Genomic DNA, 56,105 nt, shown 5'->3' with positions numbered 1-56,105 from the left:
GCGGGTCAGTTCCGTCGCCGTCGCCTGGCCGAAGGTGTCCGTCATGTACTCGCGGAGGATGCCGTAGCCGCCGTCGTCGACGATCAGCCAGGTGACGGGGAGGTCGTACTGCCTGGCCGTCGCCAGCTCGGCGATGGAGTACAGGGCTCCGCCGTCGCCCGAGACCGCAAGGACCGGGCGCGTCGGGTCGGCCGCCGCCGCGCCCAGTGCCGCCGGGAAGCCGTAGCCGAGGCCGCCGGCGCCCTGCGCGGAGTGCATGAGGTTCGTGCCCCGGGGGTCGAAGGCCGACCACGCCCAGTACGCCAGGATCGTCATGTCCCAGAAGGAGGGGGCAGTCGCGGGCAGGGCCCGGCGGACTGCGCCCAACACCTCCTGCTCCAGGGTGAGTTCCTGAGACGCGATCCGCTCACCGAGTCGGCACAGCAGCTCCCGCACCCGCACCGGCGCCGACTCGTCCGCCCGCTCCTGAACCGTCTCCAGCAGGGCCTGCAAGGCCAGTCGGGCGTCCGCGTGGATGCCGAGGGCCGGGTGGTTGGACTCCAGCTTGCCGAGGTCGGCCTCGATCTGGATCACTCGGCCGCGCGGCTTGAACGTGTGGTAGTTGGAGGAGAGTTCGCCCAGACCCGAGCCGACCACCAGCAGCACGTCCGCGTCCTCCAGGAAGTCCGTCGTGTGCCGGTCCTCCAGCCAGGACTGCATCGACAGCGGGTGCTCCCACGGGAACGCGCCCTTGCCGCCGAACGTCGTCACCACCGGCGCCTGAAGCTTCTCGGCCAGCGCCCTCAGCTTTCCCGACGCGTCCGACCGTACGACCCCACCGCCCGCGATGATCGCCGGACGCTCGGCCCGCGACAGCAAGTCGGCTGCCACCGCCGTCAGTTCGGGGCGCGGGACCAGGTCCTGAGGCGTCGCGTCCGGCGCCGTCACCACCGGCAGTGCGGTCGGCGCGAGCAGCACGTCCTGCGGGATCTCCACCCACACCGGGCCGTGCGGTGCCGTCAGTGCCGACTTCCAGGCCGCCGCGATCGCGGACGGGATCTGGGACTGGGTGCGGACCGTGTGGACGGACTTGACCACGCCGCGGAACGAGGCAGCCTGGTCAGGGAGTTCGTGGAGGTAGCCGTGGCGGCCGCCGCCCAGGCCCGCCGTCGGGATCTGGCTGCTGATCGCCAGCACGGGAGCCGAGGCCGCCGCCGCCTCCTGAAGCGCGGCCAGCGACGTCAGCGCGCCCGGGCCCGTCGACAGCAGCAGGGGTGCCGCCTCGCCCGTGATCCGGCCGTACGCGTCCGCCGCGAAGCCCGCGTTGTTCTCCACCCGCAGGCCGACATAGCTCAAGGAAGAACGCCGTAGAGCGTCGAACATGCCCAGCGCGTGCTGGCCGGGCAGGCCGAAGACCGTCGTCGCGCCGAGCCCGGCCAGCGTCTCCACGACCAGGTCTCCGCCGTTGCGGCCGGGAGGGGGATTCAGCGCGGCCGCCGTCTGCTGATCGGTCGGGCGGAGTACCAGGTCGTGGTCGTGAGTCACTGCTCTCGGTCCCCTAGGGAGAATCAGGCGTTGCGGGCCGCCGCGATCTGGCGGCTCATGATGGTGGTCAGTTCGTAGGCCGTGTGCGAGGCCGCGACCGACGTGATCTCCGCGTGGTCGTACGCCGGCGCCACCTCGACCACGTCCGCCGAGACCAGGTTGCAGGACGCCAGGCCGCGCAGGATCTCCAGCAGCTCACGGGAGGTCATGCCGCCCGCCTCCGGCGTACCGGTGCCGGGCGCGTGCGCCGGGTCCAGGCAGTCGATGTCGATGGAGATGTACAGCGGGCGGTCGCCGATGCGCTGGCGCAACTGGTCGGCCACCTCGTCGGCGCCCCGGCGGTAGATGTCGGCGGACGTGACGATGCCGAAGCCCATCTTCTCGTCGTCGGTGAGGTCCTGCTTGCCGTACAGCGGGCCGCGGGTGCCGACGTGGGAGAGGGCGGAGGTGTCGAGGATGCCCTCCTCCACCGCGCGGCGGAACGGGGTGCCGTGGGTGTACTCGGCGCCGAAGTAGGTGTCCCAGGTGTCCAGGTGGGCGTCGAAGTGGAGCAGGGCCACCGGGCCGTGCTTCTTCGCCACGGACCGCAGCAGGGGCAGCGCGATGGTGTGGTCGCCGCCCAGGGTCATCAGGCGGGCGCCGGTGCCGAGCAGCTCGTCCGCCGCGGCCTCGATCGTCTCGACGGCCTCGTTGATGTTGAACGGGTTCACGGCGATGTCGCCGCCGTCGGCGACCTGGGCCAGGGCGAAGGGGGACGCGTCCTGCGCGGGGTTGTACGGGCGCAGCAGCCGGGACGCCTCGCGGATGGCGTTGCCGCCGAAGCGGGCGCCCGGCCGGTACGAGACGCCGGAGTCGAACGGCACGCCCACCACGGCGACGTCGGCGGTGCCGACCTCGTCCAGGCGGGGCAGCCGGGCGAAGGTCGCGGGGCCGGCGTACCGCGGGATGCGGGAGGAGTCGACGGGGCCGCGGGGCGTCTCGTTGCTGCTCATGGTCAAATGCCTTCTTTCTTGCGCTTCATCACGCATGTACTGCTTTCCCTATGACTCTACTGGTGAGCCGGGACCGGTTCGGACGCGAGTTCGGGGGTACGGCCGGCGAGGCGCTCGCGCCAGGTGGCGAGAACCGTCTCGTCGGTGGGCTTCGTCGCCAGGGAGACGACGACGTAGGCGGCCAGGGAGGCGAGCAGGCCGTAGTAGACGGGCTCGTTGGCCAGGATGCCGTAGCCCGCCATCAGGCCGATGACCGCGAGACCGCCGACGATCACCGAGGCCAGCGCGCCCTGCACCGTGCCGCGCTTCCACAGCAGGCCGCCGAGGATCGGTACGAGCAGGCCGCCGACGAGGAGGTTGTAGGCGACGGTCAGCGCCTCGACCACGTTGTTCAGCGCGATCGCGGTGCCGATCACCGCCACACCCATGATCAGGATGAAGGCGCGGTTGCCCTTGACCTCGTCGTGTTCCTCGCCGTCCCGCCGTACGGCGCCCTTGAGCCGCGACCAGATGTCGTTGTTGGCGACCGTGGCGCAGGCGATCAGGGCGCCGGAGGAGGTGGACATGACGGCGGCGAGGGCGGCGGCCAGGACCAGGCCGCGCACGCCGACGGGGAGTTCGTCCTTGACGATGGTGGCGAAGGCGTCGTCGGGGCTGCCGAGCTTGGGGTAGAGCACCTTGGCGGCCGTGCCGATCACCGCGCCGGCGAGGGCGTAGGCCAGACAGTAGGTTCCGGCCACCGTGCCGCCCCACTTGGCGGTCCTGTCGCTGCGGGCGGTGAACACGCGCTGCCAGATGTCCTGGCCGATCAGCATGCCGAACGTGTAGATCAGGACATAGGTGAAGATCGTCTGGCCGCCGATGCCCAGCGGGTCGAAGTACGAGGTCGGCAGCTTGGCCTTCATCTCGGAGAAGCCGCCCGCCTTGACGACCGCGATCGGCAGGAGCAGGAGCAGCACGCCGATGGTCTTCACCACGAACTGGACCATGTCGGTCAGCGTGATGGACCACATGCCGCCGAGGGTGGAGTAGGCGACGACGATCGAGCCGCCGAGGATGATCGCGACGGTCCGGTTCATGTCGAACAGGACGTCGAAGATCGTGGCGTAGGCGATGGTCGAGGTGACGGCCAGCATGAGGGTGTACGCCCACATGACCACGCCGGAGATGACGCCCGCCCGTCCGCCGTAGCGCAGGTCCAGCATCTCGGAGACGGTGTAGACCTTCAGGCGGGCGATGCGGGCGGAGAAGAACACGGACAGGGCGAGCAGGCCGAGGCCGATGGTGAAGACCATCCACGCGCCGGAGAGGCCGTACTGGTAGCCCAGGCCCACGCCACCGATGGTGGAGGCGCCGCCGAGGACGATCGCCGCCATGGTGCCGGAGTACATGGCGGGCCCCAGGCGGCGGCCCGCCACCAGGAACTCGCTCTTCGATTTGGCGCGGCGCATGCCCCACCAGCCCATCGCCAGCATGCCGGCGAGATAGACGACGATCACTGTGTAGTCGACGGCCATGGGGCCCTCCTTCGCGCACATTCCGGTGGCGTGTCGTGCAGATGCGGTGGGGACGAGCCGGCAACAGATCGCGGGGACATCCGCCCGTACCCGCGGCTGCCGGTCTGCCTTGACACTAGGTGGCCGGAAAGCGACTGCGAAGTGTACGTTCCATCCATATGAACGGGGTCGGATGGAGGGAACGCACACCATGCCGGAAACGACTGCCCCGATGACCCCGGCGGTCCCACCGACCCCACCGGTACCGCTCTCCGCCCTGCTGGCCCGTGAGGATCTCGCCCTGCGCCAGATCGCGGGCCCGTCCGATCCGTCCATCGTGATCCACTGGGCGCACACCTCGGAGATGGCCGACCCGTACCCGTATCTGCTGGGCGGCGAGCTGCTGCTCACGGCCGGGGTGCACATCCCAGAGGCGGCCGGTTCGGGCACCTACTTCGACGACTACGTCTCCCGGATCGTCGCGGCGGGCGGCGCGGCCCTCGGCTTCGGCCTGGCCCCGGTGCACGACACGGTCCCGCGCACGCTGGTCGCGGCGTGCGATGCCTACGGCCTGCCCCTGCTGGAGGTCCCGCCGCAGACCACCTTCTCCGGGGTGGCCCGCGCGGTGTGGCAGCTGATGGCCCAGGCCCGGCTGGCCGAACTCCGCCGGGTCACGGAGGCCCAGCAGAGCCTCGCCGCGGCGGCCTCTCGCCCCGATCCGGTCCCTTCGGTACTGCGCCGGCTGGCCCAGCGCCTGGCCGGGCACGCGCTGCTGTACGGCCCCGACGGCACCGAGATCGCGGCGGCGGGCCGGAAACCGGCGGAGGGGGTGCGGGGAGCGCTCGCGGAGCTGTCGGACGTGGTGCGGCCCACGGGGCGTACGGCGCCCAGGGCGACCTCCGCCAGCGACACCGTCGGCGACACCCACCTGGCCGTCTACGCCCTCGGCGCCGGGGAGGGCTTCGTGCTCGGGGTGGCCACCGCCCGGCGCGACCCCGGCGATCACACCATCGCCTCCGTCGCCGCCGTACTGCTGTCCCTGCTGACCGGTGAGCACCACAGCGGCGCCGGTGCCGGGCGTTCCTCCGCTCTCGTACGGCTGCTGCTCGGCTCCCCGCCCGAGGAGGTGGCCCCGCTGCTCGGCGCGGGAAAGTGGCTGGTCGTGCACGCCCGGCCGGAGGCCCAGGTGCCCGATGCCGTCGCCGCGTCCGCGCTCGGGGCCGCGCTGGGGTCACCGCTGGTCGATCTCGGGCGGGACGTCGTACGGGTGCTGGTGCCGGGCGGGCGGGTGCCGGAGCCGCAGCGCGGGTGGACGATCGGGGTGAGCGCGGCCGTGGACCCGCGGGAGTGGGCGGCGGCCGACGCTCAGGCGGGGCGTGCGCTCGCGCGGGCCCGGGCCACCCGCGCTCCGCTGGTCCGGCACGGCGCCCGGCCGGGCCTTGAGGATCTGGTGCCGCGGGCGGACGCCGAGGCGCACGCCCGGGCGCTGCTCGCCCCGCTCGCCGGCCGGCCCGAGCTCGCCGAGACCCTGCGCAACTGGCTGGCACTGCACGGCAGCTGGGACCGTACGGCGGTGGCGCTCGAGGTGCACCGCAACACCGTGCGGCAGCGCATCGCCCGCTGCGCCGCCCTGCTGGACACCGACCTGGACGACCCGGACGTCCGCATGGAGTTGTGGTTCGCGCTGCGGCGCGGCTGACAATTCCCTTTGTTCGAAAGCCCGCCAAGCATGGAGTTCCGGTTGGCGCCGATCAGCACGAGGCGCGAGACCGGCTCGGGGTGCCGGGCGGCCGGCACGATCGCCACGGAGCCGCGTGCGACTCCAGGGAGTAGTCGAAGTCCGTCGGGCGGTCGCCGATGCCGTGTCCGAGCAGGTCGACCGGCAGCGCACGGCGGCCGGCCACCCAGCGCATCAGATCACCGGTGTCACGGCGGCGGCACGCATGTGTGCTCCCCGAGCTCAAGCGAAGGAAAGTACAAGGCAGTCGGCCAGATCGTGTCGGGGACGATCACAACGGGTGCGGGGCGGCGACGGGCAGGAGCGCTGCCGCACAATGGAGGCATGCCGATACCCGGGACACCCAGCCGCGCCCAGCTCGTCGACCACCTGGTGAGGACCCGTATCGCGGGGGACGTCGCCACACCCCGCGAGAACAACCTCTCCCACTACCGTCAGCTCGCCAACGGTGTCCGTAACTTCTGGCTCGGCCTGGAGCTGGGCGACCGCTGGACGGACGAGCAGGACGTGCTCGCGGTGATGGCCGAGCGGGTCGGCGTCAACGACGATCCCGAGTACCGGTACGGGCAGGACACGATCGACCCCGAGCTGACCGTGGACGCGCTGGAGCGGATGGCGGCGCGGCTGCGCAAGGCGGCCGAGGGGCGCCAGCGGGTGCTGTTCGCCACCGGGCATCCGGGCGGGCTGCTGGACGTGCACCGGGCCACGGCCGCCGCGCTGCGCGCCGCCGGCTGCGAGATCGTGGTCATCCCGGACGGGCTGCAGACGGACGAGGGGTACGTCATGCAGTTCGCGGACGTGGCGGTGCTGGAGCACGGGGCGACGCTGTGGCACACCCACTCCGGGGAGCCGATGCGGGCCATTCTGACCGGACTTGAGCGCGAGGGACGCCCGCTGCCGGACCTGGTCGTCGCCGACCACGGGTGGGCCGGGTACGCGGGGCAGCACGGCCTGGACTCGATGGGATACGCGGACTGCAACGACCCGGCGCTGTTCCTCGCCGAGTCCGAGGGCACCCTCCAGGTCGTCGTACCGCTGGACGACCATGTCGTCAGCCCCCGCTACTACGACCCGCTGACGGCGTATCTGCTGGCGGAGGCGGGACTTTCCTGACCGCCCGCGCTCCCGGCACGGCACTGTGCGGCCCCGCGAGCGGAGCCGCACAGTGTGGGCGCGATGGGCGCCGCGGGTCAGTTACCGCCCGCCGCCGCCCCACCCCCAGCCGCCCCCACCCCAGTTGCCGCCACCCCAGTTGCCGCCGCCCCAGTTACCCCAGCCCCAGTTGCCGCCACCCCAGTTACCCCAGCCCCAGTTACCCCGGCCCCAACCGCCGCCCCAGCCCCAGCCGCCACGGCCGTGGCGGTGGTGGCGGTGGTGCCAACCGCCGCAACCGCAGTCGACGACCCGGCTGTGGACATTGAGGCTGTGCTGTGCAGGGGCCGCCGAGGCGGTGCCCGCCGTGCCGATCGCGGCTCCGCCCGCCAGCAGGAAGCCTGCAGTGGACATGACGACATACCGCTTCACGCGCTGTGCTCGCATGGGAAGTTACCCTTCTGTCTCCATCATCTCCCGTGCCTCCGTGGGGAAGACGCGGTGTGGATGGCCGGCGCCGTGCTCACTGATCGGTGAAGGCACGGCGCGCTCTTCAGGTGTCACCGCAGCGGATTCACTGTGTGGCCGTCGCCGCCGACATCTGCCTCTCCGGGATTCCGGAAGCCGTCGGCCGGTTACGCCACGTGCTGCGGCTGTCACTCATAGAGATTAGTACCGCACCCGTCACTCGGCACCTCGAGGCAACTTCAGTCACGCGGGACGCGGACCACACCCTCCTGAATGACGGTGATGGCGAGCTGTCCGTCCTGTGTGTAGATACGCGCCTGGCCGAGGCCGCGGCCGCCGTGCGCGGAGGGCGACTCCTGGTCGTAGAGCAGCCAGTCGTCGGCGCGGAAGGGGCGGTGGAACCACATGGCGTGGTCCAGGGAGGCGCCCACGACGTCCCCGACCGCCCAGCCGCCCCTGCCGTGCGCGAGCAGCACGGAGTCCAGGAGGGTCATGTCGGAGACGTAGGTGGCGAGGACGACATGCAGCAACGGTTCGTCAAAAGCAGAGTCCAGCTTGCCGTTGGTGCGGAACCACACCTGCGAGTGGGGCTCGCGCGGCGCGCCGAACTGCCCGTACGGCGGCTCCTCCACGTACCTGAGGTCGATCGCCTCGCGGGCCTCGATGAACTTCTCGACGACCTCGGGGGCGAGGTGGTCGTAGCCGCGCAGCCGCTCCTGCGAGGTGGGCAGGGTCGCCGGGTCGGGCGCGGCGGGCATGGGGGCCTGGTGCTCCAGGCCCTCCTCGTACACCTGGAAGGACGCGGACAGGTGGAAGATCGGCTTCCCGTGCTGGACGGCGACCACGCGACGGGTGGTGAAGGACCGGCCGTCGCGGATGCGGTCCACGGTGTAGACGATCGGCGCGCCGGGGTCGCCCGGGCGCAGGAAGTAGGCGTGGAGCGAGTGGGCGGGGCGGTCCGCGGGGACCGTACGCCCCGCGGCGACCAGCGCCTGCGCCGCGACCTGCCCGCCGAAGACGCGGGGTACGACGGCGGAGCGGGACTGGCCGCGGAATATGTTCTCCTCGATCTGCTCAAGGTCGAGCAGATCGAGGAGATCCTGGAGTGCCTGGCTCATGGCATCTAGTTGTACAGGCCAGTGATTGCGGCGATGACAGGTCCGTCTTACAGGCCCATGTCCTTCGCGATGATCGTCTTCATGATCTCGCTGGTGCCGCCGTAGATGCGGTTGACGCGGTTGTCCGCGTACAGGCGGGCGATCGGGTACTCGTTCATGTAGCCGTAGCCGCCGTGCAGTTGCAGGCAGCGGTCGATCACACGGTGGGCGACCTCGGTGCAGAACAGCTTGGCGGAGGCGGCCTCGGCGGGCGTCAGCTCGCCGGCGTCCAGGGCCTCCGTCGCGCGGTCGGCCACGGCCTCGGCGGCGTCCACCTCGGCCTGGCAGGCGGCCAGCTCGAACTTGGTGTTCTGGAAGTGGGCGACCGGCTTGCCGAAGACGGTGCGCTCCTGGACGTACTGCTTGGCGAACCGGACGGCGGCCTTGGCCTGCGCGTAGGCGCCGAAGGCGATGCCCCAGCGCTCGGAGGCGAGGTTGTGGCCGAGGTAGTAGAAGCCCTTGTTCTCCTCGCCGAGGAGGTCCTCGACCGGCACCTTGACGTCGACGAAGGCCAACTCGGCGGTGTCGGAGGTCTTCAGGCCCAGCTTGTCGAGCTTGCGGCCGACGGAGTAGCCCTCGGACTTGGTGTCCACGGCGAACAGGGAGATGCCGTGGCGGCGGTCCTCGGCGGTGGGCGCGGAGGTGCGGGCGCACACGATCACGCGGTCGGCGTGGACGCCGCCGGTGATGAAGGTCTTGGCACCGTTGAGGATGTAGTGCGTGCCGTCCTCGGAGAGCTTGGCGGTGGACTTCATGCCCGCGAGGTCGGAGCCGGTGCCCGGCTCCGTCATCGCGATGGCCCACATCTCCTCGCCGGTGACGAACTTCGGCAGGTAGCGCTTCTTCTGCTCGTCGGTGGCGAGCATCTTGATGTACGGCAGGGCGAGCAGCACGTGCACACCGGAACCGCCGAACTGGACGCCCGCGCGCGCGGTCTCCTCGTACAGGACGGCCTCGAACTTGTGGCTGTCCATGCCCGCGCCGCCGAACTCCTCGGGCACGTTGATGCCGAAGATGCCCAGCTCACCGAGCTTGTAGTAGAAGTCCCGCGGCGCCTGGCCGGCGGCGAACCACTCGTCGTAGACCGGCACGACCTCGGCCTCGATGAAGGCGCGCAGGGTCTCCCGGAACGCCTCGTGATCCTCGTTGAACACCGTACGGCGCACGCCGCCCACCTCCAGGTACCTGTCTAAGCGCTTGCTCAGACTCGAAGATACCGGCGAGTACGACGACGCGTCCAGAGACGCAGGTCACTCTCGGGGGCAGGGCGACAGGGCTCACAGCCGTCGAGCCAGTAGCCCGTGGCGCAGCGTCGCGGCCCGGATCCTGGGCCAGGGTGCTCGCGCACGCACGCGCACGTGGCCCGCCGCCGCGCGCATGACCCGCCGCTCCCCCTCGTCGTCACCGAACCGGCCCAGATGATCCCGGTCGCGCTCCAGGCACCCGGAGTGGGCCTCGGCGTCCTCGAGCGTCGGCGGACGCGGGCCCAGGCCGGGAAGCCGGTCGGCGGATCAGGCGCCGGCCCGGCGCCGGGCGTCACGCGATCAACGGTCCCGCCCCACCGCGCTCACCGCGCCGCTCCCCCGCCCGGCTCACTGCTCCCCCGCCGCCGCGAACGCCCCTCGCGCCATCCGGTGCAGCAGGGCCGCCGTGGCCCCCCGGCCAGGGAGCGTGCCCGCGCGGCCCAGGTGCGGGGTGGAGTTCAGCAGGCCGAAGACCGAGTGGACGGCCGAGCGGGCCGACGGCTCGGACAGCCCCGGGTAGACCTCGCGGACCACCTCCACCCACAGCTCGACGTACTGCCGCTGGAGCTGGCGCACCAGCTTGCGGTCGCTGTCGCGGAGGCGGTCCAGCTCGCGGTCGTGCAGGGTGATGAGGGGACGGTCGTCCAGGGCGAAGTCGATGTGGCCCTCGATGAGGGAGTCCAGGACGGCCGAGGGCAGGCTGTCCCCGTCGGCCTCCGCCAGGCGGCGCTTGGCGCCCGTCAGCAGCTGGCCGCTGATGCCGACCAGCAGCTCGGCGAGCATCGCGTCCTTGCCCGGGAAGTGCCGGTACAGGCCGGGGCCGCTGATGCCCACCGCGGCGCCTATCTCGTCGACGCCGACGCCGTGGAAACCGCGCTCGGCGAAGAGCCGGGCGGCCTCCTTGAGGATCTGCTGGCGGCGGGTCGGGGCGTCGGTTCTGGTGACCATGCAGGCAATTCTAGACAGCGAGGTTAGCGGTCGTTAACCTGAAGGAAATGGTTAACGCTCATTAACAGCGGATCACAGGTTCGATCACCGGGTGAGGGGACCGCAGGATGCACGAGGCACCGGAGCTGACGACCGCGGCAGATCCCGCGTCGGAGGCCTGGAGGGCCAATGAACAGGCTCATCTCGCGCTCGTCGAGGAGCTGCGCGGCAAACTCGCCGCGGCGGCCCTCGGCGGCGGCGAGAAGGCACGCGCCCGGCACACCGCGCGGGGCAAGCTGCTGCCGAGGGACAGGGTGGACACGCTGCTCGACCCGGGGTCGCCGTTCCTGGAGCTGGCGCCCCTCGCGGCCGACGGGATGTACGACGGGCAGGCCCCGGCCGCAGGGGTGATCGCCGGGATCGGGCGGGTCAGCGGGCGCGAGTGTGTGATCGTCGCCAATGACGCCACGGTGAAGGGTGGGACGTACTACCCGATGACCGTGAAGAAGCACCTGCGCGCTCAGGAGATCGCCCTCGACAACCGCCTGCCCTGCGTCTACCTCGTGGACTCGGGCGGTGCCTTCCTGCCGATGCAGGACGAGGTGTTCCCGGACCGGGACCACTTCGGGCGGATCTTCTACAACCAGGCCCGGATGTCCGGCGCCGGGATCCCGCAGATCGCGGCCGTGCTCGGCTCCTGCACGGCCGGTGGCGCCTACGTCCCGGCCATGAGCGACGAGGCCGTGATCGTCCGCAATCAGGGGACGATCTTCCTCGGCGGGCCGCCCCTGGTGAAGGCCGCCACCGGCGAGGTCGTCACGGCGGAGGAGCTGGGCGGCGGCGAGGTGCACTCCCGGATCTCCGGGGTCACCGACCACCTGGCCGAGGACGACGCGCACGCCCTCAGGATCGTGCGGAACATCGTCGCCACGCTCCCGGCCCCGCAGACCCTGCCCTGGGAGGTCCGGCCGGCGGCAGAGCCCAAGGTGGACCCGTACGGGCTGTACGGCGCCGTCCCGGTCGACTCCCGTACCCCCTACGACGTACGCGAGATCATCGCGCGCGTGGTCGACGGCTCCCGTTTCGCCGAGTTCAAGAGCGAGTTCGGGCAGACCCTCGTCACCGGTTTCGCGCGGATCCATGGCCACCCGGTCGGGATCGTCGCCAACAACGGCATCCTCTTCTCCGAGTCCGCCCAGAAGGGCGCGCACTTCATCGAGTTGTGCGACCAGCGCGGGATCCCGCTGGTGTTCCTGCAGAACATCTCCGGGTTCATGGTCGGCAGGGACTACGAGGCGGGCGGCATCGCCAAGCACGGCGCCAAGATGGTGACGGCGGTGGCGTGCACGCGCGTGCCCAAGCTGACGGTGGTGGTCGGCGGGTCGTACGGCGCGGGCAACTACTCGATGTGCGGCCGGGCCTACTCCCCCCGCTTCCTGTGGATGTGGCCCAACGCCAAGATCTCCGTGATGGGCGGCGAGCAGGCCGCCAGCGTCCTCGCCACGGTCAAGCGCGACCAGCTGGAGGCCCGGGGAGAGGCCTGGCCCGCCGAGGACGAGGAGGCCTTCAAGGCGCCGATCCGCGCGCAGTACGAGCGCCAGGGCAACGCCTACTACGCCACCGCCCGCCTCTGGGACGACGGCGTGATCGACCCGCTGGAGACCCGTCAGGTGCTGGGCCTCGCCCTGACGGCCTGTGCCAACGCGCCTCTGGGAGACCCCCAGTTCGGCGTCTTCCGGATGTGAGGAGGGGAACCGTGTTCGACACAGTGCTGGTCGCCAACCGGGGCGAGATCGCCGTACGCGTCATCCGTACGCTCCGCTCGCTGGGCGTGCGCTCGGTGGCGGTCTTCTCCGACGCCGACGCCGACGCGCGGCATGTCCGGGAGGCCGACACGGCGGTACGGATCGGGCCTGCGCCGGCGGCCGAGAGTTATCTCTCCGTCGACCGCCTGCTGGACGCCGCCGCCCGCACCGGCGCGCAGGCCGTCCACCCCGGGTACGGCTTCCTCGCCGAGAACGCGGGCTTCGCGCGTGCCTGCGAGGAGGCGGGGCTGGTCTTCATCGGTCCGCCGGCGGACGCGATCGCGCTCATGGGCGACAAGATCCGCGCCAAGGAGACGGTGCAGGCGGCCGGGGTGCCGGTGGTGCCGGGGGGCCGTGACCCCGAACTGGCCGAGGCGGCCCGCGCGCTGGGCGCGCCCGTGCTGCTCAAGCCCTCCGCCGGCGGTGGCGGCAAGGGCATGCGGCTGGTGCGGGACATGACCGTGCTGGAGGAGGAGATCGCCGCCGCCCGCCGCGAGGCCCGCGCCTCCTTCGGCGACGACACCCTGCTGGTGGAGCGGTGGGTCGACCGGCCCCGGCATATCGAGATCCAGGTGCTGGCCGACGGGCATGGGAACGTCGTCCACCTCGGCGAGCGCGAGTGCTCGCTGCAACGGCGCCACCAGAAGATCATCGAGGAGGCGCCCTCCGTCCTGCTGGACGAGCGGACGCGTGCGTCGATGGGCGAGGCGGCCGTGCAGGCGGCCCGCAGCTGCGGGTACCGGGGCGCGGGCACGGTGGAGTTCATCGTGCCGGGCGGGGACCCGTCCTCGTACTACTTCATGGAGATGAACACCCGTCTCCAGGTGGAGCACCCGGTCACCGAGCTGATCACCGGCCTGGACCTGGTGGAGTGGCAGCTGCGGGTCGCGGCCGGGGAGAAGCTGGGCTTCACGCAGGACGACGTGACGCTGACCGGGCACGCGGTCGAGGCCCGGATCTGCGCGGAAGACCCCGCGCGCGGCTTCCTGCCCTCCGGCGGCACCGTCCTGCTGCTGAACGAGCCGCAGGGCGACGGCGTCCGCACCGACTCCGGGCTCAGCGAGGGCACCGAGGTGGGCAGCCTGTACGACCCGATGCTGTCCAAGGTGATCGCCCACGGCCCCGACCGGGAGACCGCGCTGCGGAAGCTGCGGGCGGCCCTGGCGGAGACGGTCACGCTGGGCGTGCAGACCAACGCGGGCTTCCTGCGGCGGCTGCTGGCCCATCCGGCGGTCGTGACGGGGGACCTGGACACCGGGCTGGTGGAGCGCGTGGTGGACGAGCTGGTCACCACGGACGTACCGGAGGAGGTGTACGAGGCGGCCGCGGCCGTACGCGCGAAGGCGCTGGAGCCCCGTACGGACGGCTGGGTCGACCCCTTCTCGGTGCCGAGCGGCTGGCGGCTCGGCGGCACCCCGAAGCCGCCCGCCTTCCACCTCCGGGTGCACGACCCGGTGACGTACACCCCGCGCGGCACCTCGGCCGTCGCCGACGCCACGGTCTCCGTCACCCTCGACGGCGTCCGGCACACCTTCCACCGGGCCGGTGAGTGGGTCGGCCGCGACGGCGACGCCTGGCAGGTGCGGGACCACGACCCGGTGGCCGCGTCCCTCAGCCGGTCCGCGCACGCGGGCGCCGACTCCCTGACCGCGCCCATGCCGGGCACGGTGACCGTGGTGAAGGTCGCCGTCGGGGACGAGGTGACCGCCGGACAGAGCCTGCTGGTGGTGGAGGCGATGAAGATGGAGCACGTCATCTCCGCCCCGCACGCCGGCACGGTCGCCGAGCTCGACGTGACCCCGGGCACGACGGTCGCGATGGACCAGGTGCTGGCTGTGATCGCACCGCACGAGGAGGTGGCTTGAGTGACCGCCGAGCAACTGCCCATGGTCGTACCGGCCTCGGACCTGCCCGCGCGGGTGCGGATCCACGAGGTCGGCGCGCGTGACGGGCTGCAGAACGAGAAGCGGACCGTGCCGACCGAGATCAAGGCGGAGTTCATCCGCCGGCTCGCCGACGCGGGCCTGACGACGATCGAGGCGACGAGCTTCGTGCACCCCAAGTGGGTTCCCCAACTGGCCGACGCCGAGCAGCTGTTCCCGCTGCTCGGCGGGCTCGAAGGGGTCGAGCTGCCGGTGCTGGTGCCCAACCAGCGCGGCCTGGACCGGGCGTTGGCGCTCGGCGCCGACCGGGTCGCCGTCTTCGCCAGCGCCACCGAGTCCTTCGCGAAGGCCAACCTCAACCGCACGCTGGACGAGTCGCTGGCCGTGTTCGAGCCGGTGGTGCGGCAGGCCAAGGACCGGGGCGTGCATGTGCGCGGCTATGTGTCCATGTGCTTCGGCGACCCGTGGGAGGGCGCCGTCCCGCTGCACCAGGTGGCCCGTGTCTGCACGGCCCTGCGAGAGATGGGCTGCGACGAGCTGAGTCTGGGCGACACGATCGGCGTCGCCACCCCCGGCCATGTGCTCGAACTGCTCTCCCTGCTCAACGAGAAGGGCGTGCCGACGAACGTGATCGGCGTGCACTTCCACGACACCTACGGCCAGGCGCTCGCCAACACCCTGGCGGCCCTCCAGCACGGCGTCACCACCGTGGACGCCTCGGCCGGCGGGCTCGGCGGCTGCCCGTACGCGAAGTCCGCCACCGGCAACCTCGCCACCGAGGACCTCGTCTGGATGCTGCACGGACTCGGCATCGAGACCGGGGTCGACCTAGGCCGTCTGACCGCCACGAGCGTGTGGATGGCCGCCCATCTGGACCGGCCCAGCCCGTCCCGTACCGTCCGCGCTCTCTCCCACAAGGACCAGTGATCAGCATGGACCACCGTCTCAGCCCCGAGCTGGAGGAACTCCGCCGTACGGTGGAGGAGTTCGCGCACGACGTCGTGGCGCCGAAGATCGGCGACTTCTACGAGCGGCACGAGTTCCCGTACGAGATCGTCCGCGAGATGAGCCGCATGGGCCTGTTCGGGCTGCCGTTCCCGGAGGAGTACGGCGGCATGGGCGGCGACTATCTGGCGCTCGGCATCGCCCTGGAGGAACTGGCCCGGGTCGACTCGTCCGTGGCGATCACCCTGGAGGCCGGGGTCTCGCTCGGCGCCATGCCCCTCCACCTGTTCGGAACGGACGAGCAGAAGCGCGAGTGGCTGCCCCGCCTGTGCTCGGGCGAGATCCTGGGCGCCTTCGGCCTGACCGAGCCGGACGGCGGCAGCGACGCGGGGGCGACCCGTACGACGGCCCGCCTCGACCCGGACACGAACGAATGGGTGATCAACGGCACCAAGTGCTTCATCACCAACTCGGGCACGGACATCACGGGCCTGGTGACGGTGACCGCCGTGACCGGCCGCAAGCCGGACGGCAAGCCGCGGATCTCGGCGATCATCGTCCCGTCCGGCACCCCGGGCTTCACGGTGGCGGCGCCCTACTCGAAGGTCGGCTGGAACGCCTCCGACACCCGCGAGCTGTCGTTCGCCGATGTCCGGGTCCCCGCCGCCAACCTGCTCGGCGAGGAGGGCCGCGGCTACGCCCAGTTCCTGCGCATCCTGGACGAGGGCCGGATCGCCATCGCCGCGCTCGCGACCGGCCTGGCCCAGGGCTGTGTGGACGAGTCGGTGAAGTACGCCAAGGAGCGTCAGGCCTTCGGCCGGCCGATCGGCGCCAACCAGGCCATCCAGTTCAAGATCGCCGACATGGAGATGAAGGCCCACACGGCCCGCCTGGCCTGGCGCGACGCGGCCTCCCGGCTGGTCGCGGGCGAGCCCTTCAAGAAGGAAGCGGCCCTGGCCAAGCTGTACTCCTCCACCGTCGCCGTCGACAACGCCCGGGACGCCACCCAGATCCACGGCGGCTACGGCTTCATGAACGAGTACCCGGTGGCCCGCATGTGGCGCGACTCCAAGATCCTGGAGATCGGCGAGGGCACCAGCGAGGTCCAGCGGATGCTGATCGCAAGGGAGTTGGGGCTGCTGAGCTGAGACGGCTCCGCTCTCGCCTCTTCAGACGAGGGCACGACGCAGTGCGGCGCGGACGATGCGGCGGTGGAACGGGCGCACCGGCCGAAAGTAGAGCCGTCCCAAGGCATTGTGAAAGTGGACCACGGTGGCCAGGGTGAGAGTGGCGCCATCGGTGTGGACCGAACCGCGGAAGTCGAGGTGGCGGTCGTCCACACCGATGATCACCTCGCGCTCGGTCGCCAGCAGACGCGGGAATGGCATCGATGCGCGGTGGTCGCCGCGGCGCAGACCGAACGGGCGGACGAGCGCGTCGCGCAGCCTCATCAGCCGCCGGACCCACGGGGGCAGGTCACGGAAGAGCCGCCGAGCCCACTCCTCCGGGTTGGTGCTGCTGCCCGGTGGGAGGCGGACGGCAAAGGCGTCCTGGTAGTCCACACGCGGCAGTTGCGCAGCGAGGGCCGAGTCGGCGGGGAGCGGCACTTCTCGAGTGGCATCCATGCTCCATACGCTAGCGTATGGAGCATGGCGCGCACCGAGAAAGCCCGATTCACCGCCGAGGACTGGCTCATGGCCGCGCTCGCCGTGATGACCCGCGGCGGCGTACGAGCGGTCAGGGTCGAGTCGCTCGCCGCCGAGCTCGGCGCCACCAAGGGCAGCTTCTACTGGTACTTCGCCAACCGGGACGCCGTGGTCACCGCGGCCCTGGAGCACTGGCTGCGCGAAACCACGGAGGGCATCGCCCGGTCGCTGGCCGAACTTCCCTCCCCCGAGGGCCGGCTCCGGGCCCTGCTCGGCACCGTCTTCGCCGCTCGGGACACAGCCCCGGCCGTGGTCGAGCCGCTCCGCGAACGGCGCGCCGGGCAACCGTGGCACGGGCTGGAGGTGGCTCTGCAGGCGGATGTGGACTGTGCCGAGGTACGCGCCGTGCTGGCCGAGGCGGGCCGGAGGCGGCTGTCGATCCTGCACGGCCTGTTCGTGGAGTGCGGGCTCAGCGAACCCGAGGCCGGACGAACCGCGCTCTCCGGCTATGCGGCCTACCTGGGGTTCCTCCAACTATTGCGAACCGACCCGGAGTTGGTCCCGTCGGGAGCGGAGCGCGAGGCCTACGTGGAGTCGTTGATGGCACTGCTGCTGGGCCGGTGAACGGCCGACGGTCCCTCACGGACAGCATCTCGGGCATGCGGGAAGTCGGCGTCGGAGCGGGGCCGAGCGCCGACTTGTGGCCTCACCGACTCGGGCCGTCCTCTCCGACCCCGGAACGCTCGCGGTCGGTCATCTGTGAAAGCCCGCTCGCCGGCCTCAGTCGCCGGTACCGCAAGGCAAACCCCCTGTGTGCCGGTGGCAGGGTCAGGGCGGCCGAGAGCAGGGCCGCGAGTGCGACCGGGGTGAGGGCCGCCGCCGCATGTGCGGTGTACGGGTTGTCCGTGCCGTACGTCAGGACCAGGGACCGGGCCGCCGAGCCGAGCGGCTGGGCGGCGTACTGTGCCGCCACGTACGCCCCGACGGTGAACAGACCTTCCAGCAGCGCTTCGGCTCCGGTCCGCAGCCATCCGGCCCGGCTCCACACCAGCGCCCAGGAGCGGCGCAGCGCGGCGAGCGGGGCGAGTCCGGCCGCCGCGGCGGCCGCCGGGGCCAGGGTCCAGCCGAGGCGGAGGACGAGGGCCGCGAGCACCGCCGAACCCGGCGCGGCGTAGCGGACGAAGGTCCAGGGGCCACCGTCCGGGCGCAGCGGTGCCGGGGCGCCGAACGCGGTGGTGGTGAGGGCCTCCGACACCAGGAAGCCGCCCACCAGCACCGTCCACACGGACAGGCCCCGCAGCACGTACACCGTGAGGACACGGGGCAGCCGGGAGCGGAGGGCAGTTCTCAACTCCTTCTCGACGAGCATGTGCCGGCGCGCCGGGGACTCCACCGCACTGGAGTGGACGATCTGCAGCGCCGCGCAGCCGAGGCACAGCAGGAGCAGGAGAAACGGCAGCCCGCCGAGAAGGACGTGCCCCAGCGGGGCGGTGTCGGGGGCGTAGGAGTCCTCCATCTCGTGGGCCCTGAGCTCGCCTTGGCGCATCTCGGCGAACGCCGGTCCGGCGACGGCGAAGGCCGCCAGCGTCACCGCCAGGCCCGCCAGCCCGGCCAGGCCGACGATGCGCACGGTCCATCCGGGCAGCAGGCGCCCTGCCCGCTCTCTCACGGCCCGCCCCACCCTCTCGACCTTAAGCAAGGTTAGGCTAACCTATCTTCGAACTCGTCCGGCGGGCGCTCCGCCCCGTTCGAAAGCAGTCATGCCCATGCCTCATGCCCGTGCCTCCCACCTCACTCGCCGCGGCCTGCTCGCCGCGGGCGGCGCCCTCGGACTCGGCGCCGCACTCGCTGCCTGCGGGGACGACAAGGGGAAAGACGGTGGTTCCGGCACAGGCGCACAGTCCGGCAAGTCCGGCCCCTGGAGCTTCAAGGACGACCGCGGCACGACCGTGAAGCTGGACAGGGTGCCCGCGAACATCGTGGCGTTCACCGGGGTCGGCGCCGCGCTCCACGACTACGGCATCCAGGTCAAGGGCGTCTTCGGTCCGACGACGACCAAGGACGGCAAGGCCGATGTCCAGGCCGGCGACATGGACGTCAGCAAGGTGACGGTCCTCGGCAACACCTGGGGCCAGTTCAACATCGAGAAGTACGCCTCGCTCGCGCCGGACGTGCTGATCACGACGATGTTCGACGGCGCGGGCACGCTCTGGTACGTCCCCGAGGAGTCGAAGAAGAAGATCGACCGACTGGCCCCCGGCATCGGCATCTCCGTCTACGATCGTCAGCTCACCCGGCCGCTGCAGCGCATGTGGGAACTGGCCGAGTCGCTGGGCGCGGACATGAAGGCCGCGAAGGTGACCGACGCGAAGAAGCGGTTCGAAGCGGCGGCCGCCCGGCTGCGCGCCGCGGCCAAGGCCAAGCCCGGCATCAAGGTGATGGCCGGCAGCGCGAGCGACCAGCTGTTCTACGTCTCCGGCACCAACCTCTCCATCGACCTGGAGTACTTCAAGGCCCTCGGCGTGAACTTCGTCGAGCCGCCGGAGAGCGCCAAGAAGCAGGGCGGCGGCTGGTACGAGTCGCTGAGCTGGGAGAACGTCGACAAGTACCAGGCCGACATCATCATGATGGACGACCGCTCGTCGGCGATCCAGCCGGCCGACATCACCAAGCCGACGTGGAAGATGCTGCCCGCGGTGAAAGCGGGGCAGGTCATCGCCCGGTCGCCCGAGCCGATTCTGTCGTACGACAAGTGCGTGCCGCTGCTGACGAACCTGGCCGAGGCCTTGGAGAAGGCCGAGAAGGTCAGCCAGCCGGCCTGACGCCATTTCAGGAGCCCTTATGACGACGGCCGTAGCCGCCCCGTTCCGATTCTTCTCCCTGCAGGTCGTACGGACGAGGCGGCTGGGGCCGTCTCTCGTCCGCGTCACCTTCGGCGGGACCGATCTGCACGCGTTCCACTCCGACGGGCGCGACCAGTCCCTCTCACTGTTCCTCCCGCACCCGGGTCAGCCCAAGCCCGTCGTACCCCTGGATCCGGGGGACGGCTGGTGGCAGGCCTGGCGGGAACTGCCCGACGACGTACGGGCCGTGATGCGTTCGTACACGCTCCGGTGCCTGCGCCGCGACCCCGACGAGATCGATATCGACTTCGCCCTGCACACCCCCGCAGGCCCCGCCTCCCGCTGGGCCTCCCGGACCGCTCCCGGCGACCGGGTGCTGCTGCTCGGCCCGGCGATCGCCGACAACCGCGCCATCCGCTTCCGCCCGCCCGAGGACACCGACCTGGTCGTCCTGTGTGGCGACGAGACCGCCGTGCCGGCCGCGACCGCCATCCTCGAAGCCCTCCCGGCCGGCACCCGCGTCCGGGCGTGGCTGGAGGTGCCACAGGCCGGTGACATCCAGGACGTGCGCACGGAGGCGGACGCGGAGATCACGTGGCTCGTACGGCACGACGTCTCCCCCATGGCCGTCGACGCCGTACGAGCCGCTCAACTGCCCGCCGCCGAGCGGCCGTACGTGTGGATCGCCGGCGAGTCGGGGCGGGTCAGGGCGCTGCGGCGGCACTTCGTCGGCGAGCGCGGGGTCGACCGGCGGCGGGTGACCTTCGTCGGGTACTGGCGGCAGGGGATGAGCGAGGAAGAGCTGCGGGCCGCGGAGTAGCTCCAGCACGCCTTGATCCAGAAGACTTAGGTTAGGCTAACCTAAGTCAAACGGGTTCCTGTTCGAACCCGCACGGACTGTCTCCACGGAGGACCCCCACATGCGCTCGCACCTGCTCAATGGCCTCACCACTGAGCACTACCGCAGCTCCGTGACCGAAGGAGTCGAGCGGGTGGCGGCCAAACTCGCCACCACCGACCGTCCGTTCACCGGCGTCACCGTCGATGCCCTCTCCCCCCTGATCGACGCCATCGACCTGGACCGCCCGCTCGGCGACACCACCGCCGCCCTGGACGAGCTGGAGGACGTCTACCTCCGCGACGCGGTCTACTTCCACCACCCCCGCTACCTCGCCCACCTCAACTGCCCGGTCGCCATCCCCGCGGTGCTCGGCGAGGCCGTGCTCTGCGCGGTCAACTCCTCCCTCGACACCTGGGACCAGTCGGCCGGCGGCACCCTCATCGAGCGCAGGCTCATCGACTGGACGGCCGCCCGGATCGGCCTCGGCCCCGCCGCCGACGGTGTGTTCACCTCCGGCGGCACCCAGTCCAACCTCCAGGCGCTGCTGCTGGCGAGGGAGGAGGCCAAGACCGACTCGCTCGCGAAACTGCGGATCCTCGCCTCCGAGGTCAGCCACTTCAGCGTGCAGAAGTCCGCCAAACTCCTCGGGCTGGGCCAGGAGGCGGTCGTCCCCGTCCCCGTCGACCACGACAAGCGGCTGCGGACCGTCGCCCTCGCCCATGAACTGGAGCGCTGCCGGCGGGACGGCCTCATCCCCATGGCCGTCGTCGCCACCGCCGGCACCACCGACTTCGGCTCCATCGACCCGCTCCCGGAGATCGCCGAGCTGTGCGCCCAGTACGGCGTGTGGCTGCACGTCGACGCGGCCTACGGCTGCGGGCTGCTCGCCTCGCTCAAGCACCGGAACCGCCTCGCGGGCATCGAACGCGCCGACTCCGTCACGGTCGACTACCACAAGTCCTTCTTCCAGCCGGTGAGTTCGTCCGCCGTGCTGGTCCGGGACGCGGCCACCCTGCGCCACGCCACCTACCACGCGGAGTACCTCAACCCGCGCCGCATGGTGCAGGAACGCATCCCCAACCAGGTGGACAAGTCGCTGCAGACGACCCGGCGTTTCGACGCCCTCAAGCTGTGGCTGACGCTGCGGGTGATGGGCGCCGAGGGCATCGGGCGGCTCTTCGACGAGGTCTGCGACCTGGCCGCGGAGGGCTGGCGGCTGCTGGCCGCCGACCCGCGCTACGACGTCGTGGTCGAGCCGGCCCTCTCCACCCTGGTCTTCCGCTACATCCCGGCGGCCGTCACCGACCCGGCCGAGATCGACCGCGCCAACCTCCACGCCCGCAAGGCCCTGTTCGCCTCCGGCGAGGCCGCGGTCGCGGGCACCAGGGTCGGCGGCCGCCACTACCTGAAGTTCACCCTGCTCAACCCCGAGACACGGACGGCCGACATCGCCGCCGTCCTCGACCTGATCGCCGGCCACGCCGAGCAGTACCTGGGAGAGTCCCTTGACCGCGCGTCCTGAAGCCGGCCCGACCCACGACTTCGTGGGGATCGGGCTCGGCCCCTTCAACCTCGGCCTCGCCTGCCTCACCGAACCCATCGCCGGCCTGAACGGGATCTTCCTCGACTCCAAGCCGGACTTCGAGTGGCACGCCGGGATGTTCCTCGACGGCGCCCATCTCCAGACCCCGTTCATGTCGGACCTGGTGACCCTCGCCGACCCGACCTCGCCGTACTCCTTCCTCAACTATCTGAAGGAGAAGGGCAGGCTGTACTCGTTCTACATCCGCGAGACCTTCTATCCGCTGCGGGTCGAGTACGACGACTACTGCCGCTGGGCGGCGAACAAACTCGGCAGCGTCCGCTTCGGCACGACGGTCACCGAGGTGACGTACGAGGACGGGCTGTACGTCGTCCGCACGCAGACCGGTGAAACGTTCCGCGCCCGGCACCTGGTCCTGGGCACGGGGACGACCCCCTATGTCCCGCAGGCCTGCCGGGGGCTGGCCGGTGACTTCCTGCACACCTCCCAGTACATGCGCCGCAAGGCGGAGCTGCAGGCCAAGAAGTCCATCACGATCGTCGGCAGCGGCCAGAGCGCGGCCGAGATCTACCACGAGCTGCTCGCCGAGATCGACGTCCACGGCTACCAGCTCAACTGGGTCACCCGCTCCCCGCGGTTCTTCCCGCTGGAGTACACCAAGCTGACCCTGGAGATGACCTCCCCGGACTACATCGACTACTTCCGGGCGCTGCCCGAGGAGACCCGCTACCGGCTGGAGAAGCAGCAGAAGGGCCTGTTCAAGGGCATCAACTCGGACCTGATCGACTCGATCTTCGATCTGCTCTACCAGAAGGACGTCGAGAGCGGCGACCGCCCGGTCCCCACCCGCCTCCTCACCAACTCCAGCCTCACACGGGCCCGTTATGAGAACGGCAGCTACACCCTCGGCTTCCACCAGGACGAGCAGGACAAGGACTTCGAGATCCGCACCGAGGGCCTGCTGCTGGCCACCGGCTACCACTACGAGCCCCCGGCCTTCCTCACCCCCATCCGCGACCGCCTGCGCTTCGACGGCCACGGCCGCTTCGACGTCGCCCGCAACTACGCCATCGACGTCACCGGCCGTGGCGTCTTCCTGCAGAACGCGGCCGTCCACACCCACAGCATCACCAGCCCCGACCTGGGCATGGGCGCGTACCGCAACGCGTACATCGTCCGCGAGCTGCTCGGCACCGAGTACTACCCGGTCGAGAAGACGATCGCCTTCCAGGAGTTCGCCGTATGACTTTCACCTTCCGTGCCGTCGACCCGTTGAAGGACGGCGAACTCCTGCACTCCTGGGTCACCCATCCCAAGGCCTCCTTCTGGATGATGCGGGACGCGAAACTGGAGGACGTCGAGCGGGCCTACATGGAGATCGCGGCGGACGAGCACCATCACGCGCTGCTCGGGCTGCGCGCCGGGAAGCCGGTGTTCCTGATGGAGAAGTACGACCCGGCACGCCGGGAGCTGGCCGGCCTGTACGAGGCACGGCCCGGTGACATCGGCATGCACTTCCTCACCCCGGCGACCGACACACCCGTCCACGGCTTCACCAGGTCCGTCATCACGGCGGTGCTGGCCCACCTCTTCGAGGACCCCGCGGTGCAGCGGATCGTGGTCGAACCGGATGTACGCAACAAGGCCGTGCACGCCCTGAACGCGGCCGTCGGCTTCGTGGCCGAGCGGGAGATCCAGAAGCCGGAGAAGGAGGCGCTGCTGAGCTTCTGCACGCGCGAGCAGTTCGCCGCCGCGACAGGGGTGGCCGCATGACCCTCGCCGACGCCGTGGCCCACCTCTCCCCCGAGCGCTGGGCGACCGCCAACCGTCTGCTCATACGCAAGGCGCTCGCGGAGTTCGCGCACGAGCGCCTGATCACGCCGGAGGCCCTCGACGGCGGACGATACGTGGTCCGCAGCGACGACGGCCTGACCCGCTACCGCTTCACCGCCACCCGCCGTGCCCTGGACCACTGGCAGATCGACGCCGACTCGATCACCCGGCACCGCGACGGCGCCGAGCTCCCGCTCGCCGCTCTGGACTTCTTCATCGAGCTGAAGGAGTCCCTGGGCCTGAGCGACGAGATCCTGCCGGTCTACCTGGAGGAGATCTCCTCCACCCTCTCCGGCACCTGCTACAAGCTCACCAAGCCCCGCATCACCTCGGCGGAGCTGGCGGGCAGCGGCTTCCAGGCCGTCGAGACCGGGATGACCGAGGGCCACCCCTGCTTCGTGGCGAACAACGGGCGGCTCGGGTTCGGCGTCCACGAGTACCTGTCGTACGCCCCGGAGGCGGCGAGCCCCGTCCGGCTGGTGTGGCTGGCCGCGCACCGCTCGCGGGCCGCGTTCACGGCGGGTGCCGGGATCGAGTACGAGTCGTTCCTGCGGGAGGAGCTGGGCGAGCACACGCTGACCCGCTTCCGCGCCACGCTCACCGGCCAGGGCCTGGACCCCGCCGACTACCTCCTCATCCCGGTCCACCCCTGGCAGTGGTGGAACAAGCTCTCCGTCACCTTCGCCGCCGAGGTGGCCCGCCGGCACCTGGTCTGCCTCGGCGAGGGCGACGACGAGTACCTGGCCCAGCAATCCATCCGGACCTTCTTCAACACCTCCCACCCGGAGAAGCACTATGTGAAGACGGCCCTGTCCGTCCTCAACATGGGCTTCATGCGCGGGCTGTCCGCCGCCTACATGGAGGCCACGCCGGCGATCAACGACTGGCTGGCCCAGCTGATCGAGAACGACCGCGTGCTGAAGTCGACGGGCCTCACGATCATCCGGGAGCGCGCGGCCGTCGGCTACCGGCACGTGGAGTACGAGCAGGCCACCGACCGCTACTCGCCATACCGCAAGATGCTGGCCGCGCTGTGGCGGGAGAGCCCGGTGCCCTCGCTTGAGGACGGCGAGTCGCTCGCGACCATGGCATCCCTGCTGCACGTGGACCACACCGGCGCCTCCTTCGCGGGCGCGCTGATCGAACGGTCGGGCCGCACGCCGACGGAATGGCTGCGGCACTACCTCCGCGCCTACTACACCCCGCTCCTGCACAGCTTCTACGCCTATGACCTGGTGTTCATGCCGCACGGCGAGAACGTGATCCTGGTGCTGAAGGACGGGGTGGTGCGGCGGGCGGTCTACAAGGACATCGCCGAGGAGATCGCGGTGATGGACCCGGACGCCGTGCTGCCGCCGCAGGTCGCGCGCATCCGCGTCGACGTGCCCGAGGACACGAAGCTCCTGTCGATCTTCACGGACGTCTTCGACTGCTTCTTCCGCTTCCTCGCCGCTCACCTCGCCGCCGAGGGGATCCTGGCGGAGGACGCCTTCTGGCGCACGGTCGCCGAGGTCACCCATGAGTACCAGGACGCGAGGCCGGAGCTTGCCGACAAGTTCCGGCGGTACGACCTCTTCGCCCCGAAGTTCGCGCTGTCCTGCCTGAACCGGCTCCAGCTGCGCAACAACCGGCAGATGGTGGACCTCAGCGATCCCTCCGGCGCGCTCCAGCTGGTGGGCACGCTGAAGAACCCCATTGCGGGCCTCTGACGGCAACCCCAGATGTCCGACTTGACCTATTTCGCCGCAAAGTCTCGGCATTTCCCTATTTAATCCATTGAGTCGTTCTACTTGTGCCACGTGACTCAGTTCACTTACGAAGCTTCCTAGGATCGCGAGCGGCCCTTAACTTCCGGATTCCCCCAAGGCCCGGCCATGGTCGACATCCCAGAGCAACTAGCCGGGTTAGTAAATAGGGCAATTGCCGATTTATTCCCGACCGATTAAGAATGTTCCCGCCGCAGCGCACCGCTAAACGAAATGCAGTGCTGTTTGCCGAGGGGAACCGGCAACTGCGGGTGATCAATTTCCCGGAAAAGGACCGCTCCATGCCCCGTCATGCCCGCAAGCCCTCATCCCGGGCCCGCCGTTTCCTCGCCGGCGGCGCCGTCACCACCGGCACGCTCGTCCTGGCCTGCACGGCCACGGGTGCCGCTCAGGCCGCCACCGCCGCGCCCACCGGCAAGACCGCCTACACCGTCCAGGCCGGCGACCACCTGGCCTCGATCGCCCGGTCCCTCCACGTGCCGGGCGGCTGGCAGGCCATCGCCTCGGCCAACCACCTCGCCAGCCCCTACATCATCCGGACGGGACAGGTCCTCACCCTGCCCGCCGGGTCGGCCTCGGCCACCACGGCCAAGACCGCCACGGCCAAGACCGCCACCGCCAAGACCGCCACCGCCAAGACCGCGACGGCCAAGACCGCCACGGCCTCCACCGGGACCTACACCAACAACCTGGACGGCTGGATCAAGCATTCCCTGGCGATCATGGCCAAGAACAACATTCCGGGGACCTACAACGGCATCCACCGCAACATCATGCGAGAGTCCTCCGGCAACCCGAAGGCCATCAACCTCTGGGACTCCAACGCCGTCAAGGGCACCCCGTCCAAGGGCCTGCTCCAGGTGATCCAGCCGACGTTCGACGCGTACCACGTGCCGGGCACCTCGTCGGACATCTACGACCCGGTCGCCAACATCACCGCCGCCTGCAACTACGCGTACCACCGCTACGGCTCGATCGACAACGTCAACAGCGCCTACTGACAGCGAATTTCCAGCGGTCCGACATGCAATTCGGGTGACAGCCACACCTGCCTCTGAATTGCATTGGCAAAGATCCAAGGATCAAGGACGGGCACCCCGGAGTACGGTTCTCCGGGGTGCCCGTCGTTTTGGCTTCAGTGGGTGATCAGCTCTTCGGCCAGGGGACCTGCGGCGAGTGGTAATAGGTGATGCCGAGTACGTCCCAGCGGGGGGCCTGGGCGGCCAGGCGGAGTTTGTAGGTGTTCCAGTCGTGGGTGGCCGCCGGGGACCAGGCCAGTTCGGCCGCGCCCGGGAGGCGGGGGAACGCCATGTACTCGATGTCGGCCGACGTCTTCAGGGTCTCCGACCACAGGGGGGCCTCCACGCCCTGGATGGCCGAAGCCGGGGCGCCGGGGAGGTAGTTGCCGGGGTTCCAGTCGTACGACCGCTGGACCTCGACGTAACCGGCCCACTTCGTGCCCAGCCTGGTGCCGCTGGTGTACTTCATGTCGAGGTAGAGACGGTCCGCCGGGGACAGGATCAGGCCCGTGCCGTTCCTGGCGGCCTCGGCGACCTGGGCCTTCTCGGTCGCGCTGGTGCCGTCCAGGCCCCAGTACTGGGCGAGGGCACCCTTGGCCGGGTGGGCGCCGGTGAGCTGGTGCCAGCCGATGACGGTCTTGCCGTACTTGGCGACGATCGGCTGCAGCCGGTCCATGAACTTCACGTAGTCGGGGTGGCTGGTGGAGTGCGCCTCGTCGCCTCCGATGTGGAGATAGCGGCCGGGGGTGAGGGCCGCCAGCTCCCGGATGACGTCGTCCGCGAAGGTGTACGTGACGTCCTTCGGCACGCACAGCGAGCTGAAGCCGACCTGTGTGCCGGTGTACAGCGGGGGTGCCACGCCGTTGCAGTTGAGCTGGGCGTAGGAGGCGAGGGCCGCGTTGGTGTGGCCGGGCATGTCGATCTCGGGGACGACCTCCAGATAGCGGGAGGCGGCGTAGGAGACGATGTCGCGGTACTCGGCCTTGGTGTAGTAGCCGCCCTTGCCGCCGCCGACCTCGGTGGAACCGCCGTAGGTGGCGAGGCGCGGCCAGGAGTCGACGGCGATGCGCCAGCCCTGGTCGTCGCTGAGGTGCAGATGCAGCTCATTGATCTTGTACATCGCCAGCTGGTCGATGTACCGCTTGACCTGCGCGACGGTGAAGAAGTGCCGGGAGACGTCCAGCATGGCGCCCCGGTAGGAGTAGCGGGGGCGGTCCTCGACGGTGCCGCCGGCGATCTGCCAGGGACCGGGCTGGGCGGTCCTCCTCTCGACTGCCGCCGGGAGCAGCTGGCGGAGGGTCTGGACGCCGTGGAAGAGGCCGGCGGGGGCGCTCGCGGTGATGGTGACGCCGGCCGGGTCGCTGTGCAGCCGGTAGCCCTCGGCGCCGAAGTCGCCCTGGGTGAGGTGGAGCCGGATGCCTCCGCCGCCCTGGCCGGTGGTGATCGGCAGTCGATAGCCGGTGGAGGGCCGCAGGATGCCGGTGAGGTAGGCGCCGATGCCGCGGACCTCGGCGGAGTCGTCGACGTGGACGCCGGTCGCCCAGGTGATGCGGTACGGGCCCCCGCCGGGCTCGACCGAGGCGGGCGCCGGGACGATCCGGTCCAGCGGTGTCGGGGCGGCCGCCTGCGCCGTGGGGGCCGCGCCGAGGGTGAAGCCCCCGGCCGCCGCCAGAAGCAGCAGTGATCCGAGGATGCGAGGTGTTCGGGGAGTCGTGCTGTGGTTCCGTCTCACATGCGCTCCCTTCAGATGTGGTCGAGACCACTCTCCCGCAGTTCCGGTGAAACAATCCCTCCATGGCGGAAATCATCCAGAAGGACGGCACCTGGGCCTTCGACGGCGATGCCCTGCGGCTCACTCCCGGGCGGGACAAGAACGTGAGCCTGTTCCGCCGCGAGCTGGGCGAACTCGTCGTACCGCTGGGGGCGTTGGCCGGTGTCTCCTTCGAGCAGGGGCGGAGGTCGGGGCGGCTGAGGCTGCGGCTGCGCGACGGCGCCGATCCGCTGACGCAGGCCACCGGCGGCCGGCTCACCGAGCCGAACGACCCGTACCAGCTGACGGTGGAGTCCGACCGGTACGGCGTCGCCGAGTACTTCGCGGACGAGGTGCGCAACGCCCTGCTGCTGGACGGGGTTTCACCGGATCCGGTCGACGGGTACCTGCTGCCGGGGCCGCCGCTGCCGGTGTCCGCCTCCGCCGGGGACGGCACGGCGGGCTTCGACGGGGAGCGGGTGCGGCTGGAGTGGAACTGGAAGACGGAGGACGCCAAGTCCTCCGGTGGCCCGCGCACGATCCCCCTCGCGGACGTCACCGGCGTGGAGTGGCAGCCCGCGGCCGGTCTGGAGAACGGCCATCTGCGCTTCCTGGTGCGCGGCGCGCCGGTGTCGGCGCCGCCCAAGTACGACCCGAACGCGGTCGAGCTGTGGGGGTTCAAGAAGGATCCGCTGATGGCGCTGGTGGCCGCCGCCGTACAGGCGCGGCTGCCGCATCCCGCGTCCTCCGCCGACGAGGACGCCGTACGCCTGCGGCCCGTGCCCCTCGCCGAGGAGCCGGCCGCCGGGAACGACCATGACGCCCTCCTGCGGCGGCTGCGCGAGCTGGGCGAGCTGCGCCGCGACGGGGTGCTGACCGACGAGGAGTTCGCCCTGGCCAAGCAGGCGGTCCTCAAGCGCATGTGAGAGCGCGTGTGAGGACCGCCCGCGGCCCGGCTCAGGGAGTTACTTGGCCGTGCGGGACACCGTGAAGTGGTCGATGCGGTCGCCGGTCTCGGCGATGCCCGACACCTTCAGCGTGGTCTGGCGGCCCTTCGGCGCGGGGCAGACGTCCACGCGCAGGAAGGAGTAGTTCAGGTAGCGGACCCGGGACCAGGTGACGGTCTCGTTGACCCTGCCGTCCTTGGTGTTGATGAAGGACGCGACCGAGTCGACCTCGTGCTCGTTGCCCTCGTAGGAGTCCGGGGCGCTGAACGCGTACAGGCTGCGGCCCGCCGCGCCTGCGGTGACGTAGACCACGCCCTCGGTCTCGGGGTAGACGGTGCCGCCGATCGGGAGCTTCTTGGTGACCTGGCCGCCCTTGATGACGTCGGTGCGCTCGTACTGGTGGTTGTGGCCGTTGATGACCAGGTCCACCTGGTACTTCTCGAACAGCGGCACCCACTCTTGGCGCACGCCCCCCTCCGAGGCGTGTGCCGTGGACGTGCAGTACGCGCAGTGGTGGAAGAACACGACGATGAAGTCGACGTCGTCAGACGACCGGTACTTCTTCAGCTGGGCCTCGAACCAGGCGGTCTGGGTTCCGCCGGAGATGCCCAGGTTCGCCGGGATCTCGAAGGAGACGTCGTTCGGGTCCAGCGAGATGACCGCGGTGTTGCCGTGGACGAAGGAGTACACGCCGGGCAGGTTCTTCGCGTCCGGGCCGTTGTCCGGCAGGGTCCAGCGGGCCTCCTCGCCGCCGTAGCCGTTGGGCGAGTACCAGGCCTCCATGTCGTGGTTGCCGTAAGAGACCATCCACGGGATCTGCTTGGCGACCGACTCGGTCTGGTACAGGAACTGGTCCCAGGTGCGCGAGTCGAAGCCCGTGTCGGTGGCCTTGCCCTGGCCGGCCGGGTCGCCGTACGCGATGTCGCCGGCGTGCAGGTGGAAGGCCGGGTTCTGGCCGAGGATCAGGCTGTCGTTGGCCAGGGCGTGGTAGCTGACGCCCTGGTCGCCGAAGGCGGTGAAGGTGAACGGCGCCTTGTGGGCGGGGGCGGTGGTGAAGGTGCCCAGGGTGCCCGCGAGGTGCGGCTCGGCCGGGTCGAAGCCGTCGTGGCCGACGCCGTAGTAGTAGGTCCGGCCGGGGCGCAGGTGGGTGAGCTTGGCGTGCAGGTAGTACTGCGTGTGGTCGCCGCTCGCGCCGACGCCGGCCGGGGTGTACAGGCTGCGGACCTCGGCCTCGATCTTGCGGGAGAGGTCCCAGGGCTGCGCCCCGATGCGGATGAACGGTTTCTTCACGGCGACCGGGACCTGCCAGGAGACGGTCATCTCCGTGCGCGGGTCGTTGCCGTAGGCGAGGTGGCGGCCGAAGGGGGCGACGAGGGCGCCGTCGACCGTCTCGGTGGCGGGGGCGGTGGCCTGCGTCGGCACGGCCGCCTGGGCGGTGGCGCCCGGCACGAACGCGCCACCGGCGACGGCGCCGAGGGTGACGGCACCGCCTCTGATCATGGTGCGCCGGGAGAATCTGGCGCGCAGGTACTCGTGCTGCTCGGCCATGCTCATGCGCTCGGCCAGCTTGTCGGGTACTCCCATACGAGGAATGTCCATGGCGTCCGAAACTCGTGGGTCCGGACAACGAGACGCAAGACACAAAGTGGACAGCCCACGAACAGAGATCCAACAGCCCCGCACCAGGCCTCTGCCCGAAATCGGGCACGATTCTTGCGAAACCGGCGGCGGTACTCCAGGATCTACGGGTGCACGACGAACTTGTTGATCATCTGACGCGGTCCACGCCCCTGAGCCGGGGCGAGGCACTGCGGGTGATCCAGGACGTGCTCGCCTTTTTCGACGAGACGACCCAGGATTTCGTCCGTCGCCGCCACCGCGAGCTGCAGGCCCAGGGCCTGCTGAACGCGGAGATCTTCGAACGGATCGAGGCGGACCTGAAATACCGGGCGGTGGCACCGCCGGAGCTGACGCTCAGGCAGCTGCGCCGCATCGTCTACGGCTGAGAACCGGCCGGGACCACGGACCGAGGGATACGGGATACCTATATATGTGCGGAATTGTCGGATACATCGGGAAGCGTGACGTCGCCCCTCTCCTCCTGGAGGGCCTGCAGCGGCTGGAGTACCGCGGCTACGACTCCGCGGGCATCGTCGTCACCTCCCCGAAGACTCCTGGCCTGAAGATGGTCAAGGCCAAGGGCCGGGTGCGCGACCTGGAGGCCAAGGTCCCGGCGCGCTTCAAGGGCACCACCGGCATCGCCCACACCCGCTGGGCCACCCACGGCGCCCCCTCCGACATCAACGCCCACCCGCACATGTCGGCCGACAACAAGGTCGCCGTCGTGCACAACGGCATCATCGACAACGCCTCCGACCTGCGCCGCAAGCTGGAGGCGGACGGCGTCGAGTTCCTCTCCGAGACCGACACCGAGGTCCTCACCCACCTCATCGCCCGCTCCACCGCCGAGAAGCTGGAGGACAAGGTCCGCCAGGCGGTCCGGCTGATCGAGGGCACCTACGGCATCGCGGTCCTGCACGCCGACTTCCCCGACCGGATCGTGGTGGCCCGCAACGGCTCCCCGGTCGTCCTCGGCATCGGCGAGAAGGAGATGTTCGTCGCCTCCGACATCGCCGCCCTCGTCATGCACACCCGCCAGATAGTGACGCTGGACGACGGCGAGATGGCCACCCTCAAGGCCGACGACTTCCGCACCTACACCACCGAGGGCACGCGCACCACCGCCGAGCCCACCACGGTGGAGTGGGAGGCCGAGTCGTACGACATGGGCGGCCACGACACCTACATGCACAAGGAGATCTTCGAGCAGCCCGACGCCGTGGACCGCGTGCTGCGCGGCCGCATCGACGACCGCTTCTCCACCGTGCACCTCGGCGGCCTCAACCTGGACGCCCGCGAGGCCCGGCAGATCCGCCGCGTGAAGATCCTCGGCTGCGGCACCTCGTACCACGCGGGCATGATCGGCGCCCAGATGATCGAGGAGCTGGCCCGCATCCCCGCCGACGCCGAGCCGGCGTCCGAGTTCCGCTACCGCAACGCGGTCGTGGACCCCGACACCCTGTACGTGGCCGTCTCCCAGTCCGGTGAGACCTACGACGTCCTCGCCGCCGTCCAGGAGCTGAAGCGCAAGGGCGCCCGGGTCTTCGGCGTCGTCAACGTGGTCGGCTCGGCGATCGCCCGCGAGGCGGACGCCGGCATCTACGTGCACGCCGGCCCCGAGGTCTGCGTGGTGTCGACCAAGTGCTTCACCAACATGACGGTCGCCTTCGCGCTGCTCGCCCTGCACCTGGGCCGCACCCGTGACCTCTCGGTCCGCGACGGCAAGCGGATCATCGAGGGCCTGCGGAAGCTGCCCGAGCAGATCACCGAGATCCTCAAGCAGGAGGAGCGGATCAAGGAGCTGGCCGAGCAGTACGCCGACGCCCGCTCAATGCTCTTCATCGGCCGCGTCCGGGGCTACCCGGTGGCCCGCGAGGCCTCCCTGAAGCTCAAGGAGGTCTCCTACATCCACGCCGAGGCCTATCCCGCCTCCGAGCTGAAGCACGGCCCGCTGGCCCTGATCGAGCCGGCCCTGCCCACGGTCGCGATCGTCCCCGACGACGACCTGCTGGAGAAGAACCGCGCGGCCCTGGAGGAGATCAAGGCCCGTAGCGGCAGGATCCTCGCGGTGGCCCACCAGCACCAGGAGAAGGCCGACCAGACGATCGTCGTCCCGAAGAACGAGGACGAACTCGACCCCATCCTGATGGGCATCCCGCTCCAGCTCCTGGCGTACCACACGGCGAAGGCCCTGGGCCGGGACATCGACAAGCCGAGGAACCTCGCGAAGTCGGTGACGGTCGAGTAGGAAATTCACGCGACCACGGAAGCGATAGTTGAGCAACCCCCGCGGCGAGCAACCACGTCCGCGAGAGCGGCGCCGGTTCAGGCGCAAAAAGGGGACCCCCACGTGTGCCACCAAACACGTGGGGGTCCATGCCGTGCCGCTGCATATCAGCCGGTGGCCGTCACCCCCCGGCCGGCGGCACGCCGAGGAAGCGCTGTCGGCCAGTGCGCGACCGCGGCCGTCGCCGCGTACCAGGCCACCGCACCGGACACCGCGGCCACCCAGCCCCCGACCTTGGTCAGCGAAGAGCTGTCGGCGAAGGCCGCGACGGCCAGCACCAGCATGGCCAGGAACAGCAGCCCGTGCATGACCTGTCCGAGGCTGTCCCCGCCCGCGAGGGTCAGGGTGAGCGCGACCAGGGCGAAGAGAAGCAGGAAGAGTCCGGCCGCGTCGGCCGAGCCGTGGCCGGCGACGGCCCACGTGAACCACAGCGCACCGAGGGCCACAAAGCCCGTACCGGAGGCGCTGTCACCGCCCCGGAAGGCCAGCAGGCCGACGAGGAACAGGGCAACTCCGCCCACATAGTGGGCAACTGAGACGGCGTCGGACGCCGCTACGCCGTGAATGACACCGGTCGTACCGAGCCCGAACGCCAACAGGGTGATTCCCAGGGCGAGTCGGCCGACCACGGTAGTGCTTCCCGTTCCCGCAGAGACTTCGTTGTCCACGGCGGGCTCCCTTCATGCAGTGCTGTTGCGCGGTGACCGATATATGCCCTTCACAAGGGCACAAACCACCTCTACGCGCGAGTAGTTTCGCGCTGCACAAAGGGAGTTGAGAGGCGCGGAGAACCAGGGTCACGGAATGACGATCACCGGTCGCCGCGCCCGCTTGGCGAGCCGTCCGGCGACGGAGCCGAAGATGCGGCCGACGATGCCGTGCGTGGAGCCGACGACGATCGCGTCCGCCTCGTACTCCCGCCCCACCTCTTCGAGTTCGTGGCAGATGTCGCCGCCCCGCTCGACCAGGATCCACGGCACCTCGGCCAGATAGTCCGCGCAGGCCAGCTCCAGGCCGAGGACCTCGGTGCGGTGGTCCGGCACGTCGACGAAGACGGGCGGCTCGCAGCCGGCCCACACGGTGGTGGGCAGCCGGTTGGCGACATGGACGATGATCAGGCCCGAGTGCGAACGGTGGGCCATGCCGATGGCGTAGGCGAGGGCGCGCTCGCTGGAGGTGGAGCCGTCGAAGCCGACGACGACTCCGTGCCGGAACGCTGGGTCGCAGCTGGGGCGTGGCTCTTCCGCCGCCTGGGGATCGGCCGCCGTGGGGTCGGCGACCGGTCGCTTGCGGTCCGCGGGTTCGAAGAATTCGTGACCGGCCATGGCTGTCTCGGCGTTGTGATCCTTTATGGGTGGGACGACAGTGTGCGGCGGAGCTGTGTCCGGGAAACATCTTCCCAACCCCATACCCTCAAGGGTACGGCGGCACGCCTCCCGAGCCCAGATCCCGCGCACGCTCCGTAAGCGGTCCCCCGACGTCCGTAGGGGTTCACCGGAGCATGCACGAGCGGCGCCCGTAACGCAATGGTTGCTGCCCCGTACAGGCGGTTTGCACAGGATCAACAGATGTACGACCGGTGACCGCGTGGCCGAACAGGCGTTGAACGGGATGAGCCGCCGCCACAGGGAGTACGAGTCATGCCCGGTCGTCGATCCACCTCCGAGCCGCCGCCCGCGCCGGACACCGTGAGCGATGTGATCCGCTGGGCCGCCTTCAGCTGCGTCCTCGTCCCCGTGGTCCTGGTCTGGTGCGGCACCTCGCTGGCCGGCGCGGCGGGGGCCGCCCTGGGCCTGGCCGCCGTCACGGCCGCGTGCCGCTTCCTGCTGCGCCGCTCGGAGCGCTGTGCGGCGCGTTGCGCCGAGCAAAGAGGCGGACGTCACACCCGCCGACAGACACCGGTCGACTGACCTGTTTTCGTACCCCCGAACGCTTCTTTTCAGCCAACTTCCGAATGCCGCCCAAGAGGGGCCCCGACCACCCTCCAACCCCCGTTCGACCTGCACGGAAAGGGTCTACGGGCGGCTGTGCACCCTACGCGGTTTGGCCACTGCCACAAGGCGCACTTCCCTGCGCGCTCCGCGAGTGCAACGCTTCGTGATCGAATGCTTCACGCCAAGTTGTCATGTCGACAATCTGGGGCGTGTGGAACTGGTCACCGCCCGACCGCGGGAACCAGTAGATTCGATCTTGACTTCTTACGGCGGGGGACTCGTGCAGGACCGAGGGGAAACGTGCAGGAGCGACACAACCGAGGAGCCGCGACCACCGAGGGGGGCTTAGCAGTATGAGCCACGACTCCACTGCCGCGCCGGAAGCCGCAGGCCGGAAACTCTCCGGGCGACGCCGCAAGGAGATCGTCGCGGTGCTGCTGTTCAGCGGCGGCCCTATCTTCGAGAGTTCCATTCCGCTGTCGGTGTTCGGGATAGACCGCCAGGACGCCGGCGTGCCGCGCTACCGACTGCTGGTGTGCGCCGGCGAGGAGGGCCCGCTGCGGACCACAGGGGGCCTGGAACTCAGCGCACCGCATGGACTGGAGGCGATCTCCCGCGCCGGGACGGTCGTCGTACCGGCCTGGCGCTCGATCACCGCGCCACCGCCGGAGGAAGCGCTCGACGCGCTGCGCCGGGCGCACGAGGAGGGTGCCCGCATAGTCGGGCTGTGCACCGGTGCCTTCGTCCTCGCGGCGGCGGGCCTGCTGGACGGCCGCCCGGCGACGACCCACTGGATGTACGCGCCGACGCTGGCCAAGCGCTATCCGTCGGTGCACGTCGATCCGCGGGAACTCTTCGTCGACGACGGCGACGTCCTGACATCGGCGGGTACGGCGGCCGGAATCGATCTCTGTCTCCACATCGTGCGGACGGACCACGGCAACGAGGCGGCCGGCGCGCTGGCCCGTCGGCTGGTGGTCCCGCCGCGCCGCAGCGGCGGTCAGGAGCGCTACCTCGACCGGTCTTTACCGGAGGAGATCGGCGCCGACCCGCTCGCCGAGGTCGTCGCCTGGGCGCTGGAACACCTCCACGAGCAGTTCGACGTGGAGACCCTGGCGGCACGCGCCTATATGAGCCGCCGCACGTTCGACCGCCGGTTCCGCTCGCTGACCGGCAGCGCGCCGCTGCAGTGGCTGATCACCCAGCGGGTGCTGCAGGCGCAGCGGCTGCTGGAGACGTCGGACTACTCCGTGGACGAGGTCGCGGGCCGCTGCGGCTTCCGCTCCCCCGTCGCGCTGCGCGGGCACTTCCGCCGCCAGCTCGGCTCCTCCCCCGCCGCCTACCGGGCCGCCTACCGGGCCCGCAGGCCGCAGGGCGAGCGGCCGGCCGACACGGAGCCGCCGATGCCGCCGTCCGGCCAGCCGGGCCCGCCCACGGGCCTCGCGGGCCCCGGACCGGTGGGCCACGCACCCATGCTGCACCCGGACCGGGACAGCGGGGTACCGATGCAGAGCCGCCGCCAGACGGCGGGCGCGGTGGGACTGCTGCCGGGGCCGCGGAGCGGTAGCTGAGAAGAGGGGGGCGGGCACATCCCGCCCCCCTTTTTTTCAGCTTGCAGGACGGAAGCGCCCCGTAGAGGCGCGGGGAACTGCGCGACCAGCCACGACGGACCCGCAGACGAGCGACGGCCCCTCTCGGCACTTCCTGCGGAACACGGGGGCACCCAAAAGCTCAGGTGCGCTTTAGGGTGGTCGCATGAACGATCGCATGGTGTGGATCGACTGCGAGATGACCGGCCTCTCGCTGTCCGACGACGCTCTCATCGAGGTGGCCGCCCTCGTCACCGACTCCGAGCTGAACGTACTCGGCGAGGGGGTGGACATCGTCATCCGCCCGCCGGACCAGGCGCTGGAGACGATGCCCGAGGTGGTGCGTCAGATGCACACCGCGTCCGGGCTGCTCGCCGAGCTCCCCAACGGCACGACCCTCCAGGACGCCGAGGAGCGGGTCCTCGCCTATGTGAAGGAGTACGTGAAGGAGCCCGGCAAGGCCCCGCTGTGCGGCAACTCCGTCGGCACCGACCGCGGCTTCCTGCTGCGGGACATGCCGACCCTGGAGGACTACCTCCACTACCGGATCGTCGACGTGTCCTCCATCAAGGAGTTGGCCCGCCGCTGGTACCCGAGGGCCTACTTCAACAGCCCGGAGAAGAACGGCAACCACCGGGCGCTCGCCGACATCCGCGAGTCGATCGCCGAGCTGCGCTACTACCGCGAGGCCATCTTCGTCCCGCAGCCCGGTCCGGACTCCGACACCGCGAAGACGATCGCCGCCAAGCACGTCCTGCCCGCGCAGTAGTCCCCCGGGGGTACGGCTCGAGGTGCGCCGCGCGAAAACGTGTGCGCGAGCACCCCTTCGGACCCTGTAGACTTCTTCTCGGCCGGTCGGGGAAACGACAAGTTCCACCGCCGGTCGTGGTGGGTGTAGCTCAGCTGGTAGAGCACCTGGTTGTGGTCCAGGATGTCGCGGGTTCGAGTCCCGTCACTCACCCTCACCGATCAGCCGGTGACTCCCTCGGAGTCACCGGCTGTTTCGTGTGCGGGCCGTCACCTCTGCGGCAGCCGTGCGATGTCGGACACCGGTCCGAGGTGACCGAGCTTGTCGGGGTTGGAGACGGCGCGGATCGCCCGGACCGCGCCGTCGGCGATGTCGAGCTCGACCACACTGGCCACGCGCCCCTCGGCGTCGTAGGTCACGGCGCCCGGCCGGCCGTTGATCCACGCCGCCCGCATCGAGGCGCCGAGCATCCGGACTCGGCGAAGGCCCCCGACCAGCAGCTGCGCGACGTGCCGCGGGTCGGTCACCGACCTCGCGAGCGCCCGCGCCTTGCCGCCGCCGTCGCCGTGGAACACCACGTCCGGGGCGAGCATGTCGAGCAGCGCGTCCATGTCGCCGCCCTCGGCGGCCGCGAAGAACCTACGGGCGAGCTCTTCGCCCTCCGCCCGCCGCACCGGGGCCGACGGCGTCTCGACCGGCTGCCCGTCGGTGGCGATGCGCTTTCGGGCGCGGGCGAAGATCTGCCGGCAGTTCGCCTCGGACTTGCCGGTCAGCCCCGCCACCTCCAGGTAGCCGTACCCGAAGACCTCGCGCAGCACGAACACCGCCCGCTCCACCGGGGAGAGGGCCTCCAGCAGCACGAGGAACGCCATCGACAGCGAGTCGGACAGTTCGGCGTGCTCGGCAGGGCCGGGCCGGTCGGCGGACACGACGACCGGCTCGGGCAGCCAGTCGCCCACATAGGTCTCCCGCCGTACCCGAGCCGAGCTGAGGTAGTTGATGCCCAGCCGCGTCACCGAGGTGGTCAGGTACGCCTTCAGGTTCTCGACCGTGGTCCCGGCCTGGCGCGCCCGGGTCAGGCCGAGGAAGGCGTCCTGCACGATGTCCTCGGCGTCGCCCACGGATCCGGTCATCCCGTAGGCGATGGAGAACAGCAGCGACCGGTATCCGTCCGCGTCCGTTCCAACCGCTGTTGCCGGCACGGATTCCCCCCTTCGAACATCCGCAAGACGTCCAGCAGCGTATCCGCTCCTGTCACAGACCGCCGGGGTGCCCTGTCTCAGAGGGCCGACAGCGAACGACAGGAACAAGGGGAACAGGTCATGAACCTCGCACTGTGGATCGTCACCGGACTGCTCGCCGTCGCCTACCTGCTCGGCGGCGGCGGCAAGGTGGTCATGGCGAAGGAGAGGATCGCCGCGTTCGGGCCCAGTTCGCAGTGGGTCAACGATTTCAGCGGCGGCGGCGTGAAGGCCATCGGGGCGCTGGAGGTGCTGGCCGCGGTGGGGCTGGTCCTGCCCGCCGCGCTCGACATCGCGCCGGTCCTGGTGCCGTCGGCCGCCCTCGGCCTGGTGATCCTGATGATCGGTGCGGCGATCACCCGGCTCCGGCGTCACGAGGTCCGGTTCATGCTGGTCGACGTGGTCTACATCGTCCTGGCGGCGTTCGTCGCCTGGGGCCGCCTCGGTCCCGAGTCCTTTGTGCACTGACGATCTGTCCACTGACGAGAGGAGACCGCGGCCATGGGGTTGTCGACGGCGTTCACGCACTTGTTCGGGGTCGAGCATCCGATCGCCCTCGCGCCGATGGGCGGTTCGGCCGGCGGGGCGCTGACCGCGGCGGTCTCGCGCGGCGGCGGGCTCGGACTGCTGGGCAGCGGCAACGGCGACCGGGACTGGCTGGCCCGGGAACTGCCCGTCCTCGCCGCCGAGGGCGCCAAAAAGCCCTGGGGCGTCGGCTTCCAGGCGTGGGCCACCGATGTCGGTGCGGTGGAGTGGACGCTGGAGCACGGTCCGGCGGCGGTGATGCTGTCCTTCGGTGACCCGAGCCCGTTCGCCGAGCGCGTCCGCGACTCCGGTGCGGCGCTGATCCTTCAGGTCACCGATCTGGAGGAGGCCCGCAGGGCGGTGGACCTGGGCGCCGACGTGATCGTGGCGCAGGGTACCGAGGCCGGCGGGCACGGGGCCCGGCACGGGCGGTCCACGCTGCCGTTCGTGCCCGTCGTGGTGGACCTGGCGGCGCCGGTGCCGGTGCTCGCGGCCGGCGGGATCGCCGACGGCCGGGGAGTGGCGGCCGCCCTGGCCCTGGGGGCGGCGGGCGCCGTGCTCGGCACCCGCTTCCAGGCCACGGCCGAGGCCCTGGTCGATCCCGCGACCGCCCGGGCCATCGTCGCGGGACGCGGCGAGGACACCGAGCGCAGCCGGGTGCTGGACATCGCCCGCGGCTCGCGCTGGCCGGCCGAGTACACCGCCCGTACGCTTCCTCATCCCTTCCTGGACCGCTGGCGCGGCCGGGAGACGGAACTCGCCGCCGACCCCGAGGCCGGGCGGTCGTACCGGGAGGCCGTCGCACGCGGTGACATCCCCGCGCTCCCGCAGTGGGCCGGCGAGGGTGTGGACCTCATCACCGACCTGCCCTCGGCAGCCGACCTGGTCGCCACGCTGGCGGCACAGGCGGAGGAGGCACTGAACCGGGCATGCGGCCGCTGACCCCCGTCCGCCGGCGCTGTCCGCGTCCGCCCGGCCACCGTCTCCGGCCCGGCGCGGACCGCGGTTTCCGCCCCGGCGCGTACCGGACGCCGCCGGCCCGGCCCGCAGGCGCCCGGCCTCGCGCGGGACGCGAGCGAACACACGCGGACGCTCGCAGGCGAACGTACGCGGACGCGACCGGCGTTACGACGACGCCCGCGCCACCAGCTCCGTCGGCAGCACCGCATGCCGCCGTTCCAGCCCCCGGGACACGGGCGGGCGGCGGTCGGCGATCTCCGTGAGGAGGAGGTCGATCATGGCGCGGCCCATCTCCTCGATGGGCTGGCGGACGCTGGTCAGCGGCGGGTCCATGTGGCGGGCGATGGCGGAGTCGTCGTAGCCGACCAACGCCACGTCGTCCGGGATACGGCGGCCCGCCTCGCGCAGCACCTGCCGGGCGCCGGCCGCCATCACGTCCGAGCCGGCGAACACCGCGTCCAGGTCCGGGCGCCGGTCCAGCAGCACCGACATGGCCCGGCGGCCGCCCTCCTCGGTGAAGTCCCCCGGTTCGACGAGGAGTTCGTCCACCTCCCGGCCCGCGTCGCGCAGGGCGTCGCGGTAGCCGTCGACGCGGCGCTGGGCGCCGTAGACGTCGAGGCGGCCGGTGATGTGCGCGATGCGGGTACGGCCGCGGGAGAGCAGGTGCTCCACGGCCGAGCGGGCGCCGCCGTAGTTGTCCGAGTCCACCGAGGTGAGCGTCTCACCGGCCGAGCGGGGGCCGCTGATCACGGCCGGGATCTCCAGCTGGGCCAGCAGGTCCGGGAGGGGGTCGTCGGCGTGGACGGAGACCAGGAGGACGCCGTCCACCCGGTGGGCCGCCAGGTACTGCGCGAGGCGTTGGCGCTCGCGGTCGCCGCCCGCGAAGATCAGCAGCAACTGCAGCTCGGTGTCGGAGAGCTCGGAGCCGACTCCGCGCAGCATGTCGGAGAAGTAGGGCTCCGCGAAGAAGCGGGTCTCCGGCTCGGGGACGACCAGCGCGATGGCGTCGGTGCGGTTGGCGGCGAGGGCGCGGGCGGCGGTGTTGGGGACATAGCCGAGCTCGGCGACCGCCGCCTCGACCGCGGCGCGGGTGGCGTCGCTGACCCGGGGCGAGCCGTTGATCACCCGCGAGACCGTGCCCCGGCCGACCCCGGCCCGGGCGGCGACCTCCTCGAGCGTGGGCCGGCCCCCGCTGCGGCCCCGCGCTCCGTGGCTTGCCATGGGCTCCGCCTCTCTCGACCGACTCCTGGTGCTGAGCTGGAATGTAACAGTCCCGTCCGCTGCAGTGACCGTCCCAGGGGCTGCCGCCCCCGGACCCCGGCTCATCGGCCTTCGGCCTCGTCCTCAATCGCCGGACGGGCTGGATTGCAGCCCAGTTAACGCTCAGATAACTGAACGCAGTTGTCCACGTCCGTTCCCTTGACACCCCGCCGCCAACCGGCGACTCTTCAACACATCACTCATGGGAGCGCTCCCACACTACCTGGCACCTACACATCCCGCACGTTCCCCGCCCGAGCCGCAGCGAGTACGAACGGGCCCAATTCCATGCAGTTGGCCGGGGGGTCGGCACGTCAGGCAACAGGAGGACGCAATGCGCACGAGCATCCGCCGGTCCCAGCGGCTGATGGCCCTCGCGGCCGTTGCCGCGTTGACCACGGGGCTGCTGGCCGGCTGCGCCAAGGACTCGAACGACGGCTCGTCGGACGGCTCCGGCGGCGGAAACGGCAGTGGCAAAGGCAAGATCACGCTGACCGTCGGCACCTTCGGCGTCTTCGGCTACAAGCAGGCCGGCCTCTACGACGAGTACATGAAGCTGCATCCGGACATCAACATCAAGGAGAACGTCACCACCCGCACCGACGTCTACTGGCCGAAGGTGCTCACCCGCCTCCAGGCCGGCTCCGGCACCGACGACATCCAGGCCATCGAAGTCGGCAACATCACCGAGGCCGTGCAGACGCAGGCGAGCAAGTTCGTGGACCTCGGCAAGGAGGTCGACAAGTCCCAGTGGCTGGACTGGAAGAACGCCCAGGCCACCACCAAGGACGGCAAGCTCATCGGACTCGGGACCGACATCGGGCCGATGGCCATCTGCTATCGGAAGGATCTGTTCCAGAAGGCGGGACTGCCGACCGACCGGACCAAGCTCGCCGAGATGTGGAAGGGCGACTGGGCCAAGTACGTCGACGTCGGCAAGCAGTACATGAAGAAGGCGCCCAAGGGCACCAAGTTCGTGGACTCCGCGGCCTCCGTGTACAACGCGGCCCTCGGCGGCGGCGACGAGCGGTACTACGACAAGGACGGCAACGTCGCCTGGGACAAGTCCGACGGTGTGAAGAACGCCTGGAACGACGCCATGGACGTCGCCACCAGCGGCATGTCGGCGAAGCTGAAGCAGTTCGACCCGACCTGGGACCAGGGCTACGCCAACGCCACCTTCGCCACGGTCGCCTGCCCGGCGTGGATGATCGGCTACATCGAGCAGAAGTCCGGTGACTCCGGCAAGGGCAAGTGGGACGTGGCGGCGGCGCCCACCGCGGCCAACTGGGGCGGCTCCTTCCTCGGCGTGCCGCTCGCGAGCAAGCACCAGAAGGAGGCCGTCGCACTGGCCAAGTGGCTGACCGCGCCCGAGCAGCAGGCCAAGGTCTTCGCCAAGCAGGCGAGCTTCCCGTCGACCCCGTCGGCGTACGCGAGCCTGAAGCCGGCCGCGGACACCACGGCGTACTTCTCGAACGCGCCGCTCACCCAGATCTTCTCCGACTCGGCGAAGACGATCCCGACGCAGTACTTCGGCATCAAGGACCAGCCGATCAACTCCGCGATCACCGACGTCGGCATCCTCCAGGTCGAGCAGAAGGGCAAGTCGCCGTCCCAGGGCTGGGACGCGGCGTCCAAGGAGATCAAGGACGTGCTCGGCCAGTGACCAGCCCCAAGCAGGCTCTCGCGCATCCCGCGTCGAGCGCCGACGCCGCGCCCGGCACCCCGCCGGGCGCGGCGCGGGGCGCTCACGGTCGCGGTGCGCCGGCGGGTGCCGACTCCTGGCGCAGCCGGCTGTACCGCTGGGACATGAAGGCGTCGCCGTACGCCTTCGTGTCCCCGTTCTTCATCCTGTTCGGGGCGTTCACACTGGTCCCGCTGCTGTACACGGCCTGGTACTCGCTGCACGACGTGCAGTTGTCGTCCCTCGACCACCAGACCTGGGCGGGCCTGGACAACTACAAGAACCTCTGGTCCTCGGATTTCTTCTGGAACGCGCTGAAGAACACCCTGACCATCGGTGTCATCTCGACCGTGCCGCAGTTGCTGGCCGCGATCGGGCTCGCGCATCTGCTGAACTACCGGCTGCGGGGCTCCACCGTCTGGCGCGTGGTGATGCTGACCCCCTACGCCACCTCGGTGGCCGCGGCGACCCTGGTGTTCACGCTGCTGTACTCGTGGGACGGCGGCATGGTCAACTGGATCCTGCACTTCGTCGGGTTGCACGCCGTCAACTGGCGTGAGTCCGACTGGGGTTCGCAGTTCGCGGTGTCGTCGATCGTGATCTGGCGGTGGACCGGCTACAACGCGCTGATCTACCTCGCCGCCATGCAGGCGATCCCGACGGATCTGTACGAGTCGGCGGCGATCGACGGGGCGAACCGCTGGCAGCAGTTCCGGCATGTGACGATCCCGCAGCTGCGCCCGACGATCCTGTTCACGGTCGTGGTCTCCACCATCGGCGCGACCCAGCTCTTCGGCGAGCCGCTGCTGTTCGGCGGGGTCAGCGGGTCCAAGGGCGGCTCCGAGCACCAGTACCAGACGCTCGGCCTGTACATGTACGACCAGGGCTGGATCATCGGCAACCTCGGCAAGGCGTCCGCGATCGCCTGGTCGATGTTCCTGATCCTGCTGGTCATCGCCGCGGTCAATCTGCTGCTCACCCGACGGCTGAGGAAGTCCCAATGACGACGAGTGAACTGACTCTGCCCGCGACGAAGGCGCCGACGGCCAGGCCTCGCCGGGTGATGGGAGCGGGCAAGCAGCTGCACGCGGGCCCGGTGACGTACGTCGTGCTCACCGTCTTCGCGCTGGTCTCGCTCGCCCCGCTGGTGTGGACGGCGATCGCCGCGTCCCGCACCGACCGGCGGCTCGCGCAGACACCGCCGCCGCTGTGGTTCGGCGGCAACCTGTTCGAGAACCTGCAGACGGCCTGGGACCAGGCGGGGCTGGGCACCGCGATGTTCAACTCGGTGATCGTGGCGGGCACGATCACGGTGAGCACGGTGCTGTTCTCGACCCTGGCCGGCTTCGCCTTCGCCAAGCTGCGGTTCCGGTTCTCCAGCCTGCTGTTGCTGCTGACCATCGGCACGATGATGATCCCGCCGCAACTGGCCGTCGTACCGCTGTACCTGTGGATGTCGGACCTCGGCTGGTCCAACCAGCTGCAGACGGTGATCCTGCCGAGTCTCGTCACCGCCTTCGGTACGTTCTTCATGCGGCAGTACCTGGTGCAGGCGCTGCCGACGGAGCTGATCGAGGCGGCCCGGGTGGACGGGGCGAGCAGCATCCGGATCGTCTGGCACGTGGTCTTCCCGGCGGCGCGTCCGGCCATGGCCGTGCTCGGCCTGCTGACGTTCGTGTTCGCCTGGAACGACTTCCTGTGGCCGATCATCGCCCTGAACCAGCAGAACCCGACCGTGCAGGTGGCCCTGAACTCGCTCGGCACCGGGTACGTCCCCGACCAGGCGGTGATCATGGCGGGCGCCCTCCTGGGCACGCTGCCGCTGCTGATCGCGTTCGTCCTGTTCGGCAAGCAGATCGTGGGCGGGATCATGCAGGGCGCGATCAAGGGCTGACCGCCTGCCGTCCAGGGGCCGGGCCACCGCCGCCCCGGCCCCTTCGTACCTCCGCCTCACCTACTACGCCAGGTCTCCTACGACCCCAATGGGAGCGCTTCCATGCCTGAACCCGTTACCTCCGTGACCTTTCCTCCCGCCTTCCTCTGGGGCGCCGCGACCTCGGCGTACCAGATCGAGGGGGCGGTGCGGGAGGACGGCCGCACCCCCTCGATCTGGGACACCTTCAGCCATACACCGGGCAGGACGGCCGGCGGCGAGACCGGTGACATCGCTGTCGACCACTACCACCGCTACCGCGACGACGTGGCGCTGATGGCGGAGCTGGGCCTGACCGCGTACCGCTTCTCGGTCTCCTGGTCCCGGGTGCAGCCCACCGGCCGGGGCCCCGCGGTCCAGCGCGGCCTGGACTTCTACCGCCGCCTGGTGGACGAGCTGCTGGCGAAGGGCATCAAACCGGCGCTCACCCTCTACCACTGGGACCTGCCGCAGGAGTTGGAGGACGCGGGCGGCTGGCCGCAGCGGGACACCGCGTTGCGGTTCGCCGAGTACGCGCGGCTGGTCGGCGAGGCGCTGGGCGACCGGGTGGAGCAGTGGATCACCCTCAACGAGCCCTGGTGCAGCGCCTTCCTGGGCTACGGCTCGGGCGTCCACGCCCCCGGCCGCACCGACCCGGCGGCCTCGCTGCGCGCCGCCCACCACCTCAATCTGGCGCACGGCCTGGCGGCGTCGGCCCTGCGCTCGGTGATGCCGGCCCGCAACGAGATCGCGATCAGCCTCAACTCCTCTGTCGTACGGCCCCTTTCGCAGGACCCGGCCGACCTGGCCGCGGCCCGCCGGATCGACGACCTCGCCAACGGCATCTTCCACGGCCCGATGCTGCACGGGGCGTACCCCTCGTCGCTGCTGGAGGCCACGTCCTCGATCACCGACTGGTCGTACGTCCTGGACGGCGACACGCGCGCGATCAACGTCCCGCTGGACGGGCTGGGCCTGAACTACTACACCCCGGCCCTGGTCTCGGCCGCGTCCGGCGAGGTCAGGGGCCCGCGGGCGGACGGCCACGGCGCCAGCGAGCACTCCCCCTGGCCGGGCGCCGACGACGTGCTCTTCCATCAGACGCCGGGCGAGCGCACGGAGATGGGCTGGACGATCGATCCGACGGGCCTGTACGACCTCCTCCTGCGCTACACGCGCGAGGCCCCGGGCCTGCCGCTGTACGTCACGGAGAACGGCGCGGCCTACGACGACAAGCCCGACCCCGAAGGCCGCGTCCACGACCCCGAGCGCATCGCCTACCTGCACGGCCACCTGTCCGCGGTCCGCCGCGCGATCACCGACGGCGCCGATGTCCGCGGCTACTACCTGTGGTCCCTGATGGACAACTTCGAGTGGGCGTACGGCTACGGCAAGCGGTTCGGCGCGGTGTACGTGGACTACGCGACGCTGAAGCGCACGCCGAAGTCGAGCGCCCGCTGGTACGGGGAGGCGGCTCGGACGGGCACGCTGCCGGGGGTGGAGCCGGCGGCCTGACAGACAGGCGCGGCCCGCCGTGGGGGGGCGGGCCGCGTCCCGGACGGGGCTGCGCAGTGGCGGGGTCCGCGGCTGTCACGTCCCCGCGAACAGGTCCTCGCAGCACATCACGCGATCCTGATCGGCTTGGCACGGCCCTCGGCAAGACCCTTGGCAAGGCCCTCGTTGATGCCGAGCCCTGACGTCAGCGCCCGGTCCGCAGGGTCAGTTGAAGGCGCCGAACGCCTTCGAGAAGGCGAACTTGTCCTGGACGATCGAGCTGCAGGTGGGGTCGGCGGAGTTCTTCGCGCCGCCTGCGCACTGCTTGTCACGGGCGGCGGACCACATGGACAGGCCGCCGAGGCCCTTGGACTTGGCGAAGTTCACCAGCTGGGTGGCGTCGTCCACCTTGAAGATCTCGGAGGAGACGTCGTTGACGCCGATCATCGGGGTGATCGCGACCGTCTTCCAGGCGGCGGAGTCGGACAGACCGAGCACGCTCTTGACCTGGGCCTGGGTGGCCGTCGCGGCCTGCTGGGCGTAGTCGCCCATGTCGCCGTTGTACGAGGCGCCGTAGTCCATCGCCATGATGTTGACGGTGGAGATCCGCACGCCGTTGGACTTGGCGTTGGACAGCAGGTTCACGCCGTCCTGGGTGAGGCCCTCGGGCATCACCGGGAGGGTGAAGGAGACGTCCAGGTTCGGGTGCTGGGCCTGGAGCTTGGCGATGGCCTGGGCCCGGCGGGTGTTGGCCGCGGTGTTCGGCAGGGCGCCGCCCTCGACGTCGAAGTCGACCTTGGTCAGTTTGAACGCGTCGACCGCCTTGCCGTACGCCGCCGCCAGCGCGTCCGCCGAGGAGCAGGTGGTGGCCAGTTCGGAGCCGGAGGCGCCGCCGAAGGAGACCCGGACGTCACCGCCCTTGGCGCGCAGGGAGCCGATCTGCGCGGCGACGGCGTCGCCGGTCAGGTCGGTCACTCCGCCCCACTTGGGGGTGCAGCCGCCGCCGTCGGTGATGAACGCGAGGTTGTAGTTCTTCACGCCGGTCGCGTCGGCCGCGCCGGCCAGGTCGAAGGCCGGGTAGAGGGAGGTGTCGACGTACGGGGCGAAGCCGGCGGAGGCGGTGGTGCCGGTTCCGCTGCCGCTGCCGGTCGTCTGGGAGGCGGTCGGGGCGGGGGTGCCGCTCTTGGTCGGGGCGGCAGTGGGGGCCGGCGACTGGGGCGCGGTGGGGCGGCCGCTGGGCTCCGGCGTGGCGCCGCCGTCCGCGGAGCACTGGGCGTCGTCGATACGACAGCCCGTCGGGTCGCCGCTGCCGTCGACCACGAAACCGACGGTCACCGACTTGCCGGGGGCGAGGCCCTCGGTGTCCCACTTCGCGGGCTTCACGGTGACGTGCGAACCGCTGACGCTCGACTCGCCGTTCCAGAGTGAGCTGAGCCTGGCGCCCGCCGGGAGGTCGAACTCCAGGGTCCAGGTCTTCTCGGTCTGGCCGCTGTTGTTGGTCACGACGTACTGCGCGGTGTACCCGGTCGACCAGTCGCTGGTCTTGGTGTACGCGGCGTTCACTCCGGCCGCGTTGGCGGTGCCGGTGAGCAGGAGCGCGCCACCGCCGACCACAGCCGCGGCCACGAGACCGCCGATCGCCTTGTTCCTGCCGCTGATCCTGCGCCGGTGCGTGGTCATGCGCGTGCCTGCCTTCGCTGTTCACGGGGGTGAGGTGCGGCAGCACGCTAGCGTTCCGGAATCGGGCAAACCGCCCGATCGGGGCGGCCGTTGCAGACCTTAGGGTTCGCTTAAGGAAGGGATCGGGGACGATTAATGGTCGAGACCAGTGGGGACCGGTTTGCCCGCTCGGCGTCTTCGGACACGCCCCCGAGCCACCGGCCGCCGCCCGTCCAGCTGGAACCAGATCCGCACCTCGGTGCCGCCCAGCACCGAGGAGCCGATCCGGACGTCCCCGCCGGTGGACTCGGCGAGCCGGCGCACGATGTCGAGCCCGAGGCCGGTCGAACCGGCGTTCCCGGAACCGCGGCCACGGGCCATCGCCGCCTCGGGGTCCGCGATGCCGGGGCCCGCGTCGGAGATCAGCACGATCACCGCGTCCTCGCCGTTGTGCACGTCGACCGCGAAGGCGGTGCCCTCGGCGGTGTGCCGGAACACATTGCCGAGCAGCGCGTCGAGCGCGGCGGCCAGGTCGGCGCGGGCCACGGGTATGCGCACCGGCCGCTCGACCCCGGCCACCCGCCACTTGCGGCCCTCGTCCTCGGCGAGCGCGGACCAGAACTCCATGCGCTCACGCACCACTTCGGCCGCGTCGCACCCGGCGCCGGGGCCGAGGGCGGCCGTCTGCGGCTTGGCCTCCCGGGCCGTACGGATGATGGTGTCGACCTCGCGCTCCAGCTGGGCGACCGCGGCCCGGGTCTGCTCGGCGGCCGGTCCGCCGCCCAGGGAGGCCGCGTTGAGCCGCAGCACGGTCAGCGGTGTGCGCAGCCGGTGCGAGAGGTCGGCGGCCAGCTCTCTTTCGTTCGCGAGGAGTTGGACGACCTGGTCGGCCATGGCGTTGAACGCCACGGCCGCGAGCCGCAGTTCGGTCGGACCGTCCTCCGGCACCCGGGCGCCCAGCTTGCCCTCGCCCAGATCGTGCGCGCCCCGCACCAGCCGCTGGGCGGGCCGCACCATGCGCACCCCGAGCCGGTCGGCGACCGCGACCGAGCCGACGATCAGCGCGAGGCCGACGGCCGCGAGCACCGCCCAGGCCGTGCCGACGCCGTTGGTCATCTCGGACTCGGGGACGTACACCTCGACGACCGCGATGTCACCGGAGCCCAGCGCGACCGGCTGGAGCAGTGTGGAGCCGCCGGCCACGGAGGTGGTGGAGGCCCGGCCCAGTTTCCGTACGGCCTGGATGTCACGGTCGGCGGCGCGCTGCCGGCCGAGGTCCAGCACGGACCGGCCGCCGTCGGCGGGCAGGTGCACGGCCATCCCGGAGTCGGCGCCGGCCGAGGCCACGACGCGCTCCAGCTTGTCCCGGTCGGTGGTGATGGACAGCGCCGGCGCGACCGCGGCGGCCTCCCGCTCGGCGTTGGAGAACGCCCGGTCGCGGGCCATCTCCTTGACGACCAGGCCGAGCGGGACCGCGAAGGCGACCACGACCATGGTGGTGACCGCCAGGCAGACCTTGACCAGGGCCCATCTCATCGCACCGGCTCCCCCTCCGCGGCCGGTTCCGTGGGCGGTTCGAGCTTCACGCCGACACCCCGGAGCGTGTGCAGATAGCGGGGCCGGGCGGCCGTCTCCCCCAGTTTCCGGCGCAACCAGGACAGATGGACGTCGATGGTCTGGTCGTCACCGTAGGACTGCTGCCAGACCTCGGCGAGGAGTTCCCTGCGCGGGACGACCACCCCCGGTCGGCCGGCGAGGAAGGCGAGCAGGTCGAACTCGCGGCGGGTGAGGTCGAGGCGGACCCTGTCCAACTCGGCCTGACGGCGCAGCGGGTCGACCGTGAGACCGCCCACGCGCAGGACGCTGGACGGCGGGGTCTCGCCGCCCGCCGAGCGGGCCCGGCGCAGCACGGCCGCGATCCGCGCGGAGAGGTGCTCGACGGAGAACGGCTTGGTCAGGTAGTCGTCCGCACCGGCGTTGAGCAGCCGGACGATCTCCGTCTCGTCGTCCCGGGCGGTGGCGATGATCACCGGGACGTCCGTGATGCCGCGCAGCATCTTCAGCGCCTCGGAGCCGTCCAGGTCCGGCAGTCCGAGGTCCAGGATGACCAGGTCGAAACGGAAATGGGCGACCTCGCGCAGCGCCTCAAGTGCCGTACCGACGCTGCGCACGGTGTGTGCGGCGTCGGTCAGATGCCGGATGAGCGCCGAGCGTACGAACTGGTCGTCCTCGACCACGAGCACACTTGCCATGCGCCGCACCGTACGCCATGCGGCCCACCCCGGACCGGCGCCTGTGGATAACTCGGAGCGTGTGCGCACGGCGGTCCCCCTGGGGCAGTATGGCCCGCGATGCGCAGAGGACTCGTACACGTACTGGCGTGGCTGCTCTCGACCGGAGCGGCGGTCACGCTGTCGTGGTGGGGTGTGCACACGGTGATGGCCGGGACGGCGTACGACCCGCCGCGCGCCCTGCCGGTCACGGCCGCCGACGCGACGACCCAGGGCGCGAAGGCCCTTCCCTCGCCGGCACGCCGGCCGGTCCCGTCGCACCGGCCGTCGGCCGGCCAGGCGCCGCCGACTCCGGCCGCCACGCGGTCCCCGAGCCCTTCTCCCTCCCCCAGCGCGTCCGCGTCCGGCCAGGTCAAGTCGTACGACACCGACGGCGGCCGGGCCGTGTTCGACCTGGGCCCGTCCAGTGCCACGCTCGTCTCGGCGACGCCGGGGACCGGCTGGTCGATGCAGGTGTGGAAGACGGAGACCTGGATCCGGGTGGAGTTCAGCCGGGGCACGGACCGGGTGTCGGTGATGTGCACCTGGCACGACGGGCCGCCGCATGTGGACATCGGCACCTACTGAACCGGTTGCGGACCGCTGAGCTCACCGGAACACCGAGGGCGGTGGGGCCGGCGAGGCCACGGCCGCCGCGTCCGTCACCGGGACCGCGCCGCCCGTGAAGTCCCTGAGGGGCTTGCCGTGTTCGACCCGGCCCGGATGCGGGTCGGAGGCGGCACGGCGGGTGAGTTCGGCGACCGGGAGCGGGGCGTCGGAGGCGACCAGGACGGCGTTGCCGAAGCGCTTGCCGCGCAGCACGGCCGGGTCGGCGATCAGCGCGAGCTCGGTGAACCGGGCGGCGGCGGTGGCGATCTGGCCGCGCAGATGGGCGAGCGGCGGGCCGTCGGCGAGATTGGCGGCGTAGACCCCGGACGGCTTCAGGGCCCGGCGGACCTCGTCCAGGAACTCGGTGGAGGTGAGGTGGGCCGGGGTGCGGGCGCCGCTGAAGACATCCGCGATGATCAGGTCCGCCCAGCCGTCCGGCACCTTGGCGAGGCCCGCGCGGGCGTCCGCCGACCTGACCCGGATCCGGGCGTTCGGGTCCAACGGCAGCTCCCGGCGGACCAGTTGGACCAGACTCGCGTCCCGCTCGACGACCTGCTGGGTGGACCGGGGCCGGTTGGCGGCGGCGTACCGGGCGAGGGTGAACGCGCCGCCGCCGAGGTGCACGACGTGCACGGGCCTGCCGGGTGGGGCGACGAGGTCGATGACATGGCCGAGCCGGCGCTGGTACTCGAAGGAGAGGTACCCGGGGTCGTCCAGGTCGACGTGGGACTGGGGCGCGCCGTCGATCAGCAGCGTCCAGGCGCGGCCCCGGTCGGGGTCGGGCACGAGCTGTGCGAGCCCGCCGTCGACCGCCTCCACGACGGCTTCCTCGGCCGCCGATCTGCGCCGTGTGTTCCTGGACCTGCCCATCCGACCATCTTCGCAGCCCGTCGGGGCGCTCGCCGCATCGGCGGCGGTCGGCTCGGGCGGCGGGCCCGGGCCGCTTCACTGGCAGCCGTCGGCCGCCTCGATCATCCGGGCCGCCTCCCCGAGGGCCCGGCGCAGCACCACCGGGTCGGTGGCGAGATCGGCCTCGCCGGGCGGCAGCAGCCAGTCGGAGCCCGCCACCGGCGGCTCGGGGTTCAGCCTGAGTCCGCGGCCGTCGGTCTCCGTGCAGATGCTGCCCGGCACGTCCCAGCCGGCCGCCGTGCCCGCCGGGACCAGGAAGCCGAGGGTCGCGCAGCCGCCGTCGTGCAGCACGGGCCCCATCGCCTCACCGGCGCCCCGCCGCAGGATGTCGACCGCCTCCAGGCCCTGCCGGGCCGGTACGGTCACGAGGTCGCAGGCCGCCGCGTCCGGGTCGTCTCCCTCGCCCGACGACGGCGACGTACAAGGTTCGTTGCTCTGGCTGGACTCCCTGGTCTCCATGCCGGCCTCCACACAGCCCTGTCGCGGTCCATGGAGCCCAACGCTCGAGGGCGTCAACGGCTACGGCACAAGTGCGCCGCAAAGGATGGCACTTCATGGCAGATCGTGGATGAGATATCCGGTTTGTAGCTAAACACAGCGTGGCGGGTCCTTCACAGCAGGTACGTTCATGCCCGCCGGAACCAGGGCGTCACTCGGACAACTCGTCCCGAATCCGCCCCGGCACCGGCATGGTTCGACGGTTCGCACGAGAGGACCCGGCCATGGCGTCGTCAACCGAGACCTCGTCACAGCCCGAACGGCCACCCCGGCCGAACCTCGCCTTCCGGCGACTGCGCGGCAGGCGTTCACCGGCCGAGTTCGCGGCGCTCGTACGACGCGCCGCGCGCGAGATCGGTGAGCGGGTGAGCTGTGACGCGCGTTACGTCGGCAGGGTGGAGGCGGGCGAGATCCGCTGCCCCAACTACGCCTACGAACGGGTGTTCCTGCACATGTTCCCCGGCCGTACCCTCACCGACCTCGGCTTCGCGCCCCGTTCGGCCGTCCGCGGCCGTGCGGCGCGTACGGCGGTGGAGGTGCCCGGGGAACCCGTGGGCGCGCAGGCGCCCGGTGAGTCACGGGGGGCTTTCGAACCGTATGACACGCAGGATCCGTGCGGCGCGCCAGAACCGTACGCGAAAGACCATCTGAACCACGAGGAGAGCGACGTGCTGCGTCGCGCATTCATGACCGGCGGCGGCGCCACGGTGGCCGCCGCCACACTGGGCCCGCTGGGGCTCACCACGGACGCCGCGGCCGCGGTCCGGACCGCTCGCCGGCCCGGGACCCCGGAGGCGCTCGCCCTGGAGGAGGCGGTCCGCCGGATCCGGCTGCTCGACGACCGGCACGGCGCGGACGGCCTGTACCGGCGCGCGGCGGCTCCGTTGCGCGCGGCGTACGCGCTGCTCGACGCGGGCGCGACCCGGCAGACCACCGCGGAACGGCTCCACTCGGGCGCCGGTGAACTCGCCATCTCCGTGGGCTGGCTGGCGCACGACTCCGGCCGCTTCGACGACGCGCGCTCGCACTACGCGGAGGCGCTGGCCACGGCCCGGATGACCGGGGACCCGGCGCTGGAGGCGCACGCCTTCTGCAACACCGCGTTCCTGGCGCGGGACGCCGGCCGCCCCCGGGAGGCGGTCCGCGCCGCGCAGGCCGCCCAGCGCGCGGCCGCACCGCTGGGTTCGGCGCGCCTGATGTCCCTGCTCGCACTGCGGGAAGCCGGCGGCTGGGCGGGGCTCGCCGACCGCACCGGCTGTGAACAGGCGCTCGTCCGGGCCCAGACCCTCTTCGCGCGGGGCCGCTCGGAGGCCGACCCCGAGTGGATGAGCTTCTACGGAGAGGCCGAGCTGGAGGGGCTGGAGGCGCAGTGCTGGTCCATGCTGGGCGACTGGCGGCGGGCGGCCCGGCACGCGCGCCGGGCGGCGCATCTGCAGGATCCGCACTTCACGCGCAACATCGCGCTGTACACCGCGGAACTGGCCGACGATCTCGCGCGTGAGGGGCGGCCGGACGAGGCGGCCGCCGCGGGCTTGCAGGCGCTGGCTCTGCTGGACGAGGTCCAGTCCTCGCGTATTCAGAGCATGCTGGCGGGAACGGCGAGGGTGCTGCTGCCGCACCGGCGGGCGTCGGGGGTCTCCGAGTTCCTTGACCGGCACGCCGCTGTGCCGAGGACGGGGAGGGCCTGACCGTAGTCGCCGGTCTGCGGGTGAGTCGTGCTTGCTCGCGCAGTCCCCCGCGCCCCTTCGGGGCGCTCCCTCATCCCGCCAAGTGCCCCAAGTCGTTCCAGCTCTCGATCGCCGGCTCCCCGTACGCCCAGCCCAGCACCGACAGCGAGGTCGGGTTCAGGCGTATCCGCGCGGCGAAGTCCAGCGGGAGGCCCAGCCAGCGCGCGCCTATGGAGCGCAGGATGTGGCCGTGGGCGAAGACCAGGACATCGCGGTCGGCCGAGCGGGCCCAGGACACCACCTCGTCCGCGCGTGCGGTGACGTCGGCGAGGGTCTCGCCCCCATGGACCCCGTCCCGCCAGATCAGCCAGCCCGGCCGCACGGCCTGGATCTGGTCCGGCGTCATGCCCTCGTAGGCGCCGTAGTCCCACTCCATGAGCGTGTCCCAGGTGGCGGCCCGGTCGCCGAAACCGGCGAGTTCGCACGTCTCACGTGCGCGTGCCAGCGGACTGGTGCGCACCTCCACCCCGGGCAGTCCGTCCAGCGGGGCCCGGTGCAGTCGCTCGCCGAGCAGCTTGGCTCCCCGCCGGCCCTCCTCCAGCAGCGGTACGTCGGTCCTGCCGGTGTGCTTGCCGGACAGTGACCATTCCGTCTGTCCGTGCCGGGCCAGCAGGATGCGCGGTGCCATGAGAGACCTTTCCGGAAGCGAAGCGGACCCTCTCATCATCGCTCACCCCCGGCCGGGGCAACCCGGGGGGCGATCTCGGCGTCTTTGTGGGCCGGAGCGCCCTCATGGGCGGGGAAACGGACACCGTAAAGTGACACGGTCGCCCTCCGGGGCGCACCGCACAGCGACAAGGGGGAGGGCGATCGGATGCCGCAGACCGAGACACCGGGCACCGAGGGGGCCCCGCGTACCCGGCTGCGCTGGTGGACCGAGCTGCCCCTGATCCTCCTCGTCTACGGCTGCTACTCCGCCGGCCGCCTGCTCGCCCGCGGTGACGTCTCCTCCGCCGTCGACCACGGCCTGGCGATCCTGCGCATCGAGAAGGCCCTGAGCCTCAACGCCGAGCACCCGCTCAACCGGCTGTTCACCCGCGAACCCTGGCTCGGGATACCGGCCGACTTCTGGTACGCCTCGCTGCACTACCTGGTCACGCCCGCCATCCTCGTCTGGCTGTTCCGGACCCGCGCCGAGCACTACCGGCAGGCCCGCACCTGGCTGATGGCGTCCACGTTCATCGGCCTGATCGGCTTCACCCTGCTGCCGACCTGCCCGCCCCGGCTGCTCTCCGCGGACCACGGCTTCGTGGACACCATGGCCCACTACAGCTCGTACGGCTGGTGGGGCGGCGAGGCGAGCGCGCCGCGCGGCATGGGCGGGATGACCAACCAGTACGCGGCCATGCCGAGTCTGCACGTCGGCTGGGCGCTGTGGTGCGGGGTGATGCTGTGGCGGCACGGCGGCACGCGCGTGGCGAAGATCCTCGGCGTCCTCTATCCGCTGGGCACCGCCCTCGTGGTCATGGGCACCGCCAACCACTACTTCCTCGACGCGGTCGCGGGCGTCGCCGTGATGGGTGTCGGCCTGCTGCTCGCGCCGCGCGTGACATGGGCCGTGGACCTGGTCCGGGCCCGGCTGTTCCCGCGCCGCACACCGGTCACGGACGGCACGGGTTCCCCGATTGTCAGTGCCGGATGCCAGACTTCCGCGGGTGAGCGAATTCCACGGCAGCGCGAGTCGCAGCTCGACGCCGGGGCCGAACCGGACGCCTCCCCC

51 protein-coding genes, 1 tRNA gene and 1 pseudogene (3 of these 53 only partly in view) are annotated in these 56,105 nt (G+C 70.9%); 31 read left to right on the top strand and 22 right to left on the bottom strand.

The genetic code is table 11. The annotated features are described in order from the left end of the window. The 3 genes in view from ACWCQS_RS08550 to ACWCQS_RS08540 are tightly spaced (at most 56 nt apart) and all read right to left on the bottom strand, a layout consistent with a single transcriptional unit that may run on beyond the window. On the bottom strand, positions 1-1,524 hold the 5' portion of the coding sequence (locus tag ACWCQS_RS08550; RefSeq protein ID WP_451003740.1) for a thiamine pyrophosphate-binding protein. 165 nt of this gene lie to the left of the window's left edge; 1,524 of the gene's 1,689 nt are visible here — the first part of the coding sequence; the start codon lies at positions 1,522-1,524; the stop codon falls past the left edge of the window. Between the two features lie 23 nt (positions 1,525-1,547). Continuing rightward, on the bottom strand, positions 1,548-2,516 hold the full coding sequence (gene speB, locus ACWCQS_RS08545) for an agmatinase (protein WP_055706451.1): 969 nt from the start codon (positions 2,514-2,516) through the stop codon (positions 1,548-1,550). Between the two features lie 56 nt (positions 2,517-2,572). Further along, the gene (locus ACWCQS_RS08540; RefSeq protein WP_451003739.1) at positions 2,573-4,033 is read right to left on the bottom strand and encodes a sodium:solute symporter; all 1,461 of its coding nucleotides are present in this window, start codon (positions 4,031-4,033) and stop codon (positions 2,573-2,575) included. 172 nt (positions 4,034-4,205) lie between these two features. Here ACWCQS_RS08540 and ACWCQS_RS08535 point away from each other — a divergent pair, with 172 nt between their 5' ends. Beyond that, entirely contained in the window at positions 4,206-5,711 is a 1,506-nt protein-coding gene (locus ACWCQS_RS08535) for a PucR family transcriptional regulator ligand-binding domain-containing protein (RefSeq protein ID WP_451003738.1), read from the top strand. Positions 5,712-5,752: 41 nt separating this feature from the next. On the opposite strand, the pseudogene ACWCQS_RS08530 reads toward ACWCQS_RS08535, so the two are convergent. Next, positions 5,753-5,925 (bottom strand): annotated as a pseudogene (locus tag ACWCQS_RS08530) (alpha/beta fold hydrolase); the annotation flags it as partial. Positions 5,926-6,074: 149 nt separating this feature from the next. On the opposite strand from ACWCQS_RS08530, the gene ACWCQS_RS08525 reads away from it, so the two are divergent. Continuing rightward, complete coding sequence (locus ACWCQS_RS08525) at positions 6,075-6,863, top strand: phosphatase (protein ID WP_451003737.1); 789 nt, start codon at positions 6,075-6,077, stop codon at positions 6,861-6,863. An 81-nt stretch (positions 6,864-6,944) separates the two neighbouring features. On the opposite strand, the gene ACWCQS_RS08520 is transcribed toward ACWCQS_RS08525, so the two are convergent. The 4 genes from ACWCQS_RS08520 to ACWCQS_RS08505 form a co-directional block, all read right to left on the bottom strand. After that, positions 6,945-7,289, bottom strand: a complete 345-nt coding sequence (locus tag ACWCQS_RS08520) for a hypothetical protein (protein WP_451003736.1) — start codon at positions 7,287-7,289, stop codon at positions 6,945-6,947. Between the two features lie 260 nt (positions 7,290-7,549). Next, complete coding sequence (locus ACWCQS_RS08515; RefSeq protein ID WP_451003735.1) at positions 7,550-8,428, bottom strand: acyl-CoA thioesterase; 879 nt, start codon at positions 8,426-8,428, stop codon at positions 7,550-7,552. 47 nt (positions 8,429-8,475) lie between these two features. Further along, entirely contained in the window at positions 8,476-9,633 is a 1,158-nt protein-coding gene (locus tag ACWCQS_RS08510) for an acyl-CoA dehydrogenase family protein (protein ID WP_451003734.1), read from the bottom strand. Positions 9,634-10,059: 426 nt separating this feature from the next. Then, positions 10,060-10,659 (bottom strand): SACE_7040 family transcriptional regulator, encoded by a 600-nt coding sequence (locus tag ACWCQS_RS08505; protein ID WP_451003733.1) that lies wholly within the window; start codon positions 10,657-10,659, stop codon positions 10,060-10,062. A gap of 107 nt (positions 10,660-10,766) precedes the next feature. Between ACWCQS_RS08505 and ACWCQS_RS08500 the strand changes: the two genes are divergently transcribed. Genes ACWCQS_RS08500 through ACWCQS_RS08485 form a run of 4 tightly spaced genes read left to right on the top strand, consistent with a single transcriptional unit; the run spans position 10,767 to position 16,419 of the window. Next, a complete protein-coding gene (locus ACWCQS_RS08500; protein WP_451003732.1) occupies positions 10,767-12,383 on the top strand; it encodes a carboxyl transferase domain-containing protein in 1,617 nt (538 codons plus the stop codon). 11 nt (positions 12,384-12,394) lie between these two features. After that, entirely contained in the window at positions 12,395-14,308 is a 1,914-nt protein-coding gene (locus ACWCQS_RS08495) for an ATP-binding protein (RefSeq protein ID WP_451003731.1), read from the top strand. Between the two features lie 21 nt (positions 14,309-14,329). Continuing rightward, on the top strand, positions 14,330-15,253 hold the full coding sequence (locus tag ACWCQS_RS08490; protein WP_451003920.1) for a hydroxymethylglutaryl-CoA lyase: 924 nt from the start codon (positions 14,330-14,332) through the stop codon (positions 15,251-15,253). A 5-nt stretch (positions 15,254-15,258) separates the two neighbouring features. After that, complete coding sequence (locus ACWCQS_RS08485) at positions 15,259-16,419, top strand: acyl-CoA dehydrogenase family protein (protein WP_451003730.1); 1,161 nt, start codon at positions 15,259-15,261, stop codon at positions 16,417-16,419. A gap of 21 nt (positions 16,420-16,440) precedes the next feature. Here ACWCQS_RS08485 and ACWCQS_RS08480 read toward each other — a convergent pair whose 3' ends face one another. Then, positions 16,441-16,896, bottom strand: a complete 456-nt coding sequence (locus tag ACWCQS_RS08480; RefSeq protein WP_451003729.1) for a DUF2867 domain-containing protein — start codon at positions 16,894-16,896, stop codon at positions 16,441-16,443. A 24-nt stretch (positions 16,897-16,920) separates the two neighbouring features. On the opposite strand from ACWCQS_RS08480, the gene ACWCQS_RS08475 reads away from it, so the two are divergent. Beyond that, the gene (locus tag ACWCQS_RS08475) at positions 16,921-17,541 is read left to right on the top strand and encodes a TetR/AcrR family transcriptional regulator (RefSeq protein ID WP_451003728.1); all 621 of its coding nucleotides are present in this window, start codon (positions 16,921-16,923) and stop codon (positions 17,539-17,541) included. Positions 17,542-17,623: 82 nt separating this feature from the next. On the opposite strand, the gene ACWCQS_RS08470 is transcribed toward ACWCQS_RS08475, so the two are convergent. Beyond that, positions 17,624-18,586, bottom strand: a complete 963-nt coding sequence (locus ACWCQS_RS08470) for a hypothetical protein (RefSeq protein ID WP_451003727.1) — start codon at positions 18,584-18,586, stop codon at positions 17,624-17,626. Positions 18,587-18,683: 97 nt separating this feature from the next. Between ACWCQS_RS08470 and ACWCQS_RS08465 the strand changes: the two genes are divergently transcribed. The 7 genes from ACWCQS_RS08465 (at position 18,684) to ACWCQS_RS08435 (ending at position 26,744) form a co-directional block, all read left to right on the top strand. Beyond that, entirely contained in the window at positions 18,684-19,739 is a 1,056-nt protein-coding gene (locus ACWCQS_RS08465; protein ID WP_451003726.1) for an ABC transporter substrate-binding protein, read from the top strand. Positions 19,740-19,758: 19 nt separating this feature from the next. Continuing rightward, positions 19,759-20,580, top strand: coding sequence for a siderophore-interacting protein (locus ACWCQS_RS08460; RefSeq protein WP_451003725.1), 822 nt, complete (start codon positions 19,759-19,761; stop codon positions 20,578-20,580). A 100-nt stretch (positions 20,581-20,680) separates the two neighbouring features. Continuing rightward, a complete protein-coding gene (desA, locus tag ACWCQS_RS08455) occupies positions 20,681-22,123 on the top strand; it encodes a lysine decarboxylase DesA (RefSeq protein ID WP_451003724.1) in 1,443 nt (480 codons plus the stop codon). Beyond that, positions 22,107-23,390 (top strand): lysine N(6)-hydroxylase/L-ornithine N(5)-oxygenase family protein, encoded by a 1,284-nt coding sequence (locus ACWCQS_RS08450; RefSeq protein WP_451003723.1) that lies wholly within the window; start codon positions 22,107-22,109, stop codon positions 23,388-23,390. Before desA ends, ACWCQS_RS08450 begins: the two co-directional genes overlap by 17 nt. Continuing rightward, positions 23,387-23,917: a GNAT family N-acetyltransferase gene (locus ACWCQS_RS08445; RefSeq protein ID WP_451003722.1), complete on the top strand. Its 531-nt coding sequence runs from the start codon at positions 23,387-23,389 to the stop codon at positions 23,915-23,917. The genes ACWCQS_RS08450 and ACWCQS_RS08445 overlap by 4 nt, the downstream gene beginning before the upstream one ends. Further along, positions 23,914-25,686 carry an IucA/IucC family protein gene (locus ACWCQS_RS08440; RefSeq protein WP_451003721.1) on the top strand — a complete coding sequence of 591 codons (1,773 nt, stop codon included), beginning with the start codon at positions 23,914-23,916 and terminating at the stop codon, positions 25,684-25,686. Before ACWCQS_RS08445 ends, ACWCQS_RS08440 begins: the two co-directional genes overlap by 4 nt. Before the next feature lie 338 nt (positions 25,687-26,024). Next, the gene (locus ACWCQS_RS08435; protein WP_451003720.1) at positions 26,025-26,744 is read left to right on the top strand and encodes a LysM peptidoglycan-binding domain-containing protein; all 720 of its coding nucleotides are present in this window, start codon (positions 26,025-26,027) and stop codon (positions 26,742-26,744) included. Between the two features lie 145 nt (positions 26,745-26,889). Here ACWCQS_RS08435 and ACWCQS_RS08430 read toward each other — a convergent pair whose 3' ends face one another. Continuing rightward, entirely contained in the window at positions 26,890-28,494 is a 1,605-nt protein-coding gene (locus ACWCQS_RS08430; protein ID WP_451003719.1) for a beta-N-acetylhexosaminidase, read from the bottom strand. Positions 28,495-28,556: 62 nt separating this feature from the next. Between ACWCQS_RS08430 and ACWCQS_RS08425 the strand changes: the two genes are divergently transcribed. Next, positions 28,557-29,438, top strand: a complete 882-nt coding sequence (locus ACWCQS_RS08425) for a DUF4429 domain-containing protein (protein ID WP_451003718.1) — start codon at positions 28,557-28,559, stop codon at positions 29,436-29,438. A gap of 39 nt (positions 29,439-29,477) precedes the next feature. Here the strand turns inward: ACWCQS_RS08425 and ACWCQS_RS08420 are convergent, their stop codons facing one another. Next, on the bottom strand, positions 29,478-31,043 hold the full coding sequence (locus tag ACWCQS_RS08420) for a fibronectin type III domain-containing protein (protein WP_451003717.1): 1,566 nt from the start codon (positions 31,041-31,043) through the stop codon (positions 29,478-29,480). Positions 31,044-31,207: 164 nt separating this feature from the next. Between ACWCQS_RS08420 and ACWCQS_RS08415 the strand changes: the two genes are divergently transcribed. Together ACWCQS_RS08415 and glmS are read left to right on the top strand one after the other, a co-directional pair. Then, complete coding sequence (locus tag ACWCQS_RS08415; RefSeq protein ID WP_450984869.1) at positions 31,208-31,465, top strand: hypothetical protein; 258 nt, start codon at positions 31,208-31,210, stop codon at positions 31,463-31,465. Between the two features lie 44 nt (positions 31,466-31,509). Beyond that, the gene (glmS, locus tag ACWCQS_RS08410; protein WP_451003716.1) at positions 31,510-33,327 is read left to right on the top strand and encodes a glutamine--fructose-6-phosphate transaminase (isomerizing); all 1,818 of its coding nucleotides are present in this window, start codon (positions 31,510-31,512) and stop codon (positions 33,325-33,327) included. 146 nt (positions 33,328-33,473) lie between these two features. On the opposite strand, the gene ACWCQS_RS08405 is transcribed toward glmS, so the two are convergent. Together ACWCQS_RS08405 and ACWCQS_RS08400 are read right to left on the bottom strand one after the other, a co-directional pair. Beyond that, positions 33,474-34,034 (bottom strand): GPR1/FUN34/YaaH family transporter, encoded by a 561-nt coding sequence (locus ACWCQS_RS08405; RefSeq protein ID WP_451003715.1) that lies wholly within the window; start codon positions 34,032-34,034, stop codon positions 33,474-33,476. A gap of 129 nt (positions 34,035-34,163) precedes the next feature. After that, on the bottom strand, positions 34,164-34,691 hold the full coding sequence (locus tag ACWCQS_RS08400; RefSeq protein ID WP_451003714.1) for a universal stress protein: 528 nt from the start codon (positions 34,689-34,691) through the stop codon (positions 34,164-34,166). A 315-nt stretch (positions 34,692-35,006) separates the two neighbouring features. On the opposite strand from ACWCQS_RS08400, the gene ACWCQS_RS08395 reads away from it, so the two are divergent. From ACWCQS_RS08395 to ACWCQS_RS08380, 4 genes are all read left to right on the top strand, one after another. Then, entirely contained in the window at positions 35,007-35,276 is a 270-nt protein-coding gene (locus ACWCQS_RS08395) for a hypothetical protein (protein WP_451003713.1), read from the top strand. Positions 35,277-35,653: 377 nt separating this feature from the next. Then, entirely contained in the window at positions 35,654-36,871 is a 1,218-nt protein-coding gene (locus tag ACWCQS_RS08390; protein WP_451003712.1) for a helix-turn-helix domain-containing protein, read from the top strand. Between the two features lie 184 nt (positions 36,872-37,055). Continuing rightward, on the top strand, positions 37,056-37,658 hold the full coding sequence (gene orn / locus ACWCQS_RS08385) for an oligoribonuclease (protein WP_450984839.1): 603 nt from the start codon (positions 37,056-37,058) through the stop codon (positions 37,656-37,658). A 119-nt stretch (positions 37,659-37,777) separates the two neighbouring features. Further along, positions 37,778-37,850: transfer RNA gene (locus ACWCQS_RS08380), tRNA-His, on the top strand. Between the two features lie 56 nt (positions 37,851-37,906). On the opposite strand, the gene sigJ is transcribed toward ACWCQS_RS08380, so the two are convergent. After that, positions 37,907-38,839, bottom strand: a complete 933-nt coding sequence (gene sigJ, locus ACWCQS_RS08375; RefSeq protein ID WP_451003711.1) for an RNA polymerase sigma factor SigJ — start codon at positions 38,837-38,839, stop codon at positions 37,907-37,909. 120 nt (positions 38,840-38,959) lie between these two features. Here sigJ and ACWCQS_RS08370 point away from each other — a divergent pair, with 120 nt between their 5' ends. Continuing rightward, positions 38,960-39,346 (top strand): DoxX family protein, encoded by a 387-nt coding sequence (locus tag ACWCQS_RS08370; protein ID WP_451003710.1) that lies wholly within the window; start codon positions 38,960-38,962, stop codon positions 39,344-39,346. 33 nt (positions 39,347-39,379) lie between these two features. Then, the gene (locus ACWCQS_RS08365; protein WP_451003709.1) at positions 39,380-40,345 is read left to right on the top strand and encodes an NAD(P)H-dependent flavin oxidoreductase; all 966 of its coding nucleotides are present in this window, start codon (positions 39,380-39,382) and stop codon (positions 40,343-40,345) included. Between the two features lie 183 nt (positions 40,346-40,528). Here the strand turns inward: ACWCQS_RS08365 and ACWCQS_RS08360 are convergent, their stop codons facing one another. Further along, a complete protein-coding gene (locus ACWCQS_RS08360; RefSeq protein ID WP_451003708.1) occupies positions 40,529-41,584 on the bottom strand; it encodes a LacI family DNA-binding transcriptional regulator in 1,056 nt (351 codons plus the stop codon). Positions 41,585-41,957: 373 nt separating this feature from the next. Between ACWCQS_RS08360 and ACWCQS_RS08355 the strand changes: the two genes are divergently transcribed. The 4 genes from ACWCQS_RS08355 to ACWCQS_RS08340 all read left to right on the top strand — a co-directional run bounded on the left by ACWCQS_RS08355 (position 41,958) and on the right by ACWCQS_RS08340 (position 46,734). Then, positions 41,958-43,289, top strand: a complete 1,332-nt coding sequence (locus tag ACWCQS_RS08355) for an ABC transporter substrate-binding protein (RefSeq protein ID WP_451003707.1) — start codon at positions 41,958-41,960, stop codon at positions 43,287-43,289. Beyond that, the gene (locus ACWCQS_RS08350) at positions 43,286-44,311 is read left to right on the top strand and encodes a carbohydrate ABC transporter permease (protein ID WP_451003706.1); all 1,026 of its coding nucleotides are present in this window, start codon (positions 43,286-43,288) and stop codon (positions 44,309-44,311) included. The genes ACWCQS_RS08355 and ACWCQS_RS08350 overlap by 4 nt, the downstream gene beginning before the upstream one ends. Further along, positions 44,308-45,201: a carbohydrate ABC transporter permease gene (locus tag ACWCQS_RS08345; protein WP_451003705.1), complete on the top strand. Its 894-nt coding sequence runs from the start codon at positions 44,308-44,310 to the stop codon at positions 45,199-45,201. The genes ACWCQS_RS08350 and ACWCQS_RS08345 overlap by 4 nt, the downstream gene beginning before the upstream one ends. A gap of 102 nt (positions 45,202-45,303) precedes the next feature. Further along, positions 45,304-46,734: a GH1 family beta-glucosidase gene (locus tag ACWCQS_RS08340; protein ID WP_451003704.1), complete on the top strand. Its 1,431-nt coding sequence runs from the start codon at positions 45,304-45,306 to the stop codon at positions 46,732-46,734. A gap of 204 nt (positions 46,735-46,938) precedes the next feature. Here ACWCQS_RS08340 and ACWCQS_RS08335 read toward each other — a convergent pair whose 3' ends face one another. From ACWCQS_RS08335 to ACWCQS_RS08325, 3 genes are all read right to left on the bottom strand, one after another. Beyond that, complete coding sequence (locus ACWCQS_RS08335) at positions 46,939-48,393, bottom strand: glycoside hydrolase family 18 protein (RefSeq protein ID WP_451003703.1); 1,455 nt, start codon at positions 48,391-48,393, stop codon at positions 46,939-46,941. Between the two features lie 132 nt (positions 48,394-48,525). Beyond that, positions 48,526-49,908 carry a sensor histidine kinase gene (locus ACWCQS_RS08330; RefSeq protein ID WP_451003702.1) on the bottom strand — a complete coding sequence of 461 codons (1,383 nt, stop codon included), beginning with the start codon at positions 49,906-49,908 and terminating at the stop codon, positions 48,526-48,528. Continuing rightward, positions 49,905-50,624 carry a response regulator transcription factor gene (locus tag ACWCQS_RS08325; RefSeq protein WP_451003701.1) on the bottom strand — a complete coding sequence of 240 codons (720 nt, stop codon included), beginning with the start codon at positions 50,622-50,624 and terminating at the stop codon, positions 49,905-49,907. The genes ACWCQS_RS08330 and ACWCQS_RS08325 overlap by 4 nt, the downstream gene beginning before the upstream one ends. A gap of 99 nt (positions 50,625-50,723) precedes the next feature. Between ACWCQS_RS08325 and ACWCQS_RS08320 the strand changes: the two genes are divergently transcribed. After that, positions 50,724-51,230, top strand: coding sequence for a hypothetical protein (locus ACWCQS_RS08320; protein WP_451003700.1), 507 nt, complete (start codon positions 50,724-50,726; stop codon positions 51,228-51,230). A 21-nt stretch (positions 51,231-51,251) separates the two neighbouring features. On the opposite strand, the gene ACWCQS_RS08315 is transcribed toward ACWCQS_RS08320, so the two are convergent. Together ACWCQS_RS08315 and ACWCQS_RS08310 are read right to left on the bottom strand one after the other, a co-directional pair. Next, entirely contained in the window at positions 51,252-52,121 is an 870-nt protein-coding gene (locus tag ACWCQS_RS08315) for a spermidine synthase (protein WP_451003699.1), read from the bottom strand. A 75-nt stretch (positions 52,122-52,196) separates the two neighbouring features. Then, entirely contained in the window at positions 52,197-52,619 is a 423-nt protein-coding gene (locus ACWCQS_RS08310) for a hypothetical protein (protein ID WP_451003698.1), read from the bottom strand. A gap of 263 nt (positions 52,620-52,882) precedes the next feature. Here ACWCQS_RS08310 and ACWCQS_RS08305 point away from each other — a divergent pair, with 263 nt between their 5' ends. Further along, positions 52,883-54,346: a hypothetical protein gene (locus ACWCQS_RS08305; protein ID WP_451003697.1), complete on the top strand. Its 1,464-nt coding sequence runs from the start codon at positions 52,883-52,885 to the stop codon at positions 54,344-54,346. A 70-nt stretch (positions 54,347-54,416) separates the two neighbouring features. On the opposite strand, the gene ACWCQS_RS08300 is transcribed toward ACWCQS_RS08305, so the two are convergent. Further along, complete coding sequence (locus ACWCQS_RS08300) at positions 54,417-55,013, bottom strand: histidine phosphatase family protein (RefSeq protein WP_451003696.1); 597 nt, start codon at positions 55,011-55,013, stop codon at positions 54,417-54,419. Between the two features lie 186 nt (positions 55,014-55,199). Between ACWCQS_RS08300 and ACWCQS_RS08295 the strand changes: the two genes are divergently transcribed. After that, on the top strand, positions 55,200-56,105 hold the 5' portion of the coding sequence (locus tag ACWCQS_RS08295; RefSeq protein ID WP_451003695.1) for a phosphatase PAP2 family protein. It continues 39 nt past the right edge of the window; 906 of the gene's 945 nt are visible here — the first part of the coding sequence; it begins with the start codon at positions 55,200-55,202; the stop codon falls past the right edge of the window. Continuing rightward, positions 56,041-56,105: the 5' end (the start) of a hypothetical protein gene (locus ACWCQS_RS08290; RefSeq protein WP_451003694.1), read on the top strand. 1,129 nt of this gene lie beyond the right edge of the window; the window shows 65 of its 1,194 coding nt (coding positions 1-65); its start codon is at positions 56,041-56,043; its stop codon lies beyond the right edge, outside the window. Before ACWCQS_RS08295 ends, ACWCQS_RS08290 begins: the two co-directional genes overlap by 104 nt.

The sequence above is a fragment of the Streptomyces sp. NPDC002076 genome, from assembly GCF_053593835.1.
This window is presented reverse-complemented; position numbering and strand designations above follow the sequence as displayed.

Bases quoted from the DNA above. Each gene is read 5' to 3' on its own strand.
- speB (WP_055706451.1), bottom strand. From the start codon at position 2,516: ATGAGCAGCAACGAGACGCCCCGCGGCCCCGTCGACTCCTCCCGCATC.
- ACWCQS_RS08540 (WP_451003739.1), bottom strand. From the start codon at position 4,033: ATGGCCGTCGACTACACAGTGATCGTCGTCTATCTCGCCGGCATGCTG.
- ACWCQS_RS08535 (WP_451003738.1), top strand. From the start codon at position 4,206: ATGGAGGGAACGCACACCATGCCGGAAACGACTGCCCCGATGACCCCG.
- ACWCQS_RS08525 (WP_451003737.1), top strand. From the start codon at position 6,075: ATGCCGATACCCGGGACACCCAGCCGCGCCCAGCTCGTCGACCACCTG.
- ACWCQS_RS08520 (WP_451003736.1), bottom strand. From the start codon at position 7,289: ATGCGAGCACAGCGCGTGAAGCGGTATGTCGTCATGTCCACTGCAGGC.
- ACWCQS_RS08515 (WP_451003735.1), bottom strand. From the start codon at position 8,428: ATGAGCCAGGCACTCCAGGATCTCCTCGATCTGCTCGACCTTGAGCAG.
- ACWCQS_RS08505 (WP_451003733.1), bottom strand. From the start codon at position 10,659: ATGGTCACCAGAACCGACGCCCCGACCCGCCGCCAGCAGATCCTCAAG.
- ACWCQS_RS08500 (WP_451003732.1), top strand. From the start codon at position 10,767: ATGCACGAGGCACCGGAGCTGACGACCGCGGCAGATCCCGCGTCGGAG.
- ACWCQS_RS08490 (WP_451003920.1), top strand. From the start codon at position 14,330: ATGGTCGTACCGGCCTCGGACCTGCCCGCGCGGGTGCGGATCCACGAG.
- ACWCQS_RS08485 (WP_451003730.1), top strand. From the start codon at position 15,259: ATGGACCACCGTCTCAGCCCCGAGCTGGAGGAACTCCGCCGTACGGTG.
- ACWCQS_RS08480 (WP_451003729.1), bottom strand. From the start codon at position 16,896: ATGGATGCCACTCGAGAAGTGCCGCTCCCCGCCGACTCGGCCCTCGCT.
- ACWCQS_RS08475 (WP_451003728.1), top strand. From the start codon at position 16,921: ATGGCGCGCACCGAGAAAGCCCGATTCACCGCCGAGGACTGGCTCATG.
- ACWCQS_RS08465 (WP_451003726.1), top strand. From the start codon at position 18,684: ATGCCTCATGCCCGTGCCTCCCACCTCACTCGCCGCGGCCTGCTCGCC.
- ACWCQS_RS08460 (WP_451003725.1), top strand. From the start codon at position 19,759: ATGACGACGGCCGTAGCCGCCCCGTTCCGATTCTTCTCCCTGCAGGTC.
- desA (WP_451003724.1), top strand. From the start codon at position 20,681: ATGCGCTCGCACCTGCTCAATGGCCTCACCACTGAGCACTACCGCAGC.
- ACWCQS_RS08445 (WP_451003722.1), top strand. From the start codon at position 23,387: ATGACTTTCACCTTCCGTGCCGTCGACCCGTTGAAGGACGGCGAACTC.
- ACWCQS_RS08440 (WP_451003721.1), top strand. From the start codon at position 23,914: ATGACCCTCGCCGACGCCGTGGCCCACCTCTCCCCCGAGCGCTGGGCG.
- ACWCQS_RS08435 (WP_451003720.1), top strand. From the start codon at position 26,025: ATGCCCCGTCATGCCCGCAAGCCCTCATCCCGGGCCCGCCGTTTCCTC.
- ACWCQS_RS08425 (WP_451003718.1), top strand. From the start codon at position 28,557: ATGGCGGAAATCATCCAGAAGGACGGCACCTGGGCCTTCGACGGCGAT.
- ACWCQS_RS08420 (WP_451003717.1), bottom strand. From the start codon at position 31,043: ATGGGAGTACCCGACAAGCTGGCCGAGCGCATGAGCATGGCCGAGCAG.
- glmS (WP_451003716.1), top strand. From the start codon at position 31,510: ATGTGCGGAATTGTCGGATACATCGGGAAGCGTGACGTCGCCCCTCTC.
- ACWCQS_RS08400 (WP_451003714.1), bottom strand. From the start codon at position 34,691: ATGGCCGGTCACGAATTCTTCGAACCCGCGGACCGCAAGCGACCGGTC.
- ACWCQS_RS08395 (WP_451003713.1), top strand. From the start codon at position 35,007: ATGCCCGGTCGTCGATCCACCTCCGAGCCGCCGCCCGCGCCGGACACC.
- ACWCQS_RS08390 (WP_451003712.1), top strand. From the start codon at position 35,654: ATGAGCCACGACTCCACTGCCGCGCCGGAAGCCGCAGGCCGGAAACTC.
- orn (WP_450984839.1), top strand. From the start codon at position 37,056: ATGAACGATCGCATGGTGTGGATCGACTGCGAGATGACCGGCCTCTCG.
- ACWCQS_RS08370 (WP_451003710.1), top strand. From the start codon at position 38,960: ATGAACCTCGCACTGTGGATCGTCACCGGACTGCTCGCCGTCGCCTAC.
- ACWCQS_RS08365 (WP_451003709.1), top strand. From the start codon at position 39,380: ATGGGGTTGTCGACGGCGTTCACGCACTTGTTCGGGGTCGAGCATCCG.
- ACWCQS_RS08360 (WP_451003708.1), bottom strand. From the start codon at position 41,584: ATGGCAAGCCACGGAGCGCGGGGCCGCAGCGGGGGCCGGCCCACGCTC.
- ACWCQS_RS08355 (WP_451003707.1), top strand. From the start codon at position 41,958: ATGCGCACGAGCATCCGCCGGTCCCAGCGGCTGATGGCCCTCGCGGCC.
- ACWCQS_RS08345 (WP_451003705.1), top strand. From the start codon at position 44,308: ATGACGACGAGTGAACTGACTCTGCCCGCGACGAAGGCGCCGACGGCC.
- ACWCQS_RS08340 (WP_451003704.1), top strand. From the start codon at position 45,304: ATGCCTGAACCCGTTACCTCCGTGACCTTTCCTCCCGCCTTCCTCTGG.
- ACWCQS_RS08335 (WP_451003703.1), bottom strand. From the start codon at position 48,393: ATGACCACGCACCGGCGCAGGATCAGCGGCAGGAACAAGGCGATCGGC.
- ACWCQS_RS08330 (WP_451003702.1), bottom strand. From the start codon at position 49,908: ATGAGATGGGCCCTGGTCAAGGTCTGCCTGGCGGTCACCACCATGGTC.
- ACWCQS_RS08325 (WP_451003701.1), bottom strand. From the start codon at position 50,624: ATGGCAAGTGTGCTCGTGGTCGAGGACGACCAGTTCGTACGCTCGGCG.
- ACWCQS_RS08320 (WP_451003700.1), top strand. From the start codon at position 50,724: ATGCGCAGAGGACTCGTACACGTACTGGCGTGGCTGCTCTCGACCGGA.
- ACWCQS_RS08315 (WP_451003699.1), bottom strand. From the start codon at position 52,121: ATGGGCAGGTCCAGGAACACACGGCGCAGATCGGCGGCCGAGGAAGCC.
- ACWCQS_RS08310 (WP_451003698.1), bottom strand. From the start codon at position 52,619: ATGGAGACCAGGGAGTCCAGCCAGAGCAACGAACCTTGTACGTCGCCG.
- ACWCQS_RS08305 (WP_451003697.1), top strand. From the start codon at position 52,883: ATGGCGTCGTCAACCGAGACCTCGTCACAGCCCGAACGGCCACCCCGG.
- ACWCQS_RS08300 (WP_451003696.1), bottom strand. From the start codon at position 55,013: ATGGCACCGCGCATCCTGCTGGCCCGGCACGGACAGACGGAATGGTCA.